The sequence below is a fragment of the Nocardia sichangensis genome (assembly GCF_047200615.1).
In the GTDB taxonomy this organism is placed as follows: domain Bacteria; phylum Actinomycetota; class Actinomycetes; order Mycobacteriales; family Mycobacteriaceae; genus Nocardia; species Nocardia sichangensis.
On record NZ_JBJZOK010000017.1, the window covers coordinates 1 to 55,556 of the forward strand.

Here is a 55,556-nt window from a genome sequence, read left to right on the forward strand (position 1 = left end):
GAAGGTCCGGGGGTTTCGTCGTTGCAGACCCGATAACCCTGCTTGCGTGGGGGAGCCTGAGCTGCGGCTACTCCAGCGGTCCCGGTGCCGTGCGCTGTGATCGCCGGTGTGATCCACGTCGAGGTGCATCTCCGCGCCCCGACCGAAGTTGACGCTGTGGGGGGCGGTGGCCCCTCCCCGCACGCCGACCGGTGAGCGTCGGAGGACGCGAACTGCGTGCGGGATGCTCAAAGCGCTGCTCAGTGCATGCGTGGCGAGGCCGGATACAGACGCGCGGTATCCGGCACCATCCGTCCGGCGTCGATCAAGGTTTGCCGTGCGGCTGCCTTCCGGGGGCAGCCATCGGCGCGGCATCCGCGATGGCGCTGCATCGTTGCGTGCGCTTCGGGCACGCTCAGCGGGTGCTCTGGTGCCTCATGCGGCCAGCCTGTCGGCCATAGGCCCATGTCGGCGGATTCGGCGGCCTGGGCGGCGCGGATACGGTCATGTCGCCGTTCGGCTCGCCACTCGGCCTGTACGCGATCGATGATCGCCTGCGGCGATGTCTCGTCCGGTTCGGCTTCCCTCCACCAGTTGAACCCCACCACTTCACCCCTGTCTGTCGGCTTTTGCTGGTGAGCACCCGACGCCGGGGAGTCGATGTAGGCACCGCATCAACCCGGCGGCGGGGCTGGTTATCAGCGTGGCGTCACCCTTGACGTTGTTGCAGTCACACGGTGCATACGGAGCGCTTACGCTTCCTATACGCGAACAACAGACACGGAGGGGCGTACGCGATGTTCGTGGTGACCCGTTGGACCGGCTTGGAAGTCCGAGCGTTGCGCCGGGTAGCTCTGCGAGTCAGTCAGTCTCGGTTCGCCGAGATGACTGGTTTCTCCGAAGCGGTTGTAAGCAAGTGGGAAAGACGTGGCGAGACGATCACTCTGTCTGGTGACTTCGCCGCTGCCATGGACATCATGCTGAAGCGACTGGACGATGACCAGTCGGCACGGTTCCAGGCCGAACTGGCTGTTTCGGTCCGGCCGATTGCACCCAGCGAAGGTCCGGAAGATCGTCCTATCATCGCGGCCGAAGGCAGTAGCGATCTTCGCATACCTGACGCGGAAGCTGAGGACGACGTGAACCGCAATGAATTCCTACGCGGATTGTTGGCTCTCCCCGCCGCTACCCTTGCGAACGATCTCATTACGGTGGCCAGCGCTCCTATGGAGCCATCCGCCCCGGCCAAGGTGGGGATGGATCACGTCGACCAGGTTCGGGCGTGGGCGGGACTGTTCCGTGCAGCGGACGATGCGGGACTGCGGGTGGGTGACGCCATGACCACCCAACTACGGACAGCAGTCTTATTCCTCCGCGCCGACATGCCATCACACGTTCGCACCGCGATGCAATCGGCGGTCGGAACGTTCTTCAGGGTCGTCGGATGGGCCTATTTCGATCGCGGGCAGCACGATCCGGCCAGAGCTCACTTTCATATGGGTTGGCAATGCGCGGAACAGGCTGGTGAATGGTGGCTACGCGCCGCAATCCTGACCTGCATGGCGCGTCAGGCAATATTCCTCGGCAATGCCGATGATGCACTCACCATGCTCGGCCTTGCCTCGGTGCGGTCCGATCGTATTTCGCTGCTGCGCCGCGCAGATATTGCCGCAGTGCAGGCCCGCGCCTTCGGCAAGCTAGGCAACGATATCGAATGCATTCGAGCTGTACGCCAAGCCGAGCAGCTCTTTGCGGAGGCCGCCGGGCAAGAACACCCCGATACGGAGTACGAAGGCTTCAAAGGCTATTACAACGAGCAACTGATGAATAGTGACGCCACACATGGATTATTCGAGCTCGCATATCAGCGAAACATCCGAACAGTCAACACGGTTGAACGTCTCCACGCCGCGTTGAAGCTGTCGGACGACCACGCTCGCTCGCGGCAATTGAACACCGCGCGCCTTGCTGCGCTGCAGCTCCGACACGGAGACTTGGACGAGGGGGTCGCCCTGGGAACCAGAGCCGTCCAAGGCGCTTTGGGCACAACGTCGGCGCGAGTGCTGAACGAGCTGGCAAAGATCTATCAGGTGACGGGCGAAGACCGCATCAGGAATGCATCAGGCGTGCCCGAATTACGGCGGGGCATTTTAGATATTCTAACAAAGGAGTCATAGTGATCATCGCCTTCTCGGTAACACCGGTTGGAGTAGGCGAAAGCGTCGGTGCCGCAGTGGCCGAAGCGGTGCGCGTTATACGCGCCAGCGGATTGCCAAATGAGACGAACGCCCTGTTCACAACCATCGAAGGTGAATGGGATGAGGTAATGGCGGTGATCAAGCAAGCGGTAGATGCCGTAATGGAAGTCGCGCCACGATGCAGCATCGTTCTCAAGGGCGATGTCCGACCTGGATCGACAAACGCGATCACATCGAAAGTCGAATCGGTGGAGCGTCATTTGAGGCAACCTCGTTAACCGCGCCTCCGTGGGCTACGGTCCCCGGTTTCGATCTTCGACACCACCGACTCATGCCAACCGCGAGAGAGGAAAGCTGACGGCCGGACAGCCCGGCGTCACGACGAAGCCCCCGGAGAGTTGCCCCAAGGGCTTGTCGCGCCTTGTGAACGGAGTTGGTCACCGCTGAACATACTCCGCATAAGGGATAGCCAGCTTCCAGAGCCGCCCCCGTACCTCTTGGCAGTACGCCACGATTCCGGGGTCTGTGGTCACTGCCAGACCGGCTGGCGCCCCGGCCGGATCGGTGAGGTTGTAAACAACCCTCTCGCCGTCCATCAACCACCAGTCGTCTAGTGGCACCGTTCCCGCGATATTTCTCGGCACATAACGGATGTCGTCCCCAGCTTCCACGTTGTACCCGGTGACCGACAACAACCATCGCTGATAGTCCGACAGTGGTTCTGTGACCACCCGAACACGGGTCACCGATACGCCCCGGCTAGTGGTTTCCAGCATGAGGTCTTGCCACGGCGTCCGGGTGTACGGGGCTGGTTCGCCAGCGAGGAAGGCACGTATCCGGGTGTCCTCGTCGGCTACGTGATATTCGTCCCGCACTTCGAGATGGAACGCGTCCCATTTCAGCTCACGGAACAGATTCGGCCACAGGTCCGGTTCATCGTTGGGCCGCAGCAGCATTGCCGTAGAACGTCCTTCCTAGCTTCGGGACCTCGATAGCAGTTTTGTCCTCTGCCAAGGTCAACATGCCCAACACATCCGGCTCGGTGATCGGCCGACCGGGATATGGTCAAGGTACCCCGGCCGGTGTCGGTCATAGTGGAGCTGATGAACGTATCCGGCTCGGCGAACCCGGTCAGAAGGTGCGGAATCTCCACCGTCCCAGTGGGGGTGATTCCCCCCTGGACTATGTAACTGCCCTGGTCGGTGGCATACAGGCTTGAGCATCCTCCAGAGTCCGATCTGGGGGCACCGGTACACTCGCAGATCCTTCGCGGGGACGCGAGTGCGCCCTTCACGGTAACCGTGAAGGGCGCACTCGCTTTCGGCGTCGTCGCGTGGCCGGGTCACAGCCCCAGCGGCCCGGTTACACGGCGAGCCTCGCCTCCGCCGGACCTGGGGCGGGCGTCGCGCCGTCCGTCCGTCGGGCGGCGGGTCTCAGGAGGCAGGGATGTACCGCTCCCGCAGCTTGCGCTTGTACAGCTTGCCGTTCGGATCGCGCGGCAGTTCGGGCAGATAGTCGATCGACTTGGGCATCTTGTACTTCGCCAATTGGGTGGCGGCGAAGGCGAGCAGTTCCTCGGTGAGCGCGTCGTCGCCCTCGGTTCCGTCGGCCGGCTGTACGACCGCCTTCACCTCCTGCCCCCAATCCGGGTGCGGGATGCCGAAGACCGCGACGTCGGCGACCTTCGGGTGGGTGATCAGGACGTTCTCGACCTCCGCCGGGTAGATGTTCACCCCGCCGGACAGGATCAGATCCGAGCGCCGGTCGTGCAGGTAGAGGTAACCGTCCTCGTCGAGGTGGCCGATGTCGCCGACGGTGAACAGGTCGCCGACGCGCGAGTCCTCGGTCTTGGCCTTGTCGTGGTGGTACTCGAAACTCGAAGCGCCCATGCGCATGTAGACCAGGCCGGGTTCGCCGACCGGCACCTCGGAGCCATCCTCTTCGCTCAGCACCTTGATCACCGACCACGGCCATGCCTTGCCGACCGAGCCCGGCTTGCGCAGCCAGTCGGTGCCGTTGATCACCGTGCCGCCGCCCTCGGTGGCCGCGTAGTACTCGGTGACCGTCGGGCCCCACCATTCGAGCATCTGCCGCTTGGTCTCCTGCGGGCAGGGCGCGGCGCCGTGCACCATGCTGCGCAGGGAGGACACGTCGTACTTGGCGCGCACCTCCTCCGGCAAGGCCAGCAGCCGGTGGAACTGGGTGGGCACCATGTGGCTGTGCGTCACCCGGTGCTTGTCGATCAGCCGCAGCATCTCCTCGGCGTCCCAGCGATCCATCAGAACCAGCTTGTGGCCCAGATTGATCGAGATGGTGGCGAAGTTCAGCACCGCCGTGTGATACAGCGGCGAGCCGCAGATGTGCACGTGGTCGTCGTAGGGCGTGAGTTCGAACAGGCCGAAGAACGCGGTGGTGTGCGCCGGGACCACATCGGGGTCCGCGCCGGTGAGCGGCCGCCGGACGCCCTTGGGTCGTCCCGTGGTTCCCGAGGTGTAGAGCATCGGCGCGCCGGTGCTGCGGTCGGACGGACGGCCGGTGTCGGCGGCGCCGAGCCAGGCCACCGACTTGAAGCCCTCGATCTCGCCCACCGCGAAGCGCGCCGTCGCGGGCAACCCCGCCTCGTCGGCGGCGGCCTTGGCCGCGGCGGCGAAACGATCGCTGGCGATGAACGCCTTCGCCTCGCTGTCGGCCAGGATGTAGGCGACCTCCGGACCGGTGAGATGCCAGTTCACCGCGACGATGTACAACCCCGACTGGTAGGCCGCGAAGTACGCCGCGATCGCCTCCACGCAGTTGTGCACCATGCTCACCAGCACGTCACCGGTTTTCAGGCCGAGCCCGCGCAGGCCGGTGGCGTAACGATTGGCGAGCGTGGCCAATTCGCGATACGTCACCTCCCGGCCCCAGGGATCGACCATCGCGATCCGATCGGGTTCGGCTTCGGCGATGTTCCACAGACCGAGAATTTTCACTGGCTCCGGTGCGGGGGGATTGTGCGGAGCCGACGGGGCGGGTGAGGCAGTCACCCCATTGAATCTAGAACGTGTTCTACTGTTCGACAAGGGGTGCGAGCCGATGCAATTGCGCGACATCGGGAACCGACACCAGCATCATCGTGACGCCCGCGGCCTCCCAGACCCGCAGCTGTTTGCGGACATGCTCCTCGTCTCCGATGATCGCGGTGTCCAGAATCAGCTCGTCCGGCACCGCCGCCGCGGCCTCCGCCTTCTTGCCCGACTGGAACAACTTGCCGATCTCGTCGACCTCGCGGTCGTACCCCATGCGCCGGTACACCTGGGCGTGGAAGTTCAACTCCGGCGCGCCCATGCCGCCGATGTAGAGCGCCATGATCCAGCGCATCCGCTCCAGCTCGCCCGCCGGGTCGTCGGTGATCACCACCTGACAACTCGCGGCGATCTCGAAGTCCTCCCTACTGCGCCGCGCACCCGCCCGCGCGAAGCCCTCGTCGAGCCACTCGTCGTACATACCGGCCAGCCGGGGCGCGTAGTAGATGGCCAGCCAGCCATCGGCGATCTCGGCGGTGAGCGCCACGTTCTTCGGCCCCTCCGCGCCCAGCCAGATCGGCAAATCCGCACGTAGCGGATGGACGATCGGCTTCAGCGGCTTGCCGAGCCCGATCGAACCCGGCCCGGTGTAGGGCAGCGGGTAGTGCGGGCCGTCGCTGGTGACCGGCGCCTGCCTGGCCAGCACCTGGCGCACGATCCCGACGTACTCACGGGTGCGCTGCAACGGCTTGGCGAACGGCTGGCCATACCAGCCCTCCACCACCTGCGGACCCGAGACGCCCAAGCCGAGAATGGCGCGGCCACCGCTGAGATGGTCGAGGGTGAGCGCGTGCATGGCGGTCGCCGCAGGCGTGCGCGCCGACATCTGCACCACCGACGTACCCAGGCGCACCCGCCGTGTGGCCGAACCCCACCAGGTGAGCGGACCGAAGGCATCCGACCCCCATGACTCGGCGGCGAAGACGGCGTCGAACCCGGCTTCCTCGGCCGCCACCACCAGCTCCCCCGCGTTCGCGGGCGGCTGGGCCATCCAGTACCCGAGTTGCAATCCGAACTTCACGCCGGACCCCTTTCCGATCAACTGCTTGCCACCAGAGTTAGAACCTGTTCTACTCGATATCGTGACTCAGGGGAATACTGCATCCACGGCAATCGCTGGTGGTAGCGGCACGGCATTGAACACGGGCGCCGTGCCCGAGGTACTCAGCGCGCCCCTGCGGGTGCGTTTCGATTACACCCGCTCCGTCGGCACCACCATCGGAACCTTTCTGACCCGATTGCGCGACCACAAGATCGTCGGCGCGCGCGGGTCGGACGGCCGGGTGATCGTGCCGCCGCCGGAATACGATCCGATCACCGCCGAACCGCTGACCGAGTTCGTCGACGTCGCCGACACCGGCACCGTCGAATCCTGGACCTGGGTGCGCGAGCCGCTGCCGGGCCAGCCGTTCGACCGCCCGTTCGCCTGGGCGCTGATCCGGCTGGACGGCGCGGACACGACGCTGCTGCACGCCGTCGACGTCGCCGCACCCGAGGACATCCGCAAAGGCTTACGGGTGACCGCCCGCTGGGCCGAGCAGACCGAGGGCAGCATTCGCGACATCCTCTGCTTCGAGCCGGGCGAGCAGGCTTCGGCACCGGTGGAGTCCGCCTCGGCCGATCCGGTCACCATGATCACGACGCCGGTCGACCTGTCCTACAAGCACACCGCCTCGCCGCAGGAGACCGTGTACCTGCGCGGACTCGCCGAAGGCAAGCTGATCGGCGCGCGCACCGACGCCGCTGGCAAGGTGTACTTCCCGCCGCGCGGCGCGAATCCGACCGACGGCAGGCCGACCGACGAGTTCATCGAACTGTCCGATCACGGCACCGTGACCACCTTCTGCATCGTCAATGTGCCGTTCATGGGCCAGCGGATCAAGCCGCCCTACGTCGCGGCCTACGTGCTGCTGGACGGCGCGGACATCCCGGTGCTGCACCTGGTGCTCGGCTGCGACGCGAGCGAGGTGCGGATGGGCATGCGGGTGCAGGCGGTGTGGAAGCCGCGCGAGGAGTGGGGCTACGGGCTGGAGAACGTGGACCACTTCCGTCCCTCCGGCGAGCCGGACGCCGACTACGAGACCTATAAGCACCACCTCTGAGAGAGGCGCACGTTGACTGACAACGCCACCGACATCGCGGTCGTGGGCTTCGCCCACGCGCCGCACGTGCCGGAGACCTTCGGCACCACCAACGGTGTCGAGATGCTGGTGCCCTGCTTCCAGCAGCTCTACGACCGACTCGGCATCACCAAGTCCGATATCGACTTCTGGTGCTCCGGCTCGTCCGATTACCTTGCCGGACGCGCCTTCTCGTTCATCTCGGCGATCGACGCCATCGGCGCGGTGCCGCCGATCAACGAATCGCACGTGGAGATGGACGCCGCATGGGCGCTGTACGAGGCGTGGGTGAAACTGCGCTCCGGGCAGGCGACGACGGCACTGGTGTACGGCTTCGGCAAGTCCTCCGCGGGCACGCAGCGCCAGGTGCTCACCATGCAGCTGGACCCCTACCTGGTCGCGCCGCTGTGGCCGGACGCCTGGTCCATCGCCGGCCTGCAGGCGCGCGCCGGTCTGGACGCGGGCCGCTGGACCGAGCGGGACATGGCGGCCGTCGTGGCAGGCGACGGTGACGCCGACAGCCTGCTCGACCAGCCCTACGTCGCGGATCCGCTGCGCGCGCACGACATCGCGCCGATCACCGACGGTGCGGCCGCCATCGTGCTCGCCGTGGGCGACCGCGCCCGCGAACTGTGCGAACGCCCCGCGTGGATCACCGGCATGGCGCATCGGATCGATACTCCCGTGCTCGGTGCGCGTGACCTCACCGTCTCGCCTTCGACAGCCGCCGCGGCCCAGGCGGTCACCGGCGGCGACGTCAGCGGCTTCGACATCGCCGAGCTGCACGCGCCGTTCAGCCATCAGCAGCTGATCCTCGCCGAGGCGATCGGGCTGAAGAACGGCACAAAGGTGAATCCGTCCGGCGGCGCGCTCGCGGCCAACCCGATGTTCGCCGCGGGCCTGGAGCGCATCGGCTTCGCGGCCGAGGCGATCATCGCGGGCTCGGCGAATCGCGCCCTGGCCCACGCCACCAGCGGCCCCGCGCTCCAGCAGAACCTTGTGACCGTCTTGGGATCGGAGAACCGATGAGCTTGCCAGCTGCGGTGCTCGGCACCGGACAGACCCATCACGTGACGAAACGGACCGACGTCTCCATGTCGGGGATGTGCCGCGAGGCCATCGATCGCGCCCTCGCCGACGCCGGTCTCACCATCGCCGATATCGACGCGGTCGTGGTCGGCAAGGCGCCCGACGGGTTCGAGGGTGTCATGATGCCCGAGCTGTTCATGGCGGACGCGCTCGGCGCCACCGGCAAGCCGCTGCTGCGGGTGCACACCGCCGGTTCCGTCGGCGGCTCCACCGGCATCGTCGCGACCAATCTGGTGCAGGCGGGTGTGCACAAGCGCGTGCTCGCGGTGGCGTGGGAGAAGCAGTCGGAGTCGAACGCCATGTGGGCGTTGTCGATTCCGGTGCCGTTCACCATGCCGGTCGGTGCCGGCGCGGGCGGATATTTCGCGCCGCACGTACGTTCCTACATCCGGCGCTCCAACGCCCCGGGCCACATCGGCGCCATGGTGGCGGTGAAGGATCGCCGCAACGGCGCCAAGAACCCGCTGGCCCACCTGAAGCAGCCCGACATCACGCTGGAATCGGTGCTCGCTTCGCAGATGCTGTGGGACCCGATCCGCTTCGACGAGACCTGCCCCTCTTCCGACGGCGCGTGCGCGATCGTGCTGGGCGACGCGGACGCCGCCGAGGCGGTCGAGGCCACCGGCCGCAAGGTCGCCTGGGTGCACGGCACCGCGATGCGTACCGAACCGACCACATTCTCCGGGCGCGACCAGGTCAACCCGCAGGCGGGCCGCGACGCGGCGGCGGCGCTGTGGCAGGCGGCCGGCATCACCAACCCGCTCGAGGAGATCGACGTAGCCGAGATCTACGTCCCGTTCTCCTGGTTCGAACCGATGTGGCTGGAGAACCTCGGCTTCGTGCCGCAAGGCGACGGGTGGAAGCTCACCGACAAGGGCGAGACCGAGATCGGCGGCACCCTGCCGGTCAATCCGTCCGGCGGCGTGCTGTCGTCCAACCCGATCGGCGCCTCCGGGCTCATCCGGTTCGCCGAGGCCGCCAAGCAGGTCATGCAGCGGGCCGGGGACTATCAGGTCGAGGGCGCGCGCAAGGCGCTGGGCCACGCGTACGGCGGCGGTTCGCAGTACTTCTCGATGTGGGTGGTCGGATCGGAGCGGCGGTGACTGCGCTGAAGTTCACCGTCGGCATCGCGCTGAGTCCGCTGGACCAGCTGCCGGAGCTCGCGAGAACCGCCGAAGAGTGCGGTTTCTCGTCCATCGCCCTGCCGGATTCGTTGTTCTACATGAAGTCGGCGGCGGCGAAGTACCCCTACACCGCCGACGGCAGCCGGTTCTGGGGGCCGGACACCCCATGGGTCGACCCGCTGATCGGCGCGACCGCCATGGCGGCCGTCACCAGCCGCATCCGCTTCTACACGAACGTGCTGAAGCTGGGTTCGCGCAATCCGCTGCTGCTGGCCCGGCAGGTCGGCTCGGTGGCCAACCTGTCGGGCAACCGCTTCGGTTTCGGCGTCGGAATCGGCTGGGCGCCGGAGGAGTTCGAGTGGTGCGGCGTGCCCTTCGCACGCCGCGGCGCGCGGGTGGACGAGATGATCGAGGTGATCAAGCTGGTGCTCGCCGGTGGCATGGTCGAGTACCACGGCCAGTTCTTCGACTTCGATCCGCTGCAGATCAGCCCGGCCCCGAGCGAGCCGGTGCCGTTCTATATCGGCGGGCACACCGACGCGGCATTGCGCCGCGCCGCGCGGGTCGGCGACGGCTGGACCTCGGCCATGATGACCTACGACGAACTCCGCAGCACCATCGGCAAGCTCGGCACGCTGCGCGCCGAGTACGGCCGGGCCGACGAGCCGTTCGAGATCCAGGCGGTGTGCGTCGATCGCTTCGGCCGGTCGGGCTATCAGGACCTCGCGGACGCGGGCGTCACCGACGCGATCGTGGTGCCCTGGCTGGCCGACGGCATCGGATTCGACGGTGAGCTCGCCGCCAAACAGGACTCGCTGCGCGAGTTCGCGCGACAGTACATAGCCGAACCCGTGCTCACCGCGCGGTGAGACCCATCAACCGGTCGAAGGAGGCCGTATGACCACCGCCGAGCATCCGGCCCGGGCCGCGGGCCTTGCGTCACAGGCCGCCGTGCGAGCACGGGACAAGCGGGCCTGGGTCGCGCTGTTCGCCGAGGACGGCATCGTGGAGGACCCCATCGGCCCGTCGGGCTTCGACCCGGAGGGCAAGGGCCACCGCGGCACGGAGGCCATCGCCGCGTTCTGGGACAAGGCGATCGCGAAGACCGATCTGATCGAGTTCCTGTTCGGCGACTCGTTCGCCTGCGGCAACGAGGTCGCCTTCACCGGCACGATCCGCAGCACCCTCGGCGGGCACCGGATCGACGCCGACGGCGTGTTCACCTACCGGGTGAACGAGGACGGCAAGATCGCCGCGCTGCGGGCGTTCTGGGAGGTCGATCGCGCCATGAAGACCGCGCGTCCGGTCGACTGACTCGGTACCGGACGAAAAGGCCCTCGCACCGAAGTGCGAGGGCCTTTTCCATGTCTCAGTGCGCGACCGGGCAAGTCTTGTAGTCGACCGGGAACTCCTTGATCCCGTTGAGCCAGCCCGAACGCAGCCGCTTGGCGTCGGCGACCTTGGTGATGTCGGGCAGGTGGTCGGCGATGGCGTTGAAGATCAGGTCGATCTCCAGCCGGGCCAGGTTCGCCCCGATGCAGAAGTGCGCCCCGGTGCCGCCGAAGGCCAGGTGCGGGTTGTCCGCGCGCATGATGTCGAACTTCTCCGGCTGGTCGAAGACCTCTTCGTCGAAGTTGGCCGCGCGGTACAGCATGACCACCCGCTGGCCCTTCTTGATCTGCACGCCGCCGAGTTCCGTGTCCTCCAGCGCGGTCCGCTGGAACGAGGTGACCGGAGTGGCCCACCGGATGATCTCGTCGGCGGCCGTGGCGGGACGTTCCTTCTTGAACAGCTCCCACTGGTCCGGGTTCTCCAGGAACGCGATCATGCCGTGCGAGATGGCGTTGCGCGTGGTCTCGTTGCCCGCGACGGCGAGCATGATCACGAAGAAGCCGAACTCCTCTTCGGTGAGCTTGTCACCGTCGACATCGGCTTCGATCAGCGTCGTGACGATGTCGTCGGCCGGGCACTGCTTGCGCGCGGCCGCCATCTGGTAGGCGTAGCCCAGAATCTCGGCGGAAGCCGCGACCGGGTCGGCGGCGCTCTCCGGGTCGTCGTAGCCGGTCATGTCGTTGGACCAGGAGAAGACCTTCATCCGGTCTTCCTGCGGGACGCCGATCAGCTCGGCGATGGCCTGTAGCGGCAGTTCGCACGCGATCTGGGTGACGAAGTCGCCGGAACCCGACTCGGCCGCCGCCTTCACGATGGACTCCGCACGGGCCGACAGCTCCGCGCGCAGGCCGTTGATGGCGCGCGGGGTGAAGCCGCGCGAGATGATCTTGCGCAGCTTGGTGTGCTCCGGCGCGTCCATGTTCAGCAGGACGATCCGCTGCAGCTCGATCTGCTCCCGGGCGATGTCGTCGTTGAACCGCGGGATGGCGGTGTTCTCGTAACTGGAGAACACGTCGCTGCGCCGCGAGACCTCTTTGACGTCGGCGTGCTTGCTCACCACCCAGAAGCCGTCGTCGTGAAAGCCGCTGACGTCCGGGGACTGCGGGTTCCACCAGATCGGCGCCGTCCGGCGCAGTTCGGCGAACTCCTCGACCGGAACACGCTCGGCGTAGATGTCCGGGTCCGTGACGTCGAACCCGTCCGGAAGATTCGGCCGGGCATTCCGAGTGTCTACCACCAGATGTCTCCTTCGACAAACTGAAACACGTTCTATAATCATTGAAGCACAGGCGGGAGAACGAGGAAAGAAACCGGACAGATCCGCCCCTGACAAGTGCTATGAACGCGTTTCAGTTTTCTGTCCCATAAAGAGAGGTTGGACATGGGCACACCCGTGATCGTCGAGGCCGCACGGACCCCGATCGGCAAGCGCGGCGGCTGGCTGTCGGGCCTGCACGCGGCCGAACTGCTCGGCGCGGCCCAGCGCGGGCTGCTCGAGCGCGCACACCTGGAACCCGCGCAGGTCGAACAGGTCATCGGCGGCTGCGTCACCCAGGCGGGCGAGCAGTCCAACAACGTCACCCGGGTCGCGTGGCTGCACGCGGGCCTGCCGTGGCAGGTCGGCGCCACCACGATCGACACCCAGTGCGGCTCCGCTCAGCAGGCCAATCATCTGATCGCGGGCCTGATCGCGGCCGGCGCCATCGACATCGGTATGGCCTGTGGCGTGGAGGCGATGAGCCGGGTTCCGCTGGGCGCCAATGTCGGCGAGAACGCGGGGCCGCGCAGGCCCGCGTCGTGGAACATCGACCTGCCCAACCAGTTCGAGGCGGCCGAGCGAATCGCCAAGCGGCGCGGGATCACCCGCGCGGACGTGGACGCGTTCGGCGCACGCTCGCAGCGCCTGGCCGCTCAGGCGTGGGCAGAGGGCCGGTTCGATCGCGAGGTGCTGACCGTCACCGCCCCCGCAGCCGACAAAGAGGGCAACCTCACCGGCGAAAAGCTGGATGTGTCACGGGATCAGGGCCTGCGCGAGACCACTGTCGAAGGCCTGGCGAAGCTGAAGCCGGTCCTGGAGGGCGGCGTGCACACCGCCGGATCCTCCTCACAGATCTCCGACGGCGCCGCCGCGGTGCTGCTGATGGACGAGAAGGCCGCGCAGCGAGCGGGTTTGCGTCCGCGGGCGCGGATCGTCACGCAGGCGGTGGTCGGCGCGGAGCCGGAGTTCCACCTCGACGGCCCCGTGCAGGCGTGCACCAGGCTGCTGGAGCGGTCCGGCATGAATATCGGCGACATCGACCTTTTCGAGATCAACGAAGCGTTCGCGTCGGTCGCACTTTCCTGGGCTTCTGTACACCAGCCGGACATGGATCGGGTTAATGTCAACGGCGGCGCCATCGCTCTCGGGCATCCCGTCGGCTCCACCGGATCCCGCCTGATCACAACGGCTTTGCACGAACTGGAGCGCTCCGACCGCAGCACCGCAATGGTTCTCATGTGCGCCGGTGGCGCACTCGCGACAGGAACGATCATCGAACGTTTGTGAGTTCAACCATTTCATGCGCGTTTGTTGAACGTTCATCCCCTGGGCGCGCAAACGTGTCGTACGCCACACAAACCCATGTACCGCCGAGTCCATGAGATGTCAGCTATCTTGCGGCTATCAAGACCCCTTGCGTAGAGACCGCAGCGACGGGCCAGAACCGGTTCGTACCGCGGCTTCTCGAGAGGCCTTGGCGTGACCCGCAAACGCGACCGTCCCAGTGCCTTCGCCGCCTTCCGACCTAGAAGCTTCAAGGAAATCCGGAATCAGGCGTAGGTTTTCAGTTACTGAGCCGCTAATATCAATGATACGTATCCGAGATAACGACTGTTAGTACAGCGAAGGGAATTGGGCGGCTCACAATGGCTGATTTCGCGGCGCGGCTGAACAAGCTGTTCGAAACCGTGCATCCCCCGGGGCGTAAGCCGCACACCAACGCGGAGGTCGCGGCGGCGCTGACGGCCTCCGGACATCCGATCTCGAAACCGTACCTGTCGCAGTTGCGGTCGGGACAGCGGACGAACCCGTCCGATGAGACGGTGGCCGCCCTGGCGAAGTTCTTCAAAGTCAAGCCGGACTACTTCTTCAACGACATCTATGCCGCCAAGATCGATCACGATCTGGAGCTGCTGTCCCAGCTGCAGGGCTATGGACTGCGACGGCTGTCGAGTAGAGCGTTCGACTTGTCCGAAGAATCACAGAACCTCCTCACATCCATGGCGGAGAAGTTGCGGGCAAGCGAGGGCTTGCCCGAAATTCCTCCGGATGGAACCGAATAGGTTCTTCTGCACGGCAGCACAGTGCGACCCATCGGGTCGCACTGTGCTGTGTTTTGCGCACGCGTAAGCGGGCGAAGCACGCAACCGGCGTGCGGTCGTGCCCAGAGAAATTGGGGCCGCGACCGCAGGCCGGTTAGTGCCGCCCTCCCTATGATGTGCTTACATATGCACTTTCGGCGTGGTTCGCCGACAGTCGTTCATGTCGAAGAGGATTCCCGGCCCAACCGGTCTGTCCGAATAGTCCGCGTTCGGCTATTGCGCCGGATTGATCGTATTTGCGCGAGGTCGATCAATTTCGAGCGCAGCCGGGCGCGGTGGTCCGATAGGCGCGCGAGACGTGCCTGCACGCTCCGCCCGGACTAAAGCCTTCGGGCAGAGCAATCCACCGCGCTCACCCGGTCGGTCCGGACCACCACCGAGGCGGTCGGTGCGCGTTCCGCCAGCACGAGGCCCTGATTCGCCGCCCGGCGGCATGTCGCCGATCTGCGATGAGCAGGCTCGCGACCTTCCAAGCGGGCCGAGCCAAGGCCGGACTGCCGGTGCGCGACCCGGGCCGCGCACCGGATCCGATCCACGGCCGGTACCGCGAGCACCACGATGCCCGCCGGGTAGAGCGCGATTGCACGGCCGACCCGCTGCCGAGCACACGCCCAGACCGGACGACCCGGCGGCCGCCGAACCCGCTGCGGCCGAATCCGTTCCAGCGGTCGACCGGGCAGGGGCCGCATCGACCTCCGACCGCCGCCCCGGCACGGCCAGCGGAAGCCAGGGATCGCCGTCGTAGGGCGGCGGCTCGGGATCCACCGCGCACGATGGGCGGGAAAGTGGCACGTGGGCGGAAACCCTGCCGCCGCGCAGAGCGGGGCCCGCGACGGCGCCGGACGCTGCCCGCACACGGAACGCGCGACCTACTCTCATGCGCCGAGCCTTCCCCTCATCAGTCGAAGCGCAGTTCTGTGCCCGGTCGCCACTCTCACACGGGACTTTCCGAACGGACGGGTGCGCCCATACTAGACCCCGGTCCGCGAACGCGCCCGTCGACGGGCCGAGGCCGCTCAGGCGCCGTATACCGGCTCCGGCGGAGTCGCTTTGGCGATCAGGTCGGCCACGACCGGTCCGAGCTCGGCCGGATCCCAGCGGGCGCCGCGGTCGGCGGGCTCACCGTGCCGCCAGCCGTCGGCCAGCGCCACCTTGCCGCCTTCCACCTCGAAGACCCGCCCCGTCACCGCCGCCGACTGCGCACTGCCCAGCCATACGACCAGCGGAGACACGTTCTCCGGCGCCATCGCGTCGAAGCCGCTTTCCGGCGCCGCCATCATGTCCGCGAACACCGTCTCGGTCATCCTGGTGCGCGCGGACGGGGCGATCGCGTTCACCGTCACGCCGTAGCGGGCGAATTCGGCGGCGGCGGTCAGCGTCAGGCCCGCGATACCGGCCTTGGCCGCCCCGTAATTGCTCTGTCCGACGCTGCCCTGCAGTCCGGCGCCGGAGCTGGTGTTGATGATCCGTCCGTCGACCGGACGACCCGCCTTGGCCTCCGCACGCCAGTATTCGATCGCGTGCCGCATGGTCGCGAAGTGGCCTTTCAGGTGCACGCGGACCACCGCGTCCCACTCGTCCTCGCTGAGATTGACCAACATCCGGTCGCGCACGAACCCGGCGTTGTTGACCAGCACGTCCAGCTTGCCGAAGGCGTCGACGGCCTGGCGGATGAGCCTGCGGGCGCCTTCCCAGTCGGCGACGTCGTCGCCGTTGGCCACCGCCCGGCCGCCCAGCGCCTCGATCTCGGCGACCACCTGCGCGGCGGGCGTTTCCGCGGTGGCCGCGCCGTCGAGGGTCGAACCGATGTCGTTGACCACCACGCTGGCGCCCGCCGCGGCGAAAGCGAGGGCGTGCGCGCGGCCGATGCCCCGGCCCGCGCCGGTGACGATGACGACGCGCCCGGCGCAGATCTGCTCGGTGTCCATATGTGTCCTTCTTCGTGTGCGGTCTTGTTCAGGACTGCTGGTCGGCATTGGAAGCGGCGAGGAAGGCGGGCCGTTCGCCGCCGCCGTGCACCAGCAGGGTCGCGCCGCTGACGTATGCGGCCAGCGGCGAGGCCAGGAAGACGGCGCAGCGGCCGACGTCGTCGGGTCGGGCCATGCGACCCAGAGGAATGGTCCGGCCCACCGCGTCGACGCCGTCCTGATCGCCGTAGTGCAGTCGGCTCAGCTCGGTGTCGACCGGCCCCACCACCAGCGAGTTCACCCGAACCCTCGGCGCCCACTCGACGGCGAGCGAGCCGGTGAGACTGTCCACGCCCGCTTTCGCCGCGCCGTAGGCGGCGGTGCCCGGCGAGGGACGGTGCCCGCTGACGCTGGAGATGTTCACGATCGAGCCGCCCTCGTCCTGCCGCTGCATCACCGCGTTGGCGGCCTGCGCCAACAGCAGCGGAGCGAGCAGGTTCAGCTCGACGATCTTGGTGTGGAACTTCTTGCTCGCCTCGGCGGCGAGTGCGAACGGAGCGCCGCCCGCGTTGTTCACCAGATGGTCGAGGCGGCCGTGGCGCTCGGTGATCGTGTCGATCAGGGCGCGCACCGCGCCCTCGTCCCGCACATCGCACGGCACGTAGTCGATCGAGCGGCCGTCGACTTCGACGGGCGCGTCCGCCGGTCGCCGTGCACAGGCCACGACGGTGGCGCCGGCGGCAAGGAACGCCTTGCTCACGCCCGCGCCCACACCGCGCACACCGCCCGTCACCAGAACGACGCGGCCGGACAGATCGATTTCGAGTGGCACCGTGCTAACCTACCAAGCAACTGCTTGCTTTGCCAATGCGTTCACACAGGATGGGACTTGCCATGGGGATCAACCGCCACTCCGAATCGACCGGAATCAGCGTGGTCACGGTCGACTATCCGCCGGTCAACGCCATCCCCACGGACGGTTGGTTCGCCATCGCCGACGAAGTGCGCGCGGCGGGCCGCGACCCGGACACCAAGGTGGTGGTGCTGCGCGCGGAGAACCGCGGTTTCAACGCGGGTGTGGACATCAAGGAGATCCAGAGCAAGCCCGGCCATCAGGCGCTCATCGACGCCAATCACGGCTGCTTCGAGGCGTTCGCGGCGGTGTACGAGTGCCAGGTGCCGGTGATCGCGGTGGTGCAGGGCTTCTGCCTCGGCGGCGGCATCGGCCTGGTGGGCAACGCGGATGTCGTGATCGCCTCCGACGACGCGACCTTCGGGCTGCCCGAGGTCGATCGCGGCGCGCTCGGCGCGGCCACCCACTTGGCACGGCTGGTGCCGCAGCACCTGATGCGCGCGCTGTTCTACACCGCGAGCACCATCACCGCCCAGCAGCTGCACCACTACGGCTCGGTGTACCAGGTGGTGCCGCGCGCCGAACTCGACGCCGCCGCCTTGGAGCTGGCCAAGAACATCGCGGCCAAGGACGGCCGGGTGATCCGGGCGGCCAAGCGGGCGCTGAACGGCATCGACGTGCAGGACGTGCACCGCAGCTACCGGTACGAGCAGGGATTCACCTTCGAACTCAACCTCGCCGGCGTCGCCGACGAGATCCGCGCCCGGTTCGACGACGACCTCGCGGCGCGCAAGAGCGGGCAGTGAGAGAGGAATTACCCATGCGAGACAAGCGGATGTCGCTCGACGAGGTCGTCGGCGAGCTGCGCAGCGGGATGACCATCGGCATCGGTGGCTGGGGGTCACGGCGCAAGCCGATGGCGCTGGTGCGAGCCATTCTGCGTTCGGACCTCACGGACCTGACCGTGGTCGGTTACGGCGGGCCAGATCTCGGGCTGTTGTGTTCGGCGGGGAAGGTGCGCAAGGCGTACTACGGCTTCGTGTCGCTGGATTCGGCGCCGTTCTACGACCCGTGGTTCGCCAAGGCGCGCACCTCGGGTGCGCTGGCCGCCCGCGAGATGGACGAAGGCATGCTCAAGTGCGGGCTGGAGGCCGCGGCGGCGCGACTGCCGTTCCTGCCGATCCGCGCCGGGCTCGGCTCGGACGTCCCGAACTTCTGGGAGGGCGAGTTGAAGACGGTCGAATCGCCCTACCCCGTCGACGGCACGCCGGAGACCCTGATCGCCATGCCCGCCCTGAATCTCGACGCGGCGCTGGTACATCTGAATCTCGGCGACGCGCACGGCAACGCCGCCTACACCGGCGTCGACCCCTACTTCGACGATCTGTTCTGCCTGGCGGCGCAGCGCCGCTACGTCTCGGTCGAGCGCGTCGTAGAGACCGACGAACTGGTGAAAACCGTTCCGCTGCAATCGCTGCTGCTCAACCGCATGATGGTGGACGGCGTGGTGGAGGCCCCCGGCGGCGCGCACTTCACCCTGGCGGCCGACGACTACGGCCGGGACGAGAAGTTCCAAAAGCACTACGTCGAGTCCGCGAAGACGCCGGAGTCGTGGCAGCGGTTCGTCGACACCTATCTGGCCGGCTCCGAGGAGCAGTACCAGGCCGCCGTCCGCCGATTCGCCGAGGAGGCGTGATGACCAGCACCGAAACCGTCACCCGCGCCGAGATCTGTGCCATCGCCTGCGCGGAGATCTTCAGCGGCGCGGGCGAGATCATGGCCAGCCCCATGTCGCCCATGTCCATAATCGGCGCGCGGCTGGCCAAGCTCACCACCGAACCGGATCTGCTGCTGTCCGACGGCGAGGCGCTGCTGTTCGCCGAGACTCCCCCGCTGGGCGGCAAAGCTCCGATCGAAGGCTGGATCCCGTTCCGGAGAGTCTTCGACGTGGTGGCGTCCGGACGCAGGCACGTGGTGATGGGCGCCAATCAGATCGACCGGTTCGGCAACCAGAACCTTTCGGCGTTCGGCTCCTTGCAGCAGCCGACCCGGCAGATGTTCGGTGTGCGTGGCGCGCCGGGAAACACGATCAATCACGCCACCAGCTACTGGGTCGCGCGGCACACCAAGCGGGTGTTCACCGAGAAGGTCGACATCGTCTCCGGGGTGGGATACGACAAGGTCGACGCGGCCGACCCGGCATACCGCTTCCACCACCTGCACCGCGTGGTGACCAATCTGGGCGTCTTCGACTTCGAAGGCCCAGGCCACACCATGCGCGCACGCAGCCTGCACCCCGGCGTCACCGCCGACGAGGTCGCGGAGAACACCTCGTTCGAGATCGCCGGGCTCGCCGAAGCGGGCGAGACGCGGCAGCCGACGGCCGAGGAGCTGCGGTTGATCCGTGAGGTGCTCGACCCCAAGAAGATTCGCGAAACCGAGGTCCCGTCATGAGCCCGCGCTTGCGTACCCCGCTGACCGATCTGGTCGGCATCGAACATCCGATCGTGCAGACCGGCATGGGCTGGGTCGCGGGCCCGAGCCTGGTGTCGGCCACCGCCGAAGCGGGCGGACTCGGCATCCTCGCCTCCGCCACCATGACCTTCGCCGAGCTCGAGGCGGCCATCGCGAAGACCAAAGCGCACACCGCGAAACCGTTCGGCGTGAACATCCGCGCCGACGCCGCGGACGCGTCAGAGCGGATCGATCTGCTGATCCGGGAGAAGGTGGCGGTCGCGTCGTTCGCGCTCGCGCCGAAGCAGGACCTGATCGCGAAGCTGAAAGACGCCGGGGTGGTGGTCATTCCGTCGATCGGCGCGGCGAAGCACGCGGTCAAAGTCGCATCGTGGGGGGCGGACGCCGTGATCGTGCAGGGCGGCGAGGGCGGCGGACACACCGGCCCGGTGGCCACCACCCTGCTGCTGCCCTCGGTGCTGGACGCGGTGGACATTCCCGTGGTCGCCGCGGGCGGATTCTTCGACGGGCGTGGTCTGGCCGCCGCCCTGGCGTACGGCGCGGCGGGTGTCGCGATGGGCACGCGGTTCCTGCTCACCCAGGAGAGCACCGTCCCCGATGCGGTCAAGCAGGAGTACCTGCGGCGACAGCTCCAGGACACGGTGGTGTCACTCAAGGTCGACGGCATGCCGCACCGCGTGCTGAACACCGAACTGGTTCAGCGGCTGGAGCATTCGGGCCGTTGGCGCGGCCTCACCGCAGCGGTGGGCAACGCGGCCCGGTTCAAGAGCCTGACCGGCATGAAGTGGTCCACGATGGTCCGCGACGGCTTGGCCATGCGAAAGACCAAGGACCTCAGCTGGTCTCAGGTCGTCATGGCCGCGAACACGCCGATGCTCCTGCGCGCCGGATTGGTCGAGGGCAACACCCATGCGGGCGTGCTCGCGGCGGGACAGGTCACGGGGATCATCGACGACCTGCCCACGTGCAAGGAACTGATCGATCGGATCGTCACCGACGCGGTGGAGCGGATCGAGACGATCGCGGCGCTGGCCGGAGACAAGCAGTCGGCGGGAACAGGGTCGGACTGAGGGATGGCGGCCGCCGGTTCGCCCTGGTGCCGCCCTGCCCGTGTCCAACTCGAAAGGGACCGACATCGGGCGACCCCCGCATAGCCGGCCGGGCGAAGCGAGCCATGACCTCGAAGCCGACCTCGCGGGTGGCCGGTCGCCTACAGGCAGTGATAACGGCTGATTTGCCCATAATCTGGATGGTCCCGCAACGGCGTCTTACGCTGGACTGACAACGACATAACAGGGTTCGCCTGTCGATCGCCACATTGCGCCAGCCCGCCGTGCGACAGGCGAACCGTCGGACTCGATCACCATCCCTCGACTCGAGCGGAGGCCGCGATGCCCGCGACGAACGAGATCTCCGTGCGCAGTACCGCTTTCGACCATGGCGACCCGATTCCGGTGGTCTACACCTGCAAGGGCAGGAACGAGCCGCCGCCGCTGAACTGGACGATGCCCCCGGAAGCCGCCACCTCGGCGCTGATCGTCGACGACCCGGACGCCCCGAGCGGCCTGTTCACCCATTGGGTGGTCAGCAATATCCCGACGACCACCACGTCCAGCGCGGAGGGGCAGACACCCGCAGGCGGGGTGGTCAGCCTCAACAGCGCGAAGCGCGCCGAATACTTCGGACCGTGCCCACCCGCAGGCACCGGCGTCCACCGTTACCGATTCATCGTCTACGCGCTCTCGCGTCCCGTGAAGGTGGACGCGCGGACGTCGGCGAACGACGCGAGGTCCGCGATCGTCGACGCGAGCATCGGAGACGGCCAGCTCATCCGCACCTATACCGTCGACTAGCTAGATCACTCGCCAGGCGAGGGTGTGCCCCCGCCTGGCGCCTCGTCGAGTGGCACAAGACGGAGGGTCTACTCGCAATTCGCCTCAGCCATGTGCCACTCGACTGACGGGTGCCTACCTTGCGGCGATCTCCGCCTTTGATCGGCGCGAGAGGCCCACAGCGGAGGCTTGCATGCCGTGTGTGCGCTGGGCCGTGTCTATGTGTGCGCTGTGAACCGGAGCATCAGATCCGGGCACTCGGCTACGAGTTGTTCACCGCCGTGCCGTGAGCGAACTCGTGCGTCACCCACGGTGGGGCGCCGCGCTGTAGGCGGGCCGGGTGACGTTCACAGTCCGAAGGTTTCGCGTGCGCGGTTTTTCCATTCCTCGATTAGCCGGCGTGCTTGCCGGTCGAATTCTTCCCGGTCGGCCGCGGGCCAAGTATCGGGGTCGGTGTCGAGGCCACGTTCGGTGACGAACCGCATGAAGTGGGTGGAGGTGGCTTTGCCGCGGGCCTCGATGAACTCACGTTCTTCCGGGGTGGGAGTCACAGTTTCTTCATCCCGTGCCATGACGATCCTTTCATCAGTTCCTCGCCGAGTTTCAGCTTGTCACCGGTGAGCATGACCAGTTCCTGGGGTGAGGGGAATCCCACCGGCGGTCCGTCGAATCGTGTGCGCATGTCCTGAAGTAGCGCTGTGTCGGCGGGGCTCAGCGTGCCTATTTCCCCGTCGAGCAGTGAGTCGATCCTCGATCTCATGCTGTTGACGGACTTCGCCAGTTTCACCGGATCCGGGTTCCAGTCGTAGCCGGCCTTGGCCCAGGCGACCGCGCCGTCGAGTGAGTCGTCTTGCCGCAGTCTCGTGGCGGTCAACTCTATTCTGTCCACACCCGATCGACGGAAGTAGTCCTCTGTGGATGCGGCGAAGGCAGTGGAGAATCCCTTGCCCGTGAAGCCTTCGTTCAGTTCGGTGAGGTCATGGGTGACCACGAGCCTTCCGTCGTTGTCGCGCGTGAAGCTGTAGAGCAGCGAGCCGGCGTCTTCTCCGCCGGGACCGCATATCTTCGCGGTGAACCCCACGTTGTCGGGGTGAATGCTTCCGTCCTCGCGTTCCCAAGCCCGTTCGTACCAGGCGCCGAGATCCTCGAGGTGATAGGGACCGTACTTGCGCTGTAGTCCTCCCAGCTCCCGGGTCAGGTCGTAGTCGTCGAGATCGCCGCGCCGAGCGCCGTCGAAGAGGTCACCCAGCGGCCGCATATGCGACAGATCGGTGAGCGGTGTCCGCCCGGAGCGTGCGGCGACAGGAGCCGAACCGCCCGCGGCCTCGCTCGGTTCTCGGGTGCCCGCGATCCGGTCGTATCCGTCCTGGTCGCTTCTTCGGATGACGCGGTCGGATTCTCTGACGCCTTCGGCTTTGCCGTGTATCCAGGCATTGTGACCCTCGGCTTGGCGGCGCAGCATTCCGCGCAGATCGTCACGGACCCGCCTGAACAACTCCCTGACAGCATTGGCCCCGGACCCCTCATCGAATCAGCGCTCCACTGCCACCGATCGGATGCAAGGCAGCACCATCGAGCCAAAGCAGTACGAGCTCAACGATGTTCGCCACACCCGAACTGTACAGAGAAAGATGGTCACTAATAATTGAACAGTCGAACGTTACGAACATTTCGAATACGTAGAACTTCGAATTCGGCGTCATCGACCGCTCGGAAGCGCGAGCGTGTCAGGATTCCGCTCACCTGTGCCACTGTGCTCCGATTTCCGTCGCGCTTCGCCTCACCCCATCGGCGACTGTTGCGACCCCGTGAACCGCCCAGTAGCGTCGATCCCAGCTTGCGGGGGGCGGAGGAGCCGGTCCGGCCCCCGTCGATGCGTTACGGCACCGGCGGTGAGGAACCGATGACGAGCTGGGGGAAGCTGTTACGCGGTGCCGTGCTCGCGACCGGTGCGGTGGTGGTGCTGGCTGGGTGTGGTGACACCACCGGGAGCACACCGACCTCCACAACGGCGGCGGCCACGGCGACTACCACCGCCACGAAGTCTGCTGACCCGGACGCGGCACTCTGGAACCCATGCGACCTGCCGGAAGCTGCGATATCGGGGACCGGGCTGGATACCGCCAGCAAGAACAAGGACGCGGCTGGCGTGGACTTCACCGGATGGAAGGTATGCGGGTGGCGAGCCGTCTCTCGCTGGTACGACTTGACGATCTTCTCCGGTACGCCCACTCTTCAGGACGTTCAGAAGCGTCGTGATTTCGAGTCCTTCACACCGCATCCGGTCGGTGCCCACAACGCCGTTGAGTTCCTCGATGTGGGCGACGCCAAGCAACTCAAGTGCAGCATCGCCGTCGAAGCGGCACAGGGCACGGTCTTGTTTCGGGTCGTAACTCGCTACTCCGTTGGCAAACAGGGCGATCCATGCGCAGAGGTCCGTCGCCATGCCTCCGATCTAGCGCAGTACCTGCCGAAAAACTAAGGAGGGGTTGTGTCTGTCGGAGTCGACGCAACGGAGTGGCGGAGAGTTCTCGACCTGGCCAATTCCGGTGAGATAGTACTACATCCCGAGATCGGCAAGGGGTTGGACAAGGCCTGCGACGACTACTTGGACCGGCTGGACGCCATCCTGCAAATGGCGGACCGGGTCAAGATTATCGACGGTTTCGGCCCCTTTCCCTCAGGTCAGGTTCTCCGGGAGAAATTCGCCAGCAAGGCTGCTGGCACCGAGCAATCCTTGGACGCCGTCCTCATGCAGCACATCGACGCGGTAAAGATCGCGAAAGAGGTTGTCGCCAAAGCAATCGCGAACTTCGTGGAGCTGGACCAGTCGAGGGCCGACCAGTTCACCGGCTTGGACGCGCAACCATGACCTACGAGGAGTACCGCGCCCGGATCATCGCCGCGCAGGAGCAGTGGAATCGGGAGCGCGACACGATCTACGACTTCACCAGCCGGTTGGGCACATCGTTTCAAGGGGAGTACGAACCGCCGCGAATTCCGGGACCGGACAACTACGACAGTATGACGTTGGCGCAGATGGTCGACGCCGTGAACGCGATGCGGCCGGGTACGGTGCGCGAGGCGTCGGAGGCCTGGTTGAACATCGGGATGAATCTGACCGGTGCGATTCAGGCGTTCAACGAGCAGTTCGGCCGCACCGTGACCGGGGACGGCACGAATCCGGGCTGGACCGGGCAATCCGGGAAAGCGGCCGCGGACGCGGTGACGAACTACCGGAATCAGTCGGGGAATCTCGCGGATGCCGCGTGTCTGGTGAGTTTCAAGCTGTCGGAGATGCATACCGGTCTCGAGCAGACGCAGGCGTTGATGCCGCAGGCCACCGAACGCCCGGACCTGAGGGATAAGACGTTGCCCCAGGACGGTGTCATGAAGGCGGGCGATTACACCGAAGAGGAGGCGGCGCAGGAAGCGAGGCGGATTCTGCGGACGGTGTACGGCCAAGTCGCGAATCAGACCGACCACGGTGTGCCCGTCCTGCCCACGGCCCCACAGATCGCGGCAGATCCCGGGCAGCAGCCAAGTATCTCGTCACCTGGCGCTCCGAATACCTCCGCACCGCAGACGACGACTACCGAGTCGAACCAGCCCGAAGCCGCGCAACCGGAGACCACCGACCAATCCGACGGCGGCCCACGACAATCGCCCGAGACCAACCCCGCCACCACTCCGCAGGCAGTCACCCCGGCGGGTGTGGACCAGTCGACCGGCGTACAACCGACGACATCGACCACGCCGTCGACGACACCGAGCAGCACCACTACGCCGAGCCCGAACTTCACCACCGCTCCGGCGACGCCTGGTCGGCCCGGGACGACGAGCCCGAATACACCCGGGCGTCCCGGCACCCCCGTCGTATCCGGTGCACCGAACATCACCGGAACTCCCGCACCGGGCCGCAACGTCCCGGCCGGTCCGAAGCAGCCGAACGCGCTGCCGGCCGCCACGGCGACCGGAGCCCAGACGGCGCGAACCGGCGCGACCGGAACGAGCGGCATCGCCCCGGGGATGGGGTCTCGCGGCAAGCACGACGAACGCGAGACATCGGGCGTCAAGGACTACCTGGTCAACCAGCACAACGGCGAGGAACTCACCGGTCTGGATTCCTTGCCGAAGGCCGTTCCTCCGGTCATCGGAGACAACCCGCATGGCTGACTGGCGCTTCACCGGGCAGGAATTCGAAATCCTTTGGGCCGCCTATGGTCGCGACCGTCTGCCGTACCCGCTGCAATATCGTCCGGAAGAGATGGATTTCGCCGATCTGAAGCGTCAACGCGAGGAAGCGGTCGACGCGCTGCTCGGACGATACGCCGTCGGGCTGGAACAGGCGCTGGACGTATTGCTGGAGCCGGAGGTACGGGTCGAGTCCAAAGGCATGGGCGGCCCGGACATGTCGATCGTGTTCCGTTTCCACGGCGCGGTACGCGGGCAGGCCGGGGCCACCCTGGTCCAACTCCCCGGCCACGCACCGGACACCGGCGCTGACGTGATCGTGAGTTATTGCGCCGCAGGGCGGGTCGCCGCCAAAGCGGTGGCCGCGCTGCCGAAGATGCCCGCGGGCACGCATCCGCCGATCGAAGTGCGCCGCGAAGAAGTGACCGCCGATCGGGAACGGCCGGTGCGCAAGCCGTACGAGGTCGGCACCGTGGCGCGGCTGGACCAGATCTTCAAGCGGGAACGCCTCGGGCTGGGCGAGGTCACGGTGTTCGCCGGCCCGGCCGTCGACGCCCGCCCGAGTTTCGGGCGCGGTTTCTGGTGGATGGACTACACGGATGGCCGCTACTACGTGAGAACGGGCGACCCCATCGTCGCCAAACCGCTCGCCCCCGCCGCTATGGCGGCCGAGATCAACCGTCTCACCGTGCTGACCCAGCGTTACTACCGCGAGGACCGCGAACACGACGAGTACCTGCGCTCACAGCGATAAGGACCGCGCGAACGGCGGGTCCACCAGAGCCGTGGCTCCATCAATGATGGGCCGTCTCAGGGGCAGTCGGATCACGAGGTGCAATCCGACTGACCACGACCCGTCGCCATCCTCGACACGCGAGCGGCACGTCGAACTTCTCGGCGCGCCGCTCGCTCGCGCGGATCAGCGCGGCAGGCGCTCGATGATGGTGGCGTTGGCGGTGCCGCCGCCCTCGCAGATGGTGAGCAGGCCGTAGCGGCCCTCGATCCGTTCGAGCTCGTTGAGCAGCGTCGCGAAAAGCTTCGCGCCGGTCGCGCCGAGCGGGTGACCGAGGGCGATGGCGCCGCCGTTGACGTTGACCTTCTCGGGATTCGCGCCGGTCTCCTTCAGCCAGGACAGCACCACGGGCGCGAACGCTTCGTTGATCTCGATCACGTCGATGTCATCGATGGTGAGACCGGACTTCTCCAGCGCCCACTTGGTCGCCGGGATCGGCGCGGTGAGCATGTAGATCGGGTCCGCGCCGCGCGCGCTCACGTGGTGGATGCGCGCTCGCGGCGTCAAGCCGTACTCCCGCACCGCCCAGTCCGAAGCGAGCAGGGTGGCGCTGGCGCCGTCGGAGATCTGGCTGGCCACCGCGGCGGTCAGCGGGCTGCCCTCGGCCAGCGCGGGCAGCGAAGCCATCTTCTCCAGACTGGTCTCGCGCGGGCCCTGGTCGATCCAGAAATCGCCGACCGGCACGATCTCGTTGTCGAAGCGGCCGTTCTTGATCGCGTCGCGGGCCCGCTCGTGGCTGCGCAGCGCCCATCGTTCCATTTCCGCCCGGCTGATGTCCCACTTCTCGGCGATCAGCTGGGCCGCCCGGAACTGGGTCACCTCGGCGGTGCCGTAGCGGTGATCCCAGCCCTGCGACCCGACGAACGGCGAGTCGAAGCCGTACTCCTTGCCCGCGAACATGGCCGCGGAGATCGGGATCGCGCTCATGTTCTGCACGCCGCCCGCGACGATCACCTCGGCCGTGCCGCTCATGATGGCTTGGGCGCCGAAATTGATGGCCTGCTGGCTGGATCCGCACTGCCGGTCCACCGTTACGCCGGGCACCTCTTCGGGATAGCCCGCGGCCAGCCACATGGTGCGGCCGATGTTGCCCGCCTGGGGGCCGACGTTGTCGACGCAGCCGACGATGACATCGTCCACATTCCCCGGGTCGATCGGGTTGCGGTCCAGCAGGCCGCGCAGCGCGGCCGCGCCCAGATCGGCCGGGTGCACGCCCGCCAGTGCGCCGCCGCGCTTGCCGACCGGGGTGCGTACCGCATCGATCACGTAGGCGTCCCGCAGCGGGGCATACGGACGACGGGACGCGGAAGGTGCTGACATGTAAGGACTCCTACGTGGTGCGCTCGCCGGCGGTGAGTCCGTCGAGCACGATGGTCAGGTACTGCTTCGCGAGGTTCTCGACGGTGACCGAGCCGCCGGGGCGGTACCACCGCACCGCGACCCACACCGTGTCACGCAGGAACCGGTAGGCCAGTTCGACATCCAGCTCCGGCCGGAAGCTGCCGTCCTGGACGCCGTTGGTCAGCACCCGGTGCCACAGCTCGCGGAATTCGCGGTTGTACGCGGCGATGTAGGTGAACCGCTCCGAGTCGCGCAGCCGCTTCGCCTCGGCCTGGTAGATCGCCACCGCGGCGTGCCAGCGGTCGAACGACTCGTAGGACGCGAGCACCAAGGCTTCCAAGGTGTCTCGCGAACTCAGACCGGAGGCGACGATCTCGCGGTAGCGACCGAACAGTTCGTCCAAGAACCCGCGCAGGATCTCGTCCACCATCGACTCCTTGGAATCGAAGTGGTGATAGAGGCTCCCCGATAGGATCCCGGCCGCGTCGGCGATGTCGCGCACTGTGGTCGCGCGCAATCCCCGCTCGGCGAACAATTCGGCCGCCAAGGCGAGCAACTCGCTGCGCCGTGCTGATTTAGAGGCGTCTGGTGCGGGCACACGGCCATCATACAACCAAGCATTTGCTTGGTACAGCGGCCCCGTTCAACGGGCCGAATAGCGCAGCGGCGAGGACACCGAGAGATCGGCGAGCAGGCGATCGCAGATGATCACCGGCGAGACGCCCGCGCGCGCCATCCGGGCGACGAGCGCGAGACGACGTTCGCAGCTGTCCCACTCCACGGTGAGCTGACCGCGATCGGGACCGGCGTCCACCGTGGCCATCACCCGTGGCGGGCCGTCGCGCACCGGCTCCTCGCTCAGCTTGAGCACCATGCCGCGCTGCCAGGCGTGGTAGGTGTCCATGTCTGCCCCGATCACCAGTTTGTCGGTGGCAGCGCACAGGCCCTGCGCGATCTCGTCCGAGAAGGTCACCTGGTCGAAACGGAATTTCCGGCATTTCGCGACCACCGCGAGCAAGTCGGCGCGCACCTCGCACAGCAAGTCCGTCTGGCGCTGCCTGCGCTGCTCCTGCTCGCTCTCCGTACTGTCGGCGCTGAGTCCGATGCGCCGAGCGCGTTCGCGATCGCGCGCCAGATCGGCCCGCAGCGCGCCCCGCGGATCGCGGGCGACCTCTCCCTCGTCGACGGCGTGCTGCTCGAGAATCCGCGCGGCGGCCGTGGCGACCGCGCTTTCGGAGGTGTGCTCGATGAGCTCGGCGCCGAGGGTGAGGGCCGAGAGGACGAGGCTGTCGAGCCGTCGCCTGGCCAGCACGACTTCGCGCACCACATCGAGTTCCAGTTGTTCGCGGGCAGGTGGGCGATCGCGACCCATAGCCATCGCCCCCTTGAAGAGCGCTGATCCGATCTCATCCAGCATGGCACACCGCGCCGCGCTCCGGCTCGTCCTTTTCCACCTGATCAGCTGCCCATTTCACGCGGCAGCCGTGATGCGAGAAGGCGATCGCAATACGGCGTGGAAGATCTCTCCGGGCGTGGCGGACGAACGGCTGCTCGATGGTCGCCGGGGTGTGCTCGTCCGCCCCATGCTGAGCGGACGAGCCCGAAAAGCCCGTGGCTCAGGCACGTTGGCTGCTGATCGAAACCACCTCGCCGGTCAGGTAGGTGGTGTAGTCACTGGCCAGCATCGCGATCGTGGCGGCGACCTCCCAGGGCTCGGCCGCGCGGCCGAACGCCTCGCGCTCCGACAGCCGGTCGAGCAGCTCGGTCGAGCTGACCTTGTCCAGGAAGGCGTGCCTGGCGATGCTCGGGGCCACCGCGTTGATCCGGACGCCGAGTTCGGCAGCCTCGATTGCGCTGCACCTGGTCAACGCCATGACGCCCGCCTTGGCCGCCGCGTAGTGCGCCTGGCCGTACTGCGCGCGCCAGCCGAGCACGCTGGCGTTGTTCACGATCACGCCGCCGTGGCCCGCGTCGCGGAAGTAACCGAGGGCGGCCCTGGTGCAGCGGAAGGTGCCGTTGAGGGTGATGTCGAGGACGCGGTCCCACTGCTCGTCGGTCATGTCGACCACGGGCGTCTCCCCGCCCAGCCCGGCGTTGTTGACCATGATGTCGATGCGGCCGACGGCCTCGGCGGCGCCGCGGATCAGCGCGTTCACCTGTTCGGTGCTCTGCACGTCGCACGGGATCGAGGCGACCCGCCGGTCCGGGAACTCGGCGGCCAGCTCGGTCGCGGTCTCGGCCAGACGCCGCTCGTGCCAGTCGGAGACCACCACGTCCGCGCCCTCGGCCAGCAACCTGCGCGCGGTGGCCGAGCCGATGCCGGTGCCCGCCGCCGCGGTGATCACGGCCGAACGTCCGGTCAGCAGGCCGTGCCCAGGAACGGGCGCGGGGGCGACCGACAGCGGCCCGGTCACGGGCGGGCCTCGCGCGGCAGGCCGAGCACCCGCTCGGCGATGATGTTGCGCTGCACTTCGTTCGAACCTCCGTAGATGGTGTCGGCGCGGGTGAACAGATACAGCCGCTGCCATTCGTTGAGATCGTTCTCGCCCGCCACCAGGCCGCGGGCGCCGAGCACGGCCATCGCCAGCTCCCCCAGCCCGCGATGCCAGTTGGCCCACAGCAGTTTCGCCACCGAGGCCTGGCCCGCGCCGTCGTCCACGCCCGCGCCCTCCATCGTGCGCATGGCGTGCGCGCGCAGCACGCGCAACCCGACCCAGGCGCGGTCGATCCGGTCGGCGATCAGCGGGTCGTCGGCCGCGCCGGTGCGGCGGGCCAGAGCCTCGATGTCGGCCAGTTCGCGGGCGAACCGGATCTGCTGGCCCAAGGTGGAGATGCCGCGCTCGAAGGTGAGCGTGCCCATGGCGATCCGCCAGCCGTCGCCCGGCTCGCCGACCACCAGGTCGGCCGCGGTGCGGGCGTTGTCGAAGAAGACCTCGTTGAATTCCGAGGTCCCGGTCAGCTGGATGATCGGACGCACGTCGATCCCCGGCTGCCGCATCGGGACCAGCAGGTAGGACAGACCCTTGTGCCTGGCGGACCCGCGCTCGGTGCGGGCGACGACGAAGCACCAGTCGGCCACGTGAGCCAGCGACGTCCAGATCTTCTGCCCGTTGATCGACCACTCGTCGCCGTCCAGGTGCGCCGAGGTGGTGATGGCGGCCAGGTCGGAGCCGGCGCCGGGCTCCGAATAACCCTGGCACCACAGTTCGCTGACGTTGCGGATGCCGGGCAGGAAGCGGTCCTTCTGCGCCTGGGTGCCGAACGCGAGCAAGGTCGGGCCGAGCAGTTCCTCGCCGACGTGCGACACCCGCGCGGGGGCGTTCGCCTTGGCGTACTCCTCGTGGAAGATGACCTGCTGGCGCACCGTGGCCTCGCGGCCGCCGTACTCCTTCGGCCAGCCCAGGCAGGTCCACCCGGCCGCGGCCAGGTGCCGGTCCCAGGCCAGGCGTTCGTCGAACGCCTCGTGTTCGCGGCCGGGACCGCCGAGGCCGCGCAGCGCGCGGAATTCGCCGTTGAGGTTCTCCTCCAGCCACTCGCGCACTTCGGCGGCGAATCGCTCGTCCTGCACGGCGGAAAACCGCCCGTCCGGAGCGGCGGTGTCGGATTCTGAGGTCTGGATCGCACCCACGCCGGTAGGATAACCTACCAAGCACTTGCTTTGTAGAGTGCACGCATAACTCGCTCGCGGACGGTAAGGACAACCGTGACAACCCCTGCACAGACGACACCGATGGCACTGCACCACGCCGCTCGGACCTTCGGCGACGCCCCGGCGATCGCCGACGGCGAGGTGCGGCTGAACTGGGCCCAGTTGCTCGAAGCGGTCCAGGAAGTGGCACGGGCGCTCATCGCACGCGGGGTGCGGACGGGCGACCGGGTGGCCATGTGGGCGCCCAATACCCACCACTGGGTGATCGCCGCGCTCGCCGCGCACTACGCGGGCGCGGCGCTGGTGCCGCTGAACACCCGCTACGTGGCCGAGGAGGCCGCCGACGTGCTCGGACGGGTGGACGCGAAGGCCCTGTTCATCGCGGGGCCCTTCCTCGGCCGCGACCGCTTGGCCGAACTACGCACGTCCGACCTGGCCATCGACACGGTGGTGGTGATCCCGGTCGAACCCGGCACGGAGAACACCGACATCGCCGCGCTGGACTGGTCGGAACTCGCGACCGTCGCCGCGCCGGTCACCGTGGCCGAAGCCGAGGAACGCGCCGAGTCGGTCCGCCCCGACGACATCTCCGACATCTTGTTCACCTCCGGCACCACCGGCCGCAGCAAGGGCACGCTGGTCGCGCACCGGCAGGCGCTGTCGGTGGTGCGGGCCTGGGCGGAGTGCGCCACCTTGCGGGGCGACGACCGGTATCTGGTGGTGAACCCGTTCTTCCACAACTTCGGATACAAGGCGGGCATCCTCGCCTGCCTGGTCACGGGAGCCACGATCATCCCGCAGGTCACCTTCGACGTACCGGAGACGATGCGGCGGATCGGCGCGGAGCGGATCACCGTGCTGCCCGGCCCGCCGACGATCTACCAGACGATCCTGGATTTCCCGCGCCGCGCCGAATTCGACTTGAGCTCCCTGCGCGTGGCCGTCACCGGAGCGGCGACGGTGCCGGTGGTGCTGATCGAGCGGATGCGCTCGGAACTGGCCTTCGACGTCGTCATCACCGCCTACGGCCTGTCCGAGAGCGCGGGTTTCGGCACCATGTGCCGCGTCGACGACGACGCCGAGACCATCGCGAACACCTGCGGCAGGCCGATCGCGGGTTTCGAGTTGCGCCTCGGCGAGGCGGGCGAGGTCCTGCTGCGCGGGCCGAACGTGATGCTCGGATACCTGGACGACCCGGAAAGCACCGCGGAGACGATCGACGAGGACGGCTGGCTGCACACCGGCGACATCGGCACGGTCGACGACCGCGGATACCTGACGATCACCGACCGGCTCAAGGACATGTACATCTCCGGCGGCTTCAACGTCTACCCCGCCGAAGTGGAACAGGCGCTGGCCCGGCTGGACGGCGTGGCGGAGTCGGCGGTCATCGGCGTGCCCGACACCAGGATGGGCGAGGTGGGCAAGGCGTACGTGGTGCGCAAGCCCGGCTCGGGCCTGACCGAGGACCAGGTGCTCGCCCACGCCACCACCGTGCTGGCCAATTTCAAGGTGCCGCGGTTCGTCGAGTTCCGCGACCAGCTGCCCTACAGCGCCGCCGGGAAAGTGCTCAAGCGTCAACTACGTGAGGAGAAGTCGTAATGTCGGAACCGGCAATCCCGGACGAGGGTCCGGCGATCCCGGACGAAGGTGAGGTCGTCACCTACGAGCGGCGCGGACGCGTCGCGATCGTCACGCTGAACCGGCCGGACTACCGCAACGCGCAGAACTCGGTGATGACCTACGCCCTCGACGCCGCGTTCGAGCGCGCCGTGGAGGACCCCGAGGTCGGAGTGATCGTGCTCGCGGGCAACGGCAAACACTTCAGCGCCGGGCACGACATCGGCACGCCCGGCCGCGACCACCACGTGCGGTACCAGAACAAGGCCGCGCTGTGGTGGGACCACGTGGACCGGGCCGGCGGCGACCAGCGCTTCGCCCGCGAGCTCGAGGTCTACCTCGGCATGTGCAGGCGCTGGCGGGAGATCCCCAAGCCGACCATCGCCATGGTGCAGGGCGCCTGCATCGCGGGCGGGCTCATGCTGGCTTGGGTGTGCGATCTGATCATCGCCTCCGACGACGCGTTCTTCTCCGATCCCGTCGTCCGCATGGGCATTCCTGGCGTCGAGTACTTCGCGCATCCGTGGGTGATGGGTCCGCGCGCGGCCAAGGAGTTCCTGTTCACCGGCGACCGGTTCGGGGCCGCGCAGGCCAAGGAGTGGGGCATGGTCAACCGGGTGGTGCCGCGCGCCGAACTGGAGGCCGAAACCCTCGCGCTGGCCGAGAAGATCGCCACCATGCCGCAATTCGGTCTCGCGCTGACCAAGAAAGCGGTCAATCAGGCCGAGGACCTGATGGGCATGCGCTCGGGCATGGATTCGGTCTTCGGCCTGCACCACTTCGCGCACGCGCACAACGCCGAGGTCGGCGCCGACTCGCTGGGCGGCATGAACGCCAAGACGATGAAGGCCTCCGCGAGCACCGCAGAACAGAACGGAACGACCTAGTGGATCTGGATCTCGATCAGACGACCCAGGAATTCCAGCGGGAGGTCCGCGAATTCCTGGCCGCGAACAAACCCGCGAAACCGCTGCCCTCCATGGACACCAAGGCGGGATTCGAGGCGCACCGCGCGTGGGAGCGCACCCTCGCCGACGCACGGCTGTCGGTGGTGGCCTGGCCAGAGGAGTTCGGCGGGCGCGATGCCTCGCTGCTGGAGTGGGTGCTGTTCGAGCAGGAGTACTACGCGGCGGGCGCGCCGGGGCGGGTCAGTCAGAACGGCATATTCCTGCTGGCGCCAACGCTTTTCGAACACGGCACCACGGAACAGCTGGAACGGATCATGCCGCGGATGGCGCGCGGCGACGACATCTGGGCGCAGGCGTGGTCGGAGCCCGAAGCGGGCAGCGACCTGGCCGGTATCCGCTCGACCGCCCGGCGCACCAACGGCGGCTGGCTGCTGAGCGGCCAGAAAACGTGGAGTTCGCGCGCCGCCTTCGCGGACTGGGCATTCGGGCTGTTCCGCAGCGATCCCGAGGCCGAGCGGCACAAGGGCCTCACCTACGTGATGTTCCCGCTGACCGCCGACGGGGTCTCGGTGCGCCCGATCCCGCAGCTGGACGGCGAACCCGGCTTCGCGGAGATCTTCCTCGACGACGTGTTCGTGCCCGACCGCGACGTCATCGGCGCGCCCGGCGAGGGCTGGCGCGTGGCGATGAGCACCTCCAGCAACGAACGCGGCCTCTCGCTGCGCAGCCCCGGGCGGTTCAGCGCCACCGCGCGACGGCTGATCGATCTGTGGCGCGAGGCGGGCGACGAGGACAACACCGCGCAGCGCGACGCGGTGGTGGACGCCTGGATCGGCAGCGAGGCCTACCGGCTGCACACGTTCGGCACGGTCACCCGGCTCAACGAAGGCGGCAAGCTCGGCGCGGAATCCTCGATCACGAAGGTGTTCTGGTCCGAGCTGGACATCGCCATGCACGAGACCGCGCTCGAGGTGCTCGGTCCGGCGGCGGAACGTTCCGGGCCGTGGACGGACGGATACCTGTTCGCGCTGTCGGGACCGATCTACGCGGGCACCAACGAGATCCAGCGCAACATCATCGCCGAGCGGCTGCTCGGACTACCGAGAGGAAGCAGCCGATGAGATTCGCGCTCAGCCCCGAACAACTCGATTTCGCCGCCAGCCTGCGCAAACTGCTGGAGGCGGGCCGCGCGCCCTCCGCCGTGCGCGCGTGGGCGTCCGGCGACAGCGGGCCCGGTCGCGCGTTGATCCGGCAACTGGCCGAGGCCGGTGTGCTGGGTCTGGCGGTGGCGGAGGAGCACGGCGGCATCGGCGCCGAACCGATCGATCTGGTCGTGGCGTTCCAGGAGATCGGCCGGGCGGCCGTGCCGGGACCGGTGCTGGAGACCGCCGCCGCGATTCCGGCTCTGCTGCAAGCGCTTCCGGACCGGAATCCGGCCGCGCGCTGGCTGCCCGGGTTCGCGGAGGGCACGGCGCTGGGCACCGTCGCCTTCGCGAGCGGTGTCGCGCTGGACGCCGACACCGCCGAGGTGGTCCTGCTGGCCGGCGAGCAGCTGTCCATCGGGCACCGCGGCGGCCTGGTGCGATCGGTCGATCCCGCCCGCCGCCTGTTCACGGTCGCCGCGGCCGAGCCCGTCGCCGAGGGTGAGCAGGTCGCCGCGGCCGTGGCCGCCGGTTTCGACACCGGCGCGCTGGCCTGCGCGGCCCAGCTGCTCGGCGCGGGAAAGGCCCTGCTGCACGCGTCCACCGAATATGCCAAGCAGCGCAAGCAATTCGGTAAGCCGATCGGCGAGTTCCAGGCCGTGAAGCAGAAGCTGGCCGACGTGCTCATCGCGCTGGACCTGGCCGAGCCGCTGCTCTACCGTGCCGCGCTGACCATGACCGGACCAACTCGGGGTCGCGACGTCTCGGCCGCCGTGATCGCCTGCGGCGACGCCGCCTACCGCGCGGCCCGCACCGCGCTCCAGGTGCACGGCGCGATCGGCTACACCGCCGAGTACGACCTGTCGCTGTGGCTGACCAAGGTGACCGCGCTGCGTTCGGCCTGGGGCACACCGGACCTGCATCGCGCCCGGATCGCACGGGCGCTGCGGGAGGATACCGACCAGGAACGCGCCGAGCGAGGCATCGCATGAGCGGGCAGGCCCGGAGGCGGCAGCGAAGCGTAACCACGCAGGGCCCCGCTCATGCGAGACACACACACAGCATGAGCGGGCAGGCCCGGAGGCGGCAGCGAAGCGTAACCACGCAGGGCTGGCAGGAAGGACACCGATGAGCACCGCCGAACACCAGGAATTCCTCGCCTCGGTGCGGGCGCTGCTGACCAAGCACGCCGGGTCCGCGGCGGTGCGCGCCGCGATGGACACCGAACTCGGCTACGACCCGGCGCTGTGGCGGCTGCTGTGCGAGCAGATCGGCGTCGCGGCGCTGGCGATTCCCGAGGAATACGGCGGCTTCGGTGCGAGCCTGGTCGAATCCCTGCTGGTGGTAGGCGAATTGGGCCGCACGCTCGCCGGGGTTCCGATGCTCGGCTCGGCCGTTCTCGGTGGACAGGCGGTGCTGCTTTCGGGCGACGACGAAGCGTGCGCACGGCTACTGCCCGAGGTGGCGGAGGGCACGCGCACGATCGCGGTCTGCTGGGCCGACGAGCGCGGCTGGGACGAGCCGGGTGTGCACGAGACGGACGGCGCCCTCACCGGGACCGCGCACTACGTGCTCGACGGTATGTCGGCCGACACCTTCGTCGTCGTCACGCCGACCGGTCTGTTCGAGATCGAACCCACCGCGCCGGGCGTCACCCGCAGGCCCGCGCCCACCATGGACCCCACCCGCAAACTGGCCGAAGTCGGTTTCGCCGACGCGCACGCGCGACGGCTCGGCTCGGGTGACCAGTCCGGGACGGTCGCCCGGCTGCGCGAGATCGCGTGGGCGGCGGTGGCCGCGGAGCAGGTCGGCGCCGCCGGCCGCTGCCTGGAGACGACGGTCGACTACGCCAAATCCCGCGTGCAGTTCGGCCGGGTGATCGGCAGTTTCCAGGCGCTCAAGCACCGCATGGCGGACATGTACGTGCTGCTGGAATCGGCCCGATCCGCGTCCGTCGCGGCGACCGCGGCGGTGGCGGCGAACAGCCCGTCGGCCGCCGAGGACGTCTGGGTCGCCCGCGTGCACTGCTCGGAGGCGCTCACCGCCATCGCGGCCGAGACCGTCCAGTTGCACGGTGGCATCGCGATCACCTGGGAACACGACGCGCAACTGTTCTTCAAGCGCGCCCACGCGGACGCGCAGCTGTTCGGGGCCGCGCACCGCCCGATGACGCAGCCCGCCTGAGCCGGGTCAGGGCGCGCCGACCTGGTCGGCGGCGCGCCCTTCCTCGATAGGCTGTCCGGCGTGGTTTCGATGCACTAAGATGTGACAAGCGCCACACGCGCATGCCGGGGGATGCGTTTTCGAGTGGCACCGCAGGTCGGAATCGGTGCCGTAGCGAGTCGATATGCCGGCTCGCCTCCCAAAAGTCGTCGGGGCCCACCAGCCGGGAGGATGCCATGACGCAAACAGTGCATTCCGATCTCGAAGCATTACGGTCCACCATGGACGGGCCGGTGTACGGCCCAGCGGATACCGGGTACGACCGGGCCCGCGCCATCTGGAACGGGGACATAGACCGGCACCCCGCCGTGATCGCCCAGTGCCTGTCGCCGCGTGACGTGGCCGCGGCGTTGGCCTTCGGCCGGGACCGGGGGCTGGAGATATCCGTTCGCGGCGGCGGCCACTCCTACAGTGGGACCGCGGTCGGCGAAGGCGGCCTGATGATCAACCTGAGCGCCCTCAAGGGCGTCGTGGTGAATCCGGAAGCCGAGCGGGCCCGAGTCGGCGGCGGAGCGACGATGGCGGACATGGACGCCGCGACCCAGAAGTACGGGTTGGCGGTGACCGGCGGAGTGATCAGCGATACCGGCGTCGGCGGCCTCACCCTCGGCGGCGGCATGGGCTGGCTGACCCGCATGGCGGGGCTGGCCATCGACAACCTCGTCTCGGCGCAGGTGGTGCTCGCCGACGGCCAGGTGGTACGGGCGTCGGAGACCGAGAACGCGGAATTGTTCTGGGCATTGCGCGGCGGCGGCGGAAATTTCGGAGTGGTCACCGAATTCGAGTACCGCCTGCATCACGTCGGGCCGGAAATCCACCTCGGCTTGCTCTTCTGGGACATGCCGGACGGCACCGACGCACTCCGCCTGATCCGTGAGTTCATCCCCACTCTGCCGCGCCGGTCGGGAGCGTTGATCGCGCTGGCGATGTCGGCGCCGCCCGCGCCTTTCGTTCCGGAGCGATATCACGGTCACGCGGGCCATGCCCTGATCGTCGCCGGTTTCGGCACGGCCGAGGAGCATGCCGCCGCGGTGGCGCCGATCCGGAACGCCCTGCCGCCGCTGTTCGAATTCCGCACCCCGATGCCGTATGCCGGATTGCAACGGATGCTCGACGCGGCGGCGCCGTGGGGCCTGTACGGCTACGAGAAGGCGCTCGACCTCGACGATTTCTCCAACGACGCCATCGCGGTGCTGATCGCGAACGCGGCCAGGAAAACCGCGCCGCTGTCGTTCATGCCGATCTTCCCGCTCAGCGGCACGTTCAGCACTGTCGGTGAGGATGACACGGCATTCGGCGGCACGCGCCGTTCGCATTACGAGTGCAACATCACCGCGATCACTCCCGACACCGAGACGCTCGCGCTGGACCGGGAATGGGTGCGCACGACGTGGGATGCGCTGCGTCCATTGGCTTCCAACCAGGGCGGGTATGTCAATTTCATGGCCGACCCGGACCATGCCCGGGTTCGCGAATCGTACGGACGCACGAAATACGCGAAGCTGGCGCACATCAAAGCCGACTACGACCCGGGCAACGTCTTCCACCGCAACGCCAACATAGCCCCGGGCTGACCTCCGAGTTCACTCGTCCGAGCGTCTACGGGCCGCATCGGGGCGCAGGCCGTGCAGAACGATCCGCACGAGCCTGCGCCAATCACCGCTGCCGCTGCCGATGGTGGCGGACAACGCGCCGACGATCATGTAGACGTCCGCCACCGTGCAGTCGTCGCGCAATGTTCCCGCGGCTAGGTCCCGCTCGACGAGCTCGCCGATCACGTCCTCGAGCCTGCCGCGGGATTCGCCCCTCGGCTCGCTGCCCGCCGACTGCCGCGCCGTCTCGATCGCCGCCGACAAGCCCCGGTCGGCCGCCAGCACCTCGCCGACATGAAGCAGGTAGCGTGCGAGCCCCTCGCCGGGCTCGGCGCGCAGGCATTCGGTGCGGGCGAACTCCTCGATCTCGGCGAAGCGCTGCTCGGCCGCGGCCTCGATGAGGTCGGCATGGGTGGGGAAATGACGGTAGACGGTTCCGACGCCGACTCCGGCGGCGCGCGCGATCTCGGTCAGTGGCACGGCACTGCCGTGCTCGGCGAACAGCGTGCGCGCCACGGACACGATGCGGGCGCGGTTGAGCGTGGCGTCGGCGCGCTGCTTGCGGGCCGATGGTGGCCTTGACACTGACGATCCCTCCGTGTTTACGCTTCAAACGGAATCGGATTCCGGTTCCGTTTCATCGCTTCGAAGGGTAGCACTTCATGTCCCACAATCGTTTCCGCGTTCTGACCCCCGGCGAGGCACGGCCCGGCCGAGTGCCGCTGCCGCCCGCGTTCGCGGTGAAGGCCACCACCGCCGACACCGAGGGCAGGTTCTCCCTGCTGGAAGTGACCCTCGCGCGCGATATTCCCCGGCACACACACCACGTCGCGGACGAATGCGTCTACGTGCTCGAAGGAACGCTCGACGTCGAGTTCGACGACCGAACCCTTTCCGCGACGGAAGGCATGTTCGTGTTGCTGCCACACGGCGTGCCGCATGCCCTGCGCTGCGGATCGCAGCCGCCGCCACGAGTGCTGCAGATCTCCTCGCCCGGCGGCTGGGAGTGCTATCTGGAGGACCTTTTCGAAGCCGGAGCATCGGTGCTGACCGAGGGCGTGCTGGATCCGGTGAAGATCAATCCCATCGCGGCGGCATATGACATCCACTACGAAGAATCGGCGAGTCCCGTTGCCGGACAGGTCGATTGACTCCCTCACCGCCGACTTGGGCAACCCGGCGGAACCCACCGTTCCGTCGGGATCCACCTCATGTGGCCGACTTCACCGCAGATAGATAGTTAGCCTATGTAATAATATTTCTCGTGCGGCAAGCTCAGGTGAACGTAGCGGATGACATCGTCGTCGACCTTCTCGTCACCGCGGGCAGGCTCACTCGGCTGGCCGGGGTGATCAGCGGCGACGACCTGCCGCGGGCCATGTTGCGGGCGCTGGCGGTGCTCGACGAACACGGCGCGCTGCGCGTCAGCGAATTCGCCAGAATCGACCGATGTTCACAGCCGGCGGCAACGGCGCTGATCGGCAAGCTGGTCGCGGAAGGCTACGCGACCCGGCGCAAGGACCCGGAGGACTTCCGGGCCGTGATCGTCGAACTCACCCCGGCCGGGCGGACCCGGCTGGCCGAGTTCCGCCGCGCATTCGCCACCGCGATCGGCGAACACCTGCCCGGCTTCGACACCGAGCGACTGGCCCGGCTGGACACCGAACTGCACGACCTGCTGGAGGCCCTGAAAACGGCTACGCGACAGCACGATCCGATCTCGAGGGAACACCGATGAGCACTTTGGCTCCCACCCGCGCCCCGGTCGCGGACAACACCAAGCAACCGAAAGCCGTCTGGGCGGTCGCGTTCGCGAGCGTGATCGCGTTCATGGGCATCGGCCTCGTCGATCCCATTCTCAAACCGATCGGCGAGCAACTGAACGCGTCCCCGTCCCAGGTGTCGCTGCTGTTCACCAGCTACATGCTGGTGACCGGCGTGGCCATGCTGGTCACCGGCGTGGTGTCCAGTCGCTTCGGCGCGAAGAAGACGCTGCTGGCGGGGTTGACGATCATCATCGTGTTCGCGGCGCTGGCCGGTATGTCGAATACGGTGGCGCAGATCGTCGGTTTCCGCGCGGGCTGGGGCCTGGGCAACGCGCTGTTCATCGCCACGGCGCTGGCCACCATCGTCGGCGCGGCCAGCGGCGGCGTTGCCCGCGCGATCATCCTCTACGAGGCGGCGCTCGGCATCGGCATCGCGACCGGTCCGCTGGTCGGCGGCGTGCTCGGCGGAATCAGCTGGCGCGGACCGTTCTTCGGCGTATCGGTGCTGATGGCCATCGCGCTGGTGAGCATCGTCGTCCTGCTGCCGGAAGGGCCCAAGCCGACGCATCACACCTCGATCGCCGCGCCGTTCCGCGCCTTGCGCTACCGGGGGCTGCTGATCGTGAGCATCACCGCCCTGCTGTACAACTTCGGCTTCTTCACCCTGCTCGCCTACACCCCGTTCCCGCTGGATATGGGCACCTATGCGATCGGCTTCATCTTCTGCGGCTGGGGTGTACTGCTGGCGATCGCGTCGGTCTTCCTCGCTCCCCGGTTGCAGCGCCGGTTCGGTTCGCTGCCGATGATGGGACTCTCCCTGGGCCTGTTCGCCGCCGACCTGGCGACGATGGCCGTGTTCGCCGAGCACAAGCCGGTGCTGATCGTCGGCACCGTGCTGGCAGGCCTGTTCCTCGGCGTGAACAACACGCTGATCACCGAGGCCGTGATGATCTCCGCGCCGGTGGAGCGGTCCACCGCCTCGGCGGCCTACAGCTTCGTCCGCTTCGCGGGCGGCGCCGCGGCGCCCTACCTCGCGGGCAAGCTCGGCGAGCACAGCGTCTCGCTGCCGTTCTGGGTGGGCGCGGCGTGCACCGCCGCCGCAGTCGTCGTCCTGCTCGCCGGGCGCGCCGCCTTGGCCCACCTCGACGACCACGATCCCGCACCGCACAGCGTCGAGGAAGCCCAGGCCATCACGGTCGGCGACGACTGATCCCCGCGCGCACCGAAGGCAGCCGCCAGCGTGGCTGCCTTCGCCGTTTCCGCACCCTGGCGCGGGCCGGTGCGAGGAGTACGGTCAGGAGATATGACCGAAGCGAAGCGGGGGCGCGTCAGCGTCGAGACCAGCCAGAAGCGTGTGCGCGTCTATCTGGGCGGGCACTTGGTGGCCGACAGCGCGCGGCCGGTGCTGGTCTGGGAGAACCCGCACTATCCGACCTACTATCTGCCCGTCACCGACCTGCGCGCCAAGCTCGAACCGAACGGGCAGACCCAGCACTCCACCAGCCGCGGCGACGCGACGGTCTACGACCTCATGGTCGACGGCACCACAGCGGGCGGGGCGGCGCTGCGCTACCACGACTCGCCGCTGACCGAATTGCGCGAGCTGGTTCGCTTGGAGTGGGGCGCGATGGACGAGTGGTTCGAGGAGGACGAACCGATCTACGTCCACCCGCGCAACCCGTACTCGCGCGTCGACATCCTGGCCAGCTCCCGGCATGTGCGGGTGGAGATCGACGGGGTCACCGTGGCCGACTCGCACGGGCCGCGCATTCTCTTCGAAACGGGTCTGCCCGCGCGGTACTACCTGCCGATGACGGACGTCCGCATGGATCTGCTGTTTCCGTCGGCCACCCACACCAGCTGCCCGTACAAGGGCACCGCCGACTACTGGACCGTCCGCGTCGGCGGCAACGAGTATCCCGACTATGTGTGGGGCTACCGCACGCCGCTTCCGGAGAGCCAGAAGGTCGCCGGGCTGGTCTGCTTCTACAACGAGAAGGTCGACATCTACGTCGACGGGGAACTCCAGGAAAGGCCGCGCTCGCCGTTCAGCTGAGTTCGGCGACAGCCCGCGAGTCTCGCCCCTTTCGGCGTCGTTCCCCTCGGTCATCACGTCACACGGCGCTGGCAGGGATCAGTCCTCGCGCCGCGCGCACTTGCCGGTCCGGTCGAGCGATATGCGGCGGCCCGGTCAGACCGCGACCAATGGCGGACTGTCGGCCGCACGGCGGTATTGGCCCGGCGCCACGCCGTATTCGCGTTTGAAGGCCTTCGCGAAGGCGAACTCCGAGGCGTATCCGACCCGGCGGGCCACCGCGCCGAGACTGCTGTCGGTGTCCCGGAGCAGACGAGCGGCGGTCAGCATGCGCCAGCGGGTCACGTAAGCCAGGGGCGGTTCGCCGACCGTCGCGAGGAAGCGACGCGCGAGGGTGGCGCGAGAGACGCCCGCGATGTCACCGAGGTCGGCGACGGTCCAGGCGCGGGCCGGTTCCTCGTGCACCGCGCGCAGCGCCGCCGCGACCGCGGGATCGGCGAAGGCGCCCGCCCAGCCCGAGGAGCACAGGTCGGACTGCTCGTCGAACCAGGCCCGCAGGATGAACAGCAGCAACGTCTCGAGGATCGCGGGCACGGCCGCGTCGCTGCCCGGACGGGGCTCGGCGATCTCCGCGGCCAGCAGGTCGACCGCGCCGCGCAGCGCGGGATGTCGCCCCGGACGCGCGGGCAGATGGATGAACTCGGGCAACTCGTCGAGGATCGGATGGGTGCGGCTGCGGCCGAGTTCATAAGCGCCGCACAGCAAGGCGGTCCGCACGCCCGGCCCTACGATCTCCCGTGGCTCACCGGGCTGCGCGGTCTCCGTGACCGGGGTGTCCAGACTGTCCACCAAGTCGTGGTCGGCCCCGCGCGGCATGAACAGCACGTCCCCCACGCCGAGTGCAATGGGTTCGCCGTCCGGCGGCACCACCCAGCAAGAGCCCTGCAAGACCACGTGGAAACCCGCGCCCGGCACTACCGGGTACCGCCGACCCCACGGAGCGTGCCGGATGAACAGGCCGGAGGTGGGACTGCCGGTGCGGATGGCCGCGATGGTCTCGCTGAGAATATCCACCCATTCACCGTAGCACTCTGCAGTTGAGTGTTTCGGACAAATTATCGAGCGCTCTACGCATTGTCCGGCTCACGACAAGCCAATAGCTTTCTGTTCATGACATCGACCGAAACCACCGCCACCATCGCCGTCTACGGCGCGACCGGACACACCGGCGGCTACCTGCTCGCCGAACTGCGCCGCCGCGGCCTCGCCCCGATCCTGGTGGGCCGCGACGCCGATCGCGTCCGAGCCGCTGCCGATGCCGCGGACCTGCCCGCAGCCGACATCCGGGTAGCCGGCCTGTCCGACCACACGGCTCTGGTCACCGCGTTCACCGGAGCGGATGTGGTGATCAGCAGCTTGCCCGCCTATGTCGAGCACGGCTCGGCGGTGCTGGCCGCCGCGATCGACGCGGGTGCGCACTACACCGACATGTCCGGCGAGCAGCTTTTCCTGAAGCGCGTGCTCGACGAGTTCGGACCGCGCGCGGCGGCGGCCGGCGTCACCGTGGTCTCCGGCGTCACCGACAGCAACCTCCCCGGCGACCTGCTGGCACACCTCATCACGCGCCGGGTGCCCGGGCCGGCCGAGGTGGTGTTGAGCCATCTGAGCAAGAGCGGCGGCAATGGTTCCAAAGGCAGCGCGAAGACGGTGCTCGCCAGTTTGGATTGGTTCCGCGGCGGCGGCTGGCACTACGCCGACGGCGAACTGCGCACCGGCGCGACGGCGCGCCGCGAGAGGATGACCTTCCCCGGTGACACCGAGCCGACCACCGTCGCCAAATTCCCGCAGCCCCCGGTCCTGACCATCCCGCGGCACTCGGACGTCTCCTACGTCGAGGGCGTCCTCGCCACCTCGATCCTCGACACACTCAGCGGGTTCACCGCCGAACTGATCGACACGCTGCCCGACGCGCCCGGCGCGGACCTGCGCTACGACCTCGTCGTCGACGCGTTCGGCGCGGACGGGCGGCAGGTCCGCGGCGTGCTCAGCGGCGTCGACTCCTACCGCGATTCGGCGTTGATGGCGGTGGAGTCGGCGGTCCGCTTGGCCGGCGGAGCCGCGGCGCCCGGCGCCCTCGCGCCGGCGGAGGCGTTCGACCCCGCCGATTTCCTGGACGCGCTGGCGCCTTTCGGTATCACCTGGCGTATCGAGGGAAGCCGAGCGTCGGCGAAGGATCGGGCATAGTCGAACGATGACCGACAATCGACCGCCGCTCGCTGTCGCCCTCGATCTCGCGCCGCATCCCGAAGGCGGCTGGTACCGCCAAACCTGGCGCAGCCCGGTGGAATTCACACCGGAGGGTTATCCGGGCCCGCGCGCCGCCGCCACCGCGATCCATTTCCTGCTGCTGCCGGGCGAGCGGTCCGCCCCGCACACGGTGCGCTCCGACGAGCTGTGGCTCTGGCACCGTGGCGGACCGCTGGCGCTGGAGATCGGCGGCGAGGAGGTGATCCTCGGCCCCGACCTGGAGCACGGTCAGGCGCTCCAAGCGGTGGTGCCGGGCGGGGTCAGCCAGTCGGCGCGGCCGGCGACTGCGGAATACGTGCTGGTCAGCTGCATCGTCGCGCCGGGATTCGACTTCGCGGATTTCCGGCTGGACTGACCCGGCTCAGCGCACCGGCACGGCGGCGAATCGTTCGAGCTCGTGCGGATCGTGCGCGCAGAACATTCGCACCCGCTCGCCGTGGTCGGCGTGCAGCGTGCGCAGCCGTTCCAGGTTCTCCACCCGCTCTCGTCCGAGCGTGCTCGCGAACACCTCGAACACGCCGAGGCCGACCGGGGGACGCGCCTTCCCCGCCGCCAGCTGCCGGTGGTGGAAATAGGCGTCGCCGCAGTGCAGCAACCATCCGTCGCTCTGCCGGACCGCGACGCCGCTGTGCCCGCGCGTGTGGCCGACCAGCGGGATCAGCATGATGTCCTCGAGCACCGGGACGGCGGTGAAGCCGAACCAGGTGTCCGGGCCGGTCTCGTGGGCCAGCCAGCGGGGGCCGTGTTCCCACTGGCGCGGCTGATACCGCATCTTCTCCCCGAGGGTGGGGCGCTGGGTCGCCGCGTCGAGTTCGTCGGCGAAGACGTGCACAGTGGCGTCGGGGAAGTCGGACAGCCCGCCCGCGTGATCGAGATCGAGATGGGTGAGCACGATGTGCCGGACGTCCTCGCGCCGATAGCCGAGCCCGCGGATCTGGTGCAGCGCGGTGAGTTCGGGGCGCAACCGGGGACGTAGCAACCGCGAGGTACCGAAACCGAGCCTGCCCCGGTCGAGCACGTCGGCCATGCCGAAGCCCGTGTCCACCAGCACCAGCCCGTCATCGGACTCTACGAGCAGGCAATGGCCGACCAACCCGCCGGTCAGCAGACCACCGCTGCCGAGCAGCGCTCGTCCGCCGACCGGGCACATGGTCGCGCAGTCCAGATGCCGCACCAGCATCGCGGAAACTCCCTCCTGCGGCGCCGAATCGGACTGATCCGTTTCGGCACGAAGGTCTCTTTTGTTCCCGTCAACGTAGTCGGAGCACGACTCGGCCGCGACAGCGCGGTCACCGCCGCGGTAATCGGCGGGCGAATCGATCGCCGCCCGCCGATCCCGAACAGCCTGATCACTCAGGAATTTCGAGCACGCCCTCGTCCACGGCCCAGGCGATGGTGCGCTCGAGATCCGGACACGAGTCCGGGCGACCCGGCCCGTGACCGGTCGCGCTCAGTGCGGCGAAAACCGGGCAGTGCTCGGCCGGGTTGCCGGTCCACTGCACCGACGTCTGGTGGTTGCTGCTCTTGCGCACCAGCACATGACTTTGGCAGGCCCGGCACCGCAGGGGTGTCAGGCCGTCCTCCAGATACCGCTGCTTGTCGACCACCGTCTGGGCGCGCACTTCGGCTCGCCGAGCGGGCTGATCGGCGAAATCGGGTGCCTTCGCCCAGGTGGCCGCCATCAGACGCTCGCCTCGGCTTCCTCGGACTCGCGCTTGCGCCGCAGGTTCTCGGCGACCTCGGCTTCCCACGCCTCGTTCGCCTTGGTGGTGTCGACCTCGAACTCGAAGCGCTGGGTCATCTTCTCGGTGACGTCGGCCAGGTCGACGTAGAACTGGTCGTACCAGCGACGCAGCTGGTAGACCGGCCCGTCCTCCTCGCACAGCAGCGGGTTCTCGACCTTGGACTTGTGCTTCCAGATCTCGACGTCCTGCAGGAAGCCGACGCTGATGCCCTCGGTCATCTTCTCGGCCAGCTTGGTCGCCATCTCGCCCTCGACGCCCTTGGGCTTCTCCAGCGTGATGCCCCATTGCAGGACGAAGGAGTCCTGCGTGACCGGGTAGTGGCAGTTGATCAGGACGCTTTTGACCTCGTAACCGCTGTAGATGTTGATCAGCGGGTTGATCATGTACGAGGGCCCGAAGTACGAGGCCTCGGACTTCAGCAGCGTGTCACCGCCGTATTTGGAGGCCATGCCGATGTCCGGCCTGCCCTTGGTCTCCAGGAACTGGGTGGCGATGTGACCCTCGAAGACGTTCTTGAAGTACGTCGGGAAGGCGAAATGGATGTAGAAGAAGTGGGCCATGTCGACCACGTTGTCGATGATCTCGCGGCAGTTGGCGCCCTCGATCAGCATCGAATTCCAGGTCCAGTCGGTCCACCCGCTGTCGAGTTGCTCGCTGGGGTTGCCGTCGGCGTCGGTGTAGGGGCCCTTGATGTGCGGGATCGTGACCTCGGGCGGCGGCTGGCTGCCCTCGTGGTCGTGCCAGACGAACAGCTGGCCGTTGCGCTCCAGCGTGGTCCACTTCCTGGTGCGCGCCAGCGGCGGCACCCGCCGCGCGTACGGAATCGCGGTGCACTTGCCATTGGTCCCCGACCAGCGCCAGTCGTGGAACGGACAGGCGATGTCGTCGCCCTTGACCTCACCCATGCTCAGGTCGCCGCCCATGTGCCTGCAGTAGGCGTCGAGCACCCGCAGTTCACCACTGCTGTCGGCCCAGACGACGAGCTTGGTGCCGAAAACGTTCACCGCGTGCGGCTTGCCGTCGCGGAACGTCTTGGCCAGACCCAGGCAATGCCATCCCCGCGCATAGCGGGTCGGTGCGGTGCCGACATCCAGCTCCCGGACCTTCGCGCCGCCCTGTGGGGTAACTGCCATCGCGTTTCCTCCTCCATCTGTACTAGAACACGTTACAAAACTGGCGTCCTCGACGCCAGCGATTCACCTCACTTCCTGCATGAGCGCATGTCCGCGCGAGGGTGAACACCGGTTCTCGACATAAATAGGAACGTGTTCTAGTCTCAGAGGCAAATGAGATTCCGGACATCAACCGACCAGGCAGGAGCAGGTCCCGAGATGACGCAAGAAGTGACCGAACGGGTCGAAGCGCTGTTGCCGACGTTGCGCGAACGCGCACAGGAGGCCGAGGACCTGCGGCGCATCCCCGACGAAAGCATGAAGGCGTTGCAGGAGACCGGCTTCTTCCGGTTGCTCCAGCCCAAGCAGTGGGGCGGTCACGCCGCCGATCCGGTGGTCTTCTACGACACCGTGCGCAAGATCGCCGGCGCGTGCGGCTCCACCGGCTGGGTGGCCGGCATTGTCGGCGTGCACAACTGGCACCTCGCGCTGTTCGCGCAGCAGGCGCAGGAGGACGTCTGGGGCGAGGACACCGAAGTGCGGATCTCCTCCTCCTACGCGCCCATGGGCGCGGGCACGGTCGTCGACGGCGGCTACCTCGTCAACGGCGCGTGGGCCTGGTCGTCCGGCTGCGATCACGCCACCTGGGCGGTGCTCGGCGGCCCGGTGATCAAGGACGGCAAGCCGGTGGACTTCGGCAGCTTCCTCATCCCGCGCGACGACTACCGCATCGACGACGTGTGGAACGTGGTCGGCCTGCGCGGCACCGGCTCCAACACCGTCGTGGTGAAGGACGTCTTCGTGCCCTCGCACCGGTTCCTCAGCTTCCGTGCCATGAGCGAACTGAAATCGCCCGGTCTGGAGCAGAATACCGATCCGGTCTACAAGATGCCTTGGGGCACAATCCATCCCACCACCATCTCCACCCCGATCGTCGGCATGGCCTACGGCGCCTACGCGGCGCACGTCGAGCACCAGGGCAAGCGGGTGCGCGCGGCCTACGCGGGCGAGAAGGCCAAGGAGGACCCGTTCGCCAAGGTGCGCATCGCGGAGGCCGCCAGCGACATCGACGCCGCGTGGCGGCAGCTGTCGGGCAACGTCGCCGACGAGTACGCACTGCTGGCGGCGGGCAAGGAGATCCCGTTCGACCTGCGCGTGCGGGCGCGGCGCGACCAGGTGCGCGCCACCGGCCGCTCGATCGCCGCGATCGACAAGCTGTTCGAGAGCTCCGGCGCCACCGCACTGGCCAACGGCACACCGCTGCAACGCTTCTGGCGTGACGCGCACGCGGGCCGGGTGCACGCGGCCAACGATCCCGAGCGCGCCTACCTGATGTACGGCACGCACGAGTTCGGCCTGCCCGTCACCGACGGCATGGTCTAGGAGGACGACCGTGACCTCTACCGCGGAACTCACCGCCGAATCGACCTCGCGCTACGCGCAGGTGCGGCCCGATCTGCGGCTGCACTACCACGAGGCGGGCGTCGGCAGCGGGCCGACGATCGTCCTGCTGCACGGCGGCGGGCCTGGCGCGTCCTCCTGGTCGAACTTCGCGCGCAACATCCCGGTGCTGGCCGAGCACTTCCACGTGATCGCGGTCGACCAGCCGGGCTACGGCCGCTCGGACAAACCCACCGAGCATCCGCAGTACTTCGTGCACAGCGCCTCGGCGCTGAAGGACCTGCTCGACCACTTGGAGATCACGTCCCGGGTGCACCTGCTGGGCAACTCGCTCGGCGGCGGCGCGGCGGTCCGGTTCGCACTGGACTACCCGGATCGGGCCGGGAAGCTGATCCTGATGGGGCCGGGCGGGCTGAGCACCAACCTGTTCGCGCCCGACCCGACCGAGGGCGTGAAGCTGCTCTCCAAGTTCAATTTCGAGCCGACCAGGGAGAACCTGGAGTCGTTCCTGCGCATCATGGTCTTCGACCAGTCGCTCATCACCGAGGAGCTGATCGACGAGCGGTTCGCCTCGGCGAGCACGCCCGAGGCGCTGGCCGCGACCAGGGCGATGGGCAAGTCGTTCGCCAGCGCGGACTTCGAGAAGGGCATGCTCTGGCGCGACGCCTACAAACTGCGTCAGCCCGTGCTGCTGATCTGGGGCCGGGAGGACCGGGTCAACCCGCTCGACGGCGCGCTGGTGGCGACCAAGGTGATCCCGCGCGCGCAGCTGCACGTCTTCGGTGGCTGCGGGCACTGGGCACAGCTGGAGAAGTTCCACGAATTCAACCGGCTCGCGATCGATTTCCTCGCGGGCGTCAAGGAGAAGTGATGGGCATCCGCTCACTGGGATATCTGCGTATCGAGGCGACCGACATGGCCGCCTGGCGGGAGTACGGCCTGAAGGTCCTCGGCATGGTCGAGGGCAAGGGCACCGACCCCGAAGCGCTGTACTTGCGCATGGACGAGTTCCCGGCCCGGCTGGTGATCGTTCCCGGCGAGAAGGACCGGCTACAGGTCTCGGGCTGGGAGACCGCCAATGCCGAGGAGTTGCAGGACGTCCGCGACCGGCTCGACGCGGCGGGTGTGCCCTACAAGGAGGGCACGGCCACCGAACTGGCCGATCGCCGGGTGTACGAGCTGATCAAGTTCGACGACCCGTCCGGCAACACGCTCGAGGCTTTCCACGGCGCGGCGCTGGAGCATCGCCGGGTCGTCAGTCCATACGGGCACCGGTTCGTCACCGAGGAGCAGGGGCTCGGGCACGTGGTGCTGAGCACCAAGGACGACAAAGCGGCGCTGGAGTTCTACCGCGACGTGCTGGGCTTCCGGCTGCGCGACTCGATGCGGCTGCCACCGCAGATGGTCGGTCGCCCGGCCGACGGCGAGCCCGCCTGGCTGCGCTTCTTCGGCTGCAATCCGCGCCACCACTCGCTGGCGTTCCTGCCCATGCCGACGCCGAGCGGCATTGTGCATCTGATGCTCGAGGTGGAGAACGCCGACGACGTCGGCCTGACCCTGGACCGCGCGCTGCGCAAGAAGGTCAAGATGTCGGCGACGCTCGGACGGCACGTCAACGACAAGATGCTCTCCTTCTACATGAAGACGCCGGGCGGATTCGACGTCGAATTCGGCTGCGAGGGATTGGAAGTGGACGACCACGACTGGATCGCGCGAGAATCGACCGCGGTGAGCCTGTGGGGCCACGACTTCACCGTCGGGCAACGGCAGCAGTGACCGAGAGGGCGAGCGAAGCGATGACCGCGGACGGATCCGAGATCGATCCACGGCAGTTCCGGAATGTGCTGGGGCAGTTCTGCACCGGCATCACCGTGATCACCACCTTCGACGACGACGGAGTGCCGATCGGCTTCGCGTGCCAGTCTTTCGCCGCCCTCTCCCTCGAACCGCCGCTGGTGCTGTTCTGCCCCACCAAGGCGTCCCGGTCCTGGGCGGCGATCGAGAAATCCGGGCGCTTCTGCGTGAACGTCCTCGCCGAACAGCAGCGCGAACTGTGCGCCCGCTTCGGCTCCCGCGAACCCGACAAGTTCGCCGGCGCCGCCTGGCACACCTCCGACCTGGAACTTCCGCTGCTGGACGAAGCGTTGGCCACCATCGAGTGCAAGGTGGACAACGTCATCGACGGCGGCGACCACTACATCGTGATCGGGCGAGTCCAGACCCTCTCCGAATCGACCACTACCGGCCGTCCCCTGCTCTTCTACCGCGGCCAGTACACCGCCATCGAACCGGAGAAGACCACACCAGCCCCGTGGCGCGCGGACCTGGAGCACTTCCTCACGACGACCACACTGGACACCTGGTTGTAGCTGCAATCCGGTGCGGCTCGCGTCCTTCGCCCGCGCCGCGATCGGCAATGGACGCGCTGATCGAGGGCACTGGATACAGTAGAGACATGTCGCTATTAGGCCGTATCACCACGGACCCCGAAATTTGCCACGGCAAGCCCGTGGTGCGGGGTTTGCGGTATCCGGTCGAGATGCTGCTGGAACTGCTCGCCTCAGGGATGCGGCCCGATGAGATCTTGGGCGACTATCCGGATCTAGAACACGAGGACATTCTGGCAGCGCTCGAATACGCTGCCGTGGTGACTGCGCAACGGACCACGATCCCCTTCGACGCAGCGTGAAGTTCCTGGTCGATGCGCAGCTGCCGCGCCGGCTCGCCGTGCTGTTGTCCGAGGCAGGTCACGATGCGGTGCATACTTCCGACTTCCTGCTCGGAAATCGCACTACGGATCATCAGATCGCGATGCGAGCGGATCGGGAAGACCGCGTGGTCGTCACGAAGGACCGTGATTTCTGGGTCAGCCATGTCCTGCGCGGGTCCCCCCGGTCGCTGCTTATCATCGCCACCGGGAACATCACCAACGCGGCGCTGCTCGAGCTGTGCACAGCGCATCTTTGCGAGATCGTGCCGCTGTTGAAGACGTGCGCCGTAGTGGAGATGGGTCGTGACCGGTTGGTCGGACATACCGACAGCGAAACAGATGGTCAGCGCTGACCGAGCCGAATCGATCCGTGGTAAGCGGCCCGGGCCGGCGGAAACTACCCATCCTGCAGACGGGTGCGGGCGAGCGCGCGGCGGCGGGTCTCCAGCACCTCACGAAGCGACGCGTTCACCGTCTCCGTTTTCGTTCCGGTGCCCAGCACCTTCGAGACATCAGCCACCAGCTGGACATCGAGGTCGATTACGGTCCAAGTCATGACACACCTCCGATGAGTGCTGTCACTTCGACGCCTCCATATTCCGTGGCGCTCGGCGCCCTCGCGGGTCAGTACTTGTAGAAACCCTCGCCGGTGGCGATGCCGAGCTTTCCCTTGTCGATGTAGTTCTCCTTCAACCACTGGGCCAGCCGTTGGGACTCCTCGTCCTCGTTGTTGACGAGGATGTTGTAAGGCGTGGTCAGGCCGATGATGTCAAGAATGCGGAACGGCCCGGCCGGTGCGCCGGTGCCGATCTGCCAGGTCTTGTCCACCGCTTCGGGATCGGCGTAGCCGGCCGCCGCCAAGTTCATGCCCGCGTTGAGCAACGGCACCAGCAGCGAGTTCAGGACGTAACCGGCCTTCTCCTTGTGGATTTCGATCGGCACCATGCCGATCTTCGAGGCGAAGTCGACCACGGCCTGGTACACGTTCGGGTCGGTGTCGGCGGTGCCCATGATCTCGGCGGTGTTGAAGTGCCACACCTGATTCGCGAAGTGCAGCGCGAGAAATCGGTCCGGGCGGCCGGTGAAGTCTTTGATGGCGCTGGGCAGCAGGGTGGAGGAGTTGGTGGCGAAGATGGTGCGCTCCGGTGCGACCTGGCCGAGCTTCTCGTACGTCTGCTGCTTGATGGTCAGCACCTCGGGAATGGCCTCGATGACCAGATCCGCGTCCTGCGCCGCTCGAGCCAGATCGGAAGTCAGCGCGATGCCCGCCGCCGTCTGCTCGGCCTTGCCGTCCCCGCCGCCGGGTACCTGCTCACGGTAGACCGCCACCAGCTTGTCGAGTCGCTCCCTGGCCGCGGTCAGCGCCTTGTCGTCGATGTCGTATGCCGTCACCTCGAAACCGTGGAAGGCCGTCTGGAAGGCGATCTGCGAACCGAGCACTCCGGTGCCGAGGACGGTCACCTTGCGAATGTCGATGGTCATTCGTCTCTCCTCTCGAGACGTTGATGGTGGCGGTGCTCGATGGCCGATATCGTACGTTTACGAGCGGCCGTACAGTTCATCCAGTCCGATCAGCTCGACCTCGCCTTCGCGCTCGGCCCGTTGCAGGTCTTCGCTGAATCCCGCGCCGGAGAAGCAGAGCAGGCGCATTCCGGTGACATCGAATTTCCCGCTCGCGGAGATCAGTTCGCGGATGCGCCGCAGACGGTCCAGATGGCCGAGGCCCATCACCTCGTTCCACTTCGCCTCCCCGATGCCGAGCAGCGGTGGACGGCCGTCCTCGGCGTAACCGACCGCGACGACGTCGACCTCGTGTGTCGTACGGTTCGCCGAATCGTTGACCGTGCCGGACGAAACCTGCACCGGAAGGTCGCCGAGCCGATTTCGGCCGGTGCTTTCCTGGGCGAAAAGCATGGCCCACTCGCGGCAGATTCGCTCGAAGTGCGGACCGATCACGTTGCTGGCGAACCGATGCGATGCCCGCTGCCAGATACGGCTGGTGTCCGTGGCCAAGGTCAGCTGAGGCCAGAACGGCCGCATGATCGCGTGGTAGAAGGTGACCAGCGGTTCGGCGATCCGGAAATCGCTGCGGTTGGCGCGGAACGCGTCGGCCTCGCGGGTGATGAAACCGGCGTCCTCGAGCACAGTCAAGGGGTGCGCCAGCGTGTTCACCGGGCGGCCGACGTGGCCGGCGATGCCACCCCGGCCGGTGTTGCCGGTGGCGATGGCGTTGAGCACGGAGTGATAGAGGGCGCCGTCCCGAAGATCGGGCTCCTCGGCGAGCAGGTACCGCGCCTCCAGGAACATCGGGCTTCCCGGGGACAGAATCGCTCGAACCACCCAATCATCGAAATCCGCGAGATTCGCGGGCGCGTCATAGCGGATCATCTCGGTCCGATACGCCGGTGTTCCGCCCACCACCGAATGCACGAGCAGGGCCAGCCGAGGGTCACTGATCCCCCAGAACTCCGCTGCTCGCCGGTAATTCAAGGTGGCGATGGGCAATTCGAGCGAAGCACGGCCGCGCAGCGGGGCATTTCCCGAAAGCAGGCCACCCATAAAAGACAACGCCGAACCACAGAGCAGCAACCGTGTGCGCGAAGCGGTGCGCTCGGCTCGCCTCGGCGCATACGCTCCCTGAATGATCGACGGCAGCGCTGGATTCGCCCTGACCAGATAGGGAAACTCATCGATCACCACGGGCGTGTTCTTCTCGCGTCCCATGCGAAGCAGCACATCGATCACTTGCCCCCAGTTCGCCGGGGTGAAGGGAGCGACCAGATCGAGGTGGCGGCTGAGCGCCTCCCCGACGGCGGCGAGCGATTCCGCGTCGGTGGCCTCCTGCGCGGAGAAGTAGAAACCGTCGGCGACTTCGCAGACGGCCTCAAGCAGAAAACTTTTACCTTGCCTGCGTCGACCGGAGATCACGCCGAGAGACGCACTCGGGGCGGGATCGTCGACGAACCGGGTCAGTGCCTCCCATTCCCGGTCGCGATCGAAGATGTCGGACGGTTTCCGCACGCGCCCCTCCCAAAAGTAGTGAACTTATGATAACTGTACTACTCTCACCAGCTGGCACATTAGAGCGGCGAATCCCGGGGACCACCACACGCTCGTGTGCCACCCGAAGGGTGAAGTGCTCAGTTGATGAGCACTTTGGGTCGGAGGATGAGGTGGAAAGACATCACCGCATCTTGGAGGGCACCGTGAGTCGCTTCGATGGAACAAGAATTCTTACTTGTGTCGACGTCGCACAGTGGGAGGAGTGGCTGGCAGCCAATCACGACAGGCACGCCGATGTCTGGCTGAAGATCGCCAAGAAGGGGGCGGCGGACCGGACGATCAGCAACGGGGAGGCGCTCGACGGCGCGCTCTGCTTCGGCTGGATCGACAGTCACCGCCGCGGCCTCGACGCCGAGCACTACCTGCAGCGATACTCGCCGCGCCGTCCGAGGAGTCCGTGGTCGCAGATCAACGTCGCCAAAGCCGAAGCTCTCGTCGCCGCAGGTCGCATGCGGGCAGCCGGTTTCGCGGCCATCGCCGCCGCGCAGGCCGATGGGCGCTGGGCGGCCGCCTATGAATCCCAGCGGACCGCCACCTGTCCGGCCGACTTGCTCGAAGCGC

Annotated in this window: 59 protein-coding genes (1 of these 59 running past the window's edge); 37 read left to right on the top strand and 22 right to left on the bottom strand. The window is 67.5% G+C overall.

What is annotated here, in order from left to right; genetic code table 11:
- Nucleotides 1–239: 239 nt before the first annotated feature.
- A complete protein-coding gene (locus tag ACL03I_RS22880; protein ID WP_412806919.1) occupies nt 240–584 on the bottom strand; it encodes a hypothetical protein in 345 nt (114 codons plus the stop codon).
- Between the two features lie 192 nt (nt 585–776).
- Here ACL03I_RS22880 and ACL03I_RS22885 point away from each other — a divergent pair, with 192 nt between their 5' ends.
- Together ACL03I_RS22885 and ACL03I_RS22890 are read left to right on the top strand one after the other, a co-directional pair.
- Nucleotides 777–2,156: a hypothetical protein gene (locus ACL03I_RS22885; protein WP_412806920.1), complete on the top strand. Its 1,380-nt coding sequence runs from the start codon at nt 777–779 to the stop codon at nt 2,154–2,156.
- On the top strand, nt 2,156–2,455 hold the full coding sequence (locus tag ACL03I_RS22890; RefSeq protein WP_355076870.1) for an MTH1187 family thiamine-binding protein: 300 nt from the start codon (nt 2,156–2,158) through the stop codon (nt 2,453–2,455). The genes ACL03I_RS22885 and ACL03I_RS22890 overlap by 1 nt, the downstream gene beginning before the upstream one ends.
- A gap of 159 nt (nt 2,456–2,614) precedes the next feature.
- On the opposite strand, the gene ACL03I_RS22895 is transcribed toward ACL03I_RS22890, so the two are convergent.
- From ACL03I_RS22895 to ACL03I_RS22905, 3 genes are all read right to left on the bottom strand, one after another.
- Nucleotides 2,615–3,133: a DUF6879 family protein gene (locus ACL03I_RS22895; RefSeq protein ID WP_412806921.1), complete on the bottom strand. Its 519-nt coding sequence runs from the start codon at nt 3,131–3,133 to the stop codon at nt 2,615–2,617.
- Nucleotides 3,134–3,610: 477 nt separating this feature from the next.
- On the bottom strand, nt 3,611–5,203 hold the full coding sequence (locus tag ACL03I_RS22900; protein WP_412806922.1) for an acyl-CoA synthetase: 1,593 nt from the start codon (nt 5,201–5,203) through the stop codon (nt 3,611–3,613).
- Nucleotides 5,204–5,225: 22 nt separating this feature from the next.
- The gene (locus ACL03I_RS22905) at nt 5,226–6,263 is read right to left on the bottom strand and encodes an LLM class F420-dependent oxidoreductase (protein ID WP_355076864.1); all 1,038 of its coding nucleotides are present in this window, start codon (nt 6,261–6,263) and stop codon (nt 5,226–5,228) included.
- 130 nt (nt 6,264–6,393) lie between these two features.
- On the opposite strand from ACL03I_RS22905, the gene ACL03I_RS22910 reads away from it, so the two are divergent.
- Genes ACL03I_RS22910 through ACL03I_RS22930 form a run of 5 tightly spaced genes read left to right on the top strand, consistent with a single transcriptional unit; the run spans nt 6,394 to nt 10,889 of the window.
- Nucleotides 6,394–7,344 (top strand): Zn-ribbon domain-containing OB-fold protein, encoded by a 951-nt coding sequence (locus ACL03I_RS22910; protein ID WP_397275157.1) that lies wholly within the window; start codon nt 6,394–6,396, stop codon nt 7,342–7,344.
- Between the two features lie 12 nt (nt 7,345–7,356).
- Nucleotides 7,357–8,391, top strand: a complete 1,035-nt coding sequence (locus tag ACL03I_RS22915) for a thiolase domain-containing protein (protein WP_412806923.1) — start codon at nt 7,357–7,359, stop codon at nt 8,389–8,391.
- On the top strand, nt 8,388–9,554 hold the full coding sequence (locus tag ACL03I_RS22920; protein ID WP_355076859.1) for a thiolase domain-containing protein: 1,167 nt from the start codon (nt 8,388–8,390) through the stop codon (nt 9,552–9,554). Before ACL03I_RS22915 ends, ACL03I_RS22920 begins: the two co-directional genes overlap by 4 nt.
- Nucleotides 9,555–9,559: 5 nt before the next feature.
- Nucleotides 9,560–10,444: a TIGR03619 family F420-dependent LLM class oxidoreductase gene (locus ACL03I_RS22925; RefSeq protein ID WP_412806990.1), complete on the top strand. Its 885-nt coding sequence runs from the start codon at nt 9,560–9,562 to the stop codon at nt 10,442–10,444.
- 28 nt (nt 10,445–10,472) lie between these two features.
- A complete protein-coding gene (locus tag ACL03I_RS22930) occupies nt 10,473–10,889 on the top strand; it encodes a nuclear transport factor 2 family protein (RefSeq protein ID WP_355076857.1) in 417 nt (138 codons plus the stop codon).
- A gap of 55 nt (nt 10,890–10,944) precedes the next feature.
- Here the strand turns inward: ACL03I_RS22930 and ACL03I_RS22935 are convergent, their stop codons facing one another.
- Nucleotides 10,945–12,246 (bottom strand): cytochrome P450, encoded by a 1,302-nt coding sequence (locus ACL03I_RS22935; RefSeq protein WP_355076856.1) that lies wholly within the window; start codon nt 12,244–12,246, stop codon nt 10,945–10,947.
- Nucleotides 12,247–12,348: 102 nt separating this feature from the next.
- Between ACL03I_RS22935 and ACL03I_RS22940 the strand changes: the two genes are divergently transcribed.
- Nucleotides 12,349–13,512, top strand: a complete 1,164-nt coding sequence (locus tag ACL03I_RS22940; protein ID WP_412806924.1) for a steroid 3-ketoacyl-CoA thiolase — start codon at nt 12,349–12,351, stop codon at nt 13,510–13,512.
- 359 nt (nt 13,513–13,871) lie between these two features.
- Nucleotides 13,872–14,288 carry a helix-turn-helix domain-containing protein gene (locus tag ACL03I_RS22945; RefSeq protein WP_011207048.1) on the top strand — a complete coding sequence of 139 codons (417 nt, stop codon included), beginning with the start codon at nt 13,872–13,874 and terminating at the stop codon, nt 14,286–14,288.
- Nucleotides 14,289–15,343: 1,055 nt separating this feature from the next.
- Here the strand turns inward: ACL03I_RS22945 and ACL03I_RS22950 are convergent.
- The gene (locus ACL03I_RS22950) at nt 15,344–16,255 is read right to left on the bottom strand and encodes an SDR family oxidoreductase (protein WP_412806925.1); all 912 of its coding nucleotides are present in this window, start codon (nt 16,253–16,255) and stop codon (nt 15,344–15,346) included.
- A 28-nt stretch (nt 16,256–16,283) separates the two neighbouring features.
- Complete coding sequence (locus tag ACL03I_RS22955; protein WP_355076852.1) at nt 16,284–17,066, bottom strand: SDR family oxidoreductase; 783 nt, start codon at nt 17,064–17,066, stop codon at nt 16,284–16,286.
- A 62-nt stretch (nt 17,067–17,128) separates the two neighbouring features.
- Here ACL03I_RS22955 and ACL03I_RS22960 point away from each other — a divergent pair, with 62 nt between their 5' ends.
- The 5 genes from ACL03I_RS22960 (at nt 17,129) to ACL03I_RS22980 (ending at nt 21,415) form a co-directional block, all read left to right on the top strand.
- The gene (locus ACL03I_RS22960) at nt 17,129–17,893 is read left to right on the top strand and encodes an enoyl-CoA hydratase family protein (RefSeq protein WP_039794869.1); all 765 of its coding nucleotides are present in this window, start codon (nt 17,129–17,131) and stop codon (nt 17,891–17,893) included.
- Between the two features lie 14 nt (nt 17,894–17,907).
- Nucleotides 17,908–18,783, top strand: a complete 876-nt coding sequence (locus ACL03I_RS22965; RefSeq protein ID WP_355076850.1) for a CoA transferase subunit A — start codon at nt 17,908–17,910, stop codon at nt 18,781–18,783.
- Nucleotides 18,783–19,541, top strand: a complete 759-nt coding sequence (locus ACL03I_RS22970; RefSeq protein ID WP_355076848.1) for a CoA-transferase subunit beta — start codon at nt 18,783–18,785, stop codon at nt 19,539–19,541. Before ACL03I_RS22965 ends, ACL03I_RS22970 begins: the two co-directional genes overlap by 1 nt.
- Nucleotides 19,538–20,632: an NAD(P)H-dependent flavin oxidoreductase gene (locus ACL03I_RS22975; RefSeq protein WP_412806926.1), complete on the top strand. Its 1,095-nt coding sequence runs from the start codon at nt 19,538–19,540 to the stop codon at nt 20,630–20,632. The genes ACL03I_RS22970 and ACL03I_RS22975 overlap by 4 nt, the downstream gene beginning before the upstream one ends.
- A 321-nt stretch (nt 20,633–20,953) precedes the next feature.
- Nucleotides 20,954–21,415, top strand: a complete 462-nt coding sequence (locus tag ACL03I_RS22980; RefSeq protein ID WP_412806927.1) for a YbhB/YbcL family Raf kinase inhibitor-like protein — start codon at nt 20,954–20,956, stop codon at nt 21,413–21,415.
- Nucleotides 21,416–21,741: 326 nt separating this feature from the next.
- Here the strand turns inward: ACL03I_RS22980 and ACL03I_RS22985 are convergent, their stop codons facing one another.
- Together ACL03I_RS22985 and ACL03I_RS22990 are read right to left on the bottom strand one after the other, a co-directional pair.
- The gene (locus tag ACL03I_RS22985; protein WP_157106555.1) at nt 21,742–21,966 is read right to left on the bottom strand and encodes a hypothetical protein; all 225 of its coding nucleotides are present in this window, start codon (nt 21,964–21,966) and stop codon (nt 21,742–21,744) included.
- Nucleotides 21,942–22,889, bottom strand: a complete 948-nt coding sequence (locus ACL03I_RS22990; protein ID WP_412806928.1) for a hypothetical protein — start codon at nt 22,887–22,889, stop codon at nt 21,942–21,944. Before ACL03I_RS22990 ends, ACL03I_RS22985 begins: the two co-directional genes overlap by 25 nt.
- 378 nt (nt 22,890–23,267) lie before the next feature.
- Between ACL03I_RS22990 and ACL03I_RS22995 the strand changes: the two genes are divergently transcribed.
- From ACL03I_RS22995 to ACL03I_RS23010, 4 genes are read left to right on the top strand one after another with little or no spacing between them, the layout of a single operon-like run.
- Entirely contained in the window at nt 23,268–23,876 is a 609-nt protein-coding gene (locus tag ACL03I_RS22995; protein ID WP_355076842.1) for a DUF3558 domain-containing protein, read from the top strand.
- Nucleotides 23,877–23,885: 9 nt separating this feature from the next.
- Nucleotides 23,886–24,266: a hypothetical protein gene (locus tag ACL03I_RS23000; protein ID WP_355076840.1), complete on the top strand. Its 381-nt coding sequence runs from the start codon at nt 23,886–23,888 to the stop codon at nt 24,264–24,266.
- On the top strand, nt 24,263–25,570 hold the full coding sequence (locus tag ACL03I_RS23005; protein WP_412806929.1) for a hypothetical protein: 1,308 nt from the start codon (nt 24,263–24,265) through the stop codon (nt 25,568–25,570). Before ACL03I_RS23000 ends, ACL03I_RS23005 begins: the two co-directional genes overlap by 4 nt.
- Complete coding sequence (locus ACL03I_RS23010; protein ID WP_412806930.1) at nt 25,563–26,342, top strand: ESX secretion-associated protein EspG; 780 nt, start codon at nt 25,563–25,565, stop codon at nt 26,340–26,342. Before ACL03I_RS23005 ends, ACL03I_RS23010 begins: the two co-directional genes overlap by 8 nt.
- Before the next feature lie 165 nt (nt 26,343–26,507).
- Here the strand turns inward: ACL03I_RS23010 and ACL03I_RS23015 are convergent, their stop codons facing one another.
- From ACL03I_RS23015 to ACL03I_RS23035, 5 genes are all read right to left on the bottom strand, one after another.
- Nucleotides 26,508–27,701, bottom strand: coding sequence for an acetyl-CoA C-acetyltransferase (locus ACL03I_RS23015; RefSeq protein ID WP_397074318.1), 1,194 nt, complete (start codon nt 27,699–27,701; stop codon nt 26,508–26,510).
- Between the two features lie 10 nt (nt 27,702–27,711).
- Entirely contained in the window at nt 27,712–28,320 is a 609-nt protein-coding gene (locus ACL03I_RS23020) for a TetR/AcrR family transcriptional regulator (RefSeq protein ID WP_355076835.1), read from the bottom strand.
- Nucleotides 28,321–28,365: 45 nt separating this feature from the next.
- The gene (locus ACL03I_RS23025) at nt 28,366–29,139 is read right to left on the bottom strand and encodes a hypothetical protein (RefSeq protein WP_412806931.1); all 774 of its coding nucleotides are present in this window, start codon (nt 29,137–29,139) and stop codon (nt 28,366–28,368) included.
- Nucleotides 29,140–29,338: 199 nt separating this feature from the next.
- Nucleotides 29,339–30,136, bottom strand: coding sequence for an SDR family oxidoreductase (locus ACL03I_RS23030; protein ID WP_355076832.1), 798 nt, complete (start codon nt 30,134–30,136; stop codon nt 29,339–29,341).
- Nucleotides 30,133–31,350 (bottom strand): acyl-CoA dehydrogenase family protein, encoded by a 1,218-nt coding sequence (locus ACL03I_RS23035; RefSeq protein ID WP_364425164.1) that lies wholly within the window; start codon nt 31,348–31,350, stop codon nt 30,133–30,135. The genes ACL03I_RS23030 and ACL03I_RS23035 overlap by 4 nt, the downstream gene beginning before the upstream one ends.
- A 75-nt stretch (nt 31,351–31,425) precedes the next feature.
- On the opposite strand from ACL03I_RS23035, the gene ACL03I_RS23040 reads away from it, so the two are divergent.
- The 6 genes from ACL03I_RS23040 (at nt 31,426) to ACL03I_RS23065 (ending at nt 38,838) form a co-directional block, all read left to right on the top strand.
- Entirely contained in the window at nt 31,426–32,973 is a 1,548-nt protein-coding gene (locus ACL03I_RS23040) for a FadD3 family acyl-CoA ligase (RefSeq protein WP_412806932.1), read from the top strand.
- Nucleotides 32,973–33,878, top strand: coding sequence for an enoyl-CoA hydratase (locus ACL03I_RS23045; protein ID WP_412806933.1), 906 nt, complete (start codon nt 32,973–32,975; stop codon nt 33,876–33,878). The genes ACL03I_RS23040 and ACL03I_RS23045 overlap by 1 nt, the downstream gene beginning before the upstream one ends.
- Entirely contained in the window at nt 33,878–35,020 is a 1,143-nt protein-coding gene (locus ACL03I_RS23050) for an acyl-CoA dehydrogenase family protein (RefSeq protein ID WP_412806934.1), read from the top strand. Before ACL03I_RS23045 ends, ACL03I_RS23050 begins: the two co-directional genes overlap by 1 nt.
- Nucleotides 35,017–36,033: an acyl-CoA dehydrogenase family protein gene (locus tag ACL03I_RS23055; protein WP_412806935.1), complete on the top strand. Its 1,017-nt coding sequence runs from the start codon at nt 35,017–35,019 to the stop codon at nt 36,031–36,033. Before ACL03I_RS23050 ends, ACL03I_RS23055 begins: the two co-directional genes overlap by 4 nt.
- Nucleotides 36,034–36,169: 136 nt before the next feature.
- On the top strand, nt 36,170–37,225 hold the full coding sequence (locus tag ACL03I_RS23060; protein WP_412806936.1) for an acyl-CoA dehydrogenase family protein: 1,056 nt from the start codon (nt 36,170–36,172) through the stop codon (nt 37,223–37,225).
- A gap of 215 nt (nt 37,226–37,440) precedes the next feature.
- Nucleotides 37,441–38,838 (top strand): FAD-binding oxidoreductase, encoded by a 1,398-nt coding sequence (locus ACL03I_RS23065; protein ID WP_355076821.1) that lies wholly within the window; start codon nt 37,441–37,443, stop codon nt 38,836–38,838.
- A 9-nt stretch (nt 38,839–38,847) separates the two neighbouring features.
- Here ACL03I_RS23065 and ACL03I_RS23070 read toward each other — a convergent pair whose 3' ends face one another.
- On the bottom strand, nt 38,848–39,441 hold the full coding sequence (locus ACL03I_RS23070; RefSeq protein WP_412806937.1) for a TetR/AcrR family transcriptional regulator: 594 nt from the start codon (nt 39,439–39,441) through the stop codon (nt 38,848–38,850).
- Between the two features lie 77 nt (nt 39,442–39,518).
- Here ACL03I_RS23070 and ACL03I_RS23075 point away from each other — a divergent pair, with 77 nt between their 5' ends.
- The 4 genes from ACL03I_RS23075 to ACL03I_RS23090 all read left to right on the top strand — a co-directional run bounded on the left by ACL03I_RS23075 (nt 39,519) and on the right by ACL03I_RS23090 (nt 42,678).
- Nucleotides 39,519–40,007: a cupin domain-containing protein gene (locus ACL03I_RS23075; RefSeq protein WP_355076817.1), complete on the top strand. Its 489-nt coding sequence runs from the start codon at nt 39,519–39,521 to the stop codon at nt 40,005–40,007.
- Between the two features lie 113 nt (nt 40,008–40,120).
- Nucleotides 40,121–40,594 carry a MarR family winged helix-turn-helix transcriptional regulator gene (locus ACL03I_RS23080; RefSeq protein ID WP_355076815.1) on the top strand — a complete coding sequence of 158 codons (474 nt, stop codon included), beginning with the start codon at nt 40,121–40,123 and terminating at the stop codon, nt 40,592–40,594.
- The gene (locus ACL03I_RS23085) at nt 40,591–41,832 is read left to right on the top strand and encodes an MFS transporter (RefSeq protein ID WP_356963602.1); all 1,242 of its coding nucleotides are present in this window, start codon (nt 40,591–40,593) and stop codon (nt 41,830–41,832) included. Before ACL03I_RS23080 ends, ACL03I_RS23085 begins: the two co-directional genes overlap by 4 nt.
- A 93-nt stretch (nt 41,833–41,925) precedes the next feature.
- Nucleotides 41,926–42,678, top strand: a complete 753-nt coding sequence (locus ACL03I_RS23090; RefSeq protein WP_355076813.1) for a DUF427 domain-containing protein — start codon at nt 41,926–41,928, stop codon at nt 42,676–42,678.
- 135 nt (nt 42,679–42,813) lie between these two features.
- Here ACL03I_RS23090 and ACL03I_RS23095 read toward each other — a convergent pair whose 3' ends face one another.
- Nucleotides 42,814–43,731, bottom strand: a complete 918-nt coding sequence (locus ACL03I_RS23095) for an AraC family transcriptional regulator (protein ID WP_412806938.1) — start codon at nt 43,729–43,731, stop codon at nt 42,814–42,816.
- Nucleotides 43,732–43,827: 96 nt separating this feature from the next.
- On the opposite strand from ACL03I_RS23095, the gene ACL03I_RS23100 reads away from it, so the two are divergent.
- Both ACL03I_RS23100 and ACL03I_RS23105 read left to right on the top strand, forming a co-directional pair.
- Nucleotides 43,828–44,901 (top strand): saccharopine dehydrogenase NADP-binding domain-containing protein, encoded by a 1,074-nt coding sequence (locus ACL03I_RS23100; RefSeq protein ID WP_412806939.1) that lies wholly within the window; start codon nt 43,828–43,830, stop codon nt 44,899–44,901.
- Between the two features lie 7 nt (nt 44,902–44,908).
- Nucleotides 44,909–45,319 (top strand): cupin domain-containing protein, encoded by a 411-nt coding sequence (locus ACL03I_RS23105; protein ID WP_355076809.1) that lies wholly within the window; start codon nt 44,909–44,911, stop codon nt 45,317–45,319.
- A 6-nt stretch (nt 45,320–45,325) separates the two neighbouring features.
- Here ACL03I_RS23105 and ACL03I_RS23110 read toward each other — a convergent pair whose 3' ends face one another.
- The 3 genes from ACL03I_RS23110 to ACL03I_RS23120 all read right to left on the bottom strand — a co-directional run bounded on the left by ACL03I_RS23110 (nt 45,326) and on the right by ACL03I_RS23120 (nt 47,842).
- Nucleotides 45,326–46,144: an MBL fold metallo-hydrolase gene (locus tag ACL03I_RS23110; protein ID WP_412806940.1), complete on the bottom strand. Its 819-nt coding sequence runs from the start codon at nt 46,142–46,144 to the stop codon at nt 45,326–45,328.
- 169 nt (nt 46,145–46,313) lie between these two features.
- Nucleotides 46,314–46,646 carry a hypothetical protein gene (locus ACL03I_RS23115; RefSeq protein ID WP_355076806.1) on the bottom strand — a complete coding sequence of 111 codons (333 nt, stop codon included), beginning with the start codon at nt 46,644–46,646 and terminating at the stop codon, nt 46,314–46,316.
- Entirely contained in the window at nt 46,646–47,842 is a 1,197-nt protein-coding gene (locus ACL03I_RS23120) for a Rieske 2Fe-2S domain-containing protein (RefSeq protein ID WP_356963597.1), read from the bottom strand. Before ACL03I_RS23120 ends, ACL03I_RS23115 begins: the two co-directional genes overlap by 1 nt.
- A 198-nt stretch (nt 47,843–48,040) precedes the next feature.
- Here ACL03I_RS23120 and hsaA point away from each other — a divergent pair, with 198 nt between their 5' ends.
- The 6 genes from hsaA to ACL03I_RS23150 are packed head-to-tail and all read left to right on the top strand — an operon-like array spanning nt 48,041 to nt 52,285.
- Entirely contained in the window at nt 48,041–49,204 is a 1,164-nt protein-coding gene (hsaA, locus tag ACL03I_RS23125) for a 3-hydroxy-9,10-secoandrosta-1,3,5(10)-triene-9,17-dione monooxygenase oxygenase subunit (RefSeq protein ID WP_355076804.1), read from the top strand.
- 10 nt (nt 49,205–49,214) lie between these two features.
- Nucleotides 49,215–50,093 (top strand): 4,5:9,10-diseco-3-hydroxy-5,9,17-trioxoandrosta-1(10),2-diene-4-oate hydrolase, encoded by an 879-nt coding sequence (gene hsaD / locus ACL03I_RS23130; RefSeq protein ID WP_412806941.1) that lies wholly within the window; start codon nt 49,215–49,217, stop codon nt 50,091–50,093.
- Nucleotides 50,093–50,998 carry an iron-dependent extradiol dioxygenase HsaC gene (hsaC, locus tag ACL03I_RS23135; protein ID WP_355076801.1) on the top strand — a complete coding sequence of 302 codons (906 nt, stop codon included), beginning with the start codon at nt 50,093–50,095 and terminating at the stop codon, nt 50,996–50,998. The genes hsaD and hsaC overlap by 1 nt, the downstream gene beginning before the upstream one ends.
- A 20-nt stretch (nt 50,999–51,018) precedes the next feature.
- The gene (hsaB, locus tag ACL03I_RS23140; protein WP_412806942.1) at nt 51,019–51,591 is read left to right on the top strand and encodes a 3-hydroxy-9,10-secoandrosta-1,3,5(10)-triene-9,17-dione monooxygenase reductase subunit; all 573 of its coding nucleotides are present in this window, start codon (nt 51,019–51,021) and stop codon (nt 51,589–51,591) included.
- A 47-nt stretch (nt 51,592–51,638) separates the two neighbouring features.
- Nucleotides 51,639–51,911 carry a DUF433 domain-containing protein gene (locus tag ACL03I_RS23145; protein WP_245548807.1) on the top strand — a complete coding sequence of 91 codons (273 nt, stop codon included), beginning with the start codon at nt 51,639–51,641 and terminating at the stop codon, nt 51,909–51,911.
- Nucleotides 51,908–52,285 carry a DUF5615 family PIN-like protein gene (locus ACL03I_RS23150; protein WP_379250331.1) on the top strand — a complete coding sequence of 126 codons (378 nt, stop codon included), beginning with the start codon at nt 51,908–51,910 and terminating at the stop codon, nt 52,283–52,285. Before ACL03I_RS23145 ends, ACL03I_RS23150 begins: the two co-directional genes overlap by 4 nt.
- 44 nt (nt 52,286–52,329) lie before the next feature.
- On the opposite strand, the gene ACL03I_RS23155 is transcribed toward ACL03I_RS23150, so the two are convergent.
- From ACL03I_RS23155 to ACL03I_RS23165, 3 genes are all read right to left on the bottom strand, one after another.
- A complete protein-coding gene (locus ACL03I_RS23155; RefSeq protein WP_355076796.1) occupies nt 52,330–52,488 on the bottom strand; it encodes a type II toxin-antitoxin system VapB family antitoxin in 159 nt (52 codons plus the stop codon).
- 68 nt (nt 52,489–52,556) lie between these two features.
- Nucleotides 52,557–53,414, bottom strand: coding sequence for a 3-hydroxyacyl-CoA dehydrogenase (locus tag ACL03I_RS23160; protein ID WP_412806943.1), 858 nt, complete (start codon nt 53,412–53,414; stop codon nt 52,557–52,559).
- A gap of 57 nt (nt 53,415–53,471) precedes the next feature.
- Entirely contained in the window at nt 53,472–54,953 is a 1,482-nt protein-coding gene (locus tag ACL03I_RS23165) for an AAA family ATPase (RefSeq protein WP_412806944.1), read from the bottom strand.
- A gap of 185 nt (nt 54,954–55,138) precedes the next feature.
- Between ACL03I_RS23165 and ACL03I_RS23170 the strand changes: the two genes are divergently transcribed.
- Nucleotides 55,139–55,556 carry the 5' portion of a YdeI/OmpD-associated family protein gene (locus tag ACL03I_RS23170; RefSeq protein WP_412806945.1) on the top strand. Its footprint extends 155 nt past the window's final position, so 418 of the gene's 573 nt are visible here — the first part of the coding sequence; the start codon lies at nt 55,139–55,141; its stop codon lies beyond the right edge, outside the window.

Bases quoted from the DNA above. Each gene is read 5' to 3' on its own strand.
- ACL03I_RS23100 (WP_412806939.1), top strand. From the start codon at position 43,828: ATGACATCGACCGAAACCACCGCCACCATCGCCGTCTACGGCGCGACC.
- ACL03I_RS22980 (WP_412806927.1), top strand. From the start codon at position 20,954: ATGCCCGCGACGAACGAGATCTCCGTGCGCAGTACCGCTTTCGACCAT.
- ACL03I_RS23015 (WP_397074318.1), bottom strand. From the start codon at position 27,701: ATGTCAGCACCTTCCGCGTCCCGTCGTCCGTATGCCCCGCTGCGGGAC.
- ACL03I_RS23115 (WP_355076806.1), bottom strand. From the start codon at position 46,646: ATGGCGGCCACCTGGGCGAAGGCACCCGATTTCGCCGATCAGCCCGCT.
- ACL03I_RS22930 (WP_355076857.1), top strand. From the start codon at position 10,473: ATGACCACCGCCGAGCATCCGGCCCGGGCCGCGGGCCTTGCGTCACAG.
- ACL03I_RS23085 (WP_356963602.1), top strand. From the start codon at position 40,591: ATGAGCACTTTGGCTCCCACCCGCGCCCCGGTCGCGGACAACACCAAG.
- ACL03I_RS23155 (WP_355076796.1), bottom strand. From the start codon at position 52,488: ATGACTTGGACCGTAATCGACCTCGATGTCCAGCTGGTGGCTGATGTC.
- ACL03I_RS23010 (WP_412806930.1), top strand. From the start codon at position 25,563: ATGGCTGACTGGCGCTTCACCGGGCAGGAATTCGAAATCCTTTGGGCC.
- ACL03I_RS22895 (WP_412806921.1), bottom strand. From the start codon at position 3,133: ATGCTGCTGCGGCCCAACGATGAACCGGACCTGTGGCCGAATCTGTTC.
- ACL03I_RS23005 (WP_412806929.1), top strand. From the start codon at position 24,263: ATGACCTACGAGGAGTACCGCGCCCGGATCATCGCCGCGCAGGAGCAG.
- ACL03I_RS23055 (WP_412806935.1), top strand. From the start codon at position 35,017: ATGAGATTCGCGCTCAGCCCCGAACAACTCGATTTCGCCGCCAGCCTG.
- ACL03I_RS23120 (WP_356963597.1), bottom strand. From the start codon at position 47,842: ATGGCAGTTACCCCACAGGGCGGCGCGAAGGTCCGGGAGCTGGATGTC.
- ACL03I_RS23065 (WP_355076821.1), top strand. From the start codon at position 37,441: ATGACGCAAACAGTGCATTCCGATCTCGAAGCATTACGGTCCACCATG.
- ACL03I_RS23160 (WP_412806943.1), bottom strand. From the start codon at position 53,414: ATGACCATCGACATTCGCAAGGTGACCGTCCTCGGCACCGGAGTGCTC.
- ACL03I_RS22920 (WP_355076859.1), top strand. From the start codon at position 8,388: ATGAGCTTGCCAGCTGCGGTGCTCGGCACCGGACAGACCCATCACGTG.
- ACL03I_RS22950 (WP_412806925.1), bottom strand. From the start codon at position 16,255: ATGGACACCGAGCAGATCTGCGCCGGGCGCGTCGTCATCGTCACCGGC.
- ACL03I_RS23110 (WP_412806940.1), bottom strand. From the start codon at position 46,144: ATGCTGGTGCGGCATCTGGACTGCGCGACCATGTGCCCGGTCGGCGGA.
- ACL03I_RS23025 (WP_412806931.1), bottom strand. From the start codon at position 29,139: ATGCTGGATGAGATCGGATCAGCGCTCTTCAAGGGGGCGATGGCTATG.
- ACL03I_RS23105 (WP_355076809.1), top strand. From the start codon at position 44,909: ATGACCGACAATCGACCGCCGCTCGCTGTCGCCCTCGATCTCGCGCCG.
- ACL03I_RS22975 (WP_412806926.1), top strand. From the start codon at position 19,538: ATGAGCCCGCGCTTGCGTACCCCGCTGACCGATCTGGTCGGCATCGAA.
- ACL03I_RS23075 (WP_355076817.1), top strand. From the start codon at position 39,519: ATGTCCCACAATCGTTTCCGCGTTCTGACCCCCGGCGAGGCACGGCCC.
- hsaC (WP_355076801.1), top strand. From the start codon at position 50,093: ATGGGCATCCGCTCACTGGGATATCTGCGTATCGAGGCGACCGACATG.
- hsaA (WP_355076804.1), top strand. From the start codon at position 48,041: ATGACGCAAGAAGTGACCGAACGGGTCGAAGCGCTGTTGCCGACGTTG.
- ACL03I_RS22935 (WP_355076856.1), bottom strand. From the start codon at position 12,246: ATGATTATAGAACGTGTTTCAGTTTGTCGAAGGAGACATCTGGTGGTA.
- ACL03I_RS22940 (WP_412806924.1), top strand. From the start codon at position 12,349: ATGGGCACACCCGTGATCGTCGAGGCCGCACGGACCCCGATCGGCAAG.
- ACL03I_RS22965 (WP_355076850.1), top strand. From the start codon at position 17,908: ATGCGAGACAAGCGGATGTCGCTCGACGAGGTCGTCGGCGAGCTGCGC.
- ACL03I_RS22885 (WP_412806920.1), top strand. From the start codon at position 777: ATGTTCGTGGTGACCCGTTGGACCGGCTTGGAAGTCCGAGCGTTGCGC.
- ACL03I_RS22985 (WP_157106555.1), bottom strand. From the start codon at position 21,966: ATGGCACGGGATGAAGAAACTGTGACTCCCACCCCGGAAGAACGTGAG.
- ACL03I_RS23145 (WP_245548807.1), top strand. From the start codon at position 51,639: ATGGACGCGCTGATCGAGGGCACTGGATACAGTAGAGACATGTCGCTA.
- ACL03I_RS22960 (WP_039794869.1), top strand. From the start codon at position 17,129: ATGGGGATCAACCGCCACTCCGAATCGACCGGAATCAGCGTGGTCACG.
- ACL03I_RS22970 (WP_355076848.1), top strand. From the start codon at position 18,783: ATGACCAGCACCGAAACCGTCACCCGCGCCGAGATCTGTGCCATCGCC.
- ACL03I_RS23045 (WP_412806933.1), top strand. From the start codon at position 32,973: ATGTCGGAACCGGCAATCCCGGACGAGGGTCCGGCGATCCCGGACGAA.
- ACL03I_RS23060 (WP_412806936.1), top strand. From the start codon at position 36,170: ATGAGCACCGCCGAACACCAGGAATTCCTCGCCTCGGTGCGGGCGCTG.
- ACL03I_RS22995 (WP_355076842.1), top strand. From the start codon at position 23,268: ATGCGTTACGGCACCGGCGGTGAGGAACCGATGACGAGCTGGGGGAAG.
- ACL03I_RS22945 (WP_011207048.1), top strand. From the start codon at position 13,872: ATGGCTGATTTCGCGGCGCGGCTGAACAAGCTGTTCGAAACCGTGCAT.
- hsaB (WP_412806942.1), top strand. From the start codon at position 51,019: ATGACCGCGGACGGATCCGAGATCGATCCACGGCAGTTCCGGAATGTG.
- ACL03I_RS23090 (WP_355076813.1), top strand. From the start codon at position 41,926: ATGACCGAAGCGAAGCGGGGGCGCGTCAGCGTCGAGACCAGCCAGAAG.